Here is a 56,867-nt window from a genome sequence, read left to right on the forward strand (position 1 = left end):
CCGGCCCGGCCAGCAGCCCGGCGAGGTCACCGACGGACGGGTCGGCGGCCTCCACCCCGAAGAGCGAGAGCTGCCGTACCGGCGGGACGGCCTCACTCCTCGCCCCGTCCGGCCGCTCGGGCTCTCCCCGCACCGCGCCGGCCGGCTCGGCATCCGGAGCGGGCCGCTCCGGCACCACCCCGACCAGCTCGGGCTGCTCGGCCGTTGCCCCGGACCGCTCATCCATGGCCTCGGGCTGCTCGGCCGTTGCTACGCCGGGCGGCTGGGGCTGGGCCGGGATCGGGCCGGTCGGCTCCGAGGGCGGGTCGGGTGGCTCGGGTGGCTCGGGTGGCTCGGCGGCCATGCCGGCCGGGTCGGGCGACTCGGCCGGTACGGGCGGGACGGGGGGCGTCAGCGACACTCCGGAACCTCGTCGAAGGCCCGCTTCAACTCCACCGAATCCAGCTCGCTGGTGTCGAGCGAACTGGCGTCGTACTCCTTGTTGAGGGTGTCGACCGCGGCCTTGACGCCGTCGTAGAACTCGCTGGCCTGCCCGGTGCCGAGTGCGTCGATCGCCGCGCCGGCCCGGCCGTAGGCGTCCCGGACGGCGGTCAGCGAGGCGACGAAGCCCTTGGAGACCGCCTCACCTTTCTCGGTGTCCGGTACGCCGGCCGCCTCCACCTTCTGCCGGGCGGTCTCGCTGGCCTGTTCGGCACCTCTGAGCAGCCGGACCAGATTCTCCTTGGCCTGCGCCGGGCTGGTCTGCGCGGTCATCTGCTGCTGGGTGCTCCGGGTCAGCGTCCCGATCTCGGCCCGCCACGGCGCCAGTGCCGCACAGACGGCGGCGGCCCAGGCCTGCGGGGTGGGTCCCCCGGCGCAGCCCCCGAGGAGCAGGGCGATCGTGCACAGGGCCGCCGTGAACCTTCCGGCGGATGCCGTGCGGGGGGTACGCATGCGTTGCAGCGTACGGGTTGGAGCGGGCTTCGCGAGGGGGGTAATCGGCCGAGCCGCCCCGGACCCCATTTCGGACGCCCGAGCCGCACCAGCGGCGCCGCACGTCGAACCGCCCGAACCGGAGCAGCGACGCCGCAATGCCAGACCGCCCGAGCCGGTGGCGGGGCCGCCGTCGCCGGTCCGGGAACGGGTCCGGGCCCGTCGCGGGTACGCGACGGGCCCGGATCCGGACTGTCCCGGCCTCAGACGTTGGCGGTCTGCGGCTGCTGGTCGGAGTTGCCGCTGCCGGTACCGGTGTCGGAGTCCGACATGGCCACCGGCTTGCGCTTGCTGAACACCACCGCCGCGACGATGATCAGCGCCGCGACGACCGCGACCCCGATCCGCAGCCCGGTGTTCTTGTCCTCGCCGACGCTCCAGGCCACCACTGCCGGGGCGATCAGCAGCGAGACCAGGTTCATCACCTTGATCAGCGGGTTGATCGCCGGCCCGGCGGTGTCCTTGAACGGGTCACCGACGGTGTCACCGATCACCGTGGCCGCGTGCGCGTCCGAGCCCTTGCCGCCGAACGCGCCGTCCTCGACCAGCTTCTTGGCGTTGTCCCAGGCACCACCCGAGTTGGCCAGGAAGACCGCCATCAGGGTGCCGGCTCCGATCGCGCCGGCGAGGTACGCGGCCAGCGCACCGGGGCCGAGCCCGAAACCGACCGCGATCGGCGCCAGGATGGCGAGCAGCCCCGGGGTCATCAGCTCGCGCTGCGCGTCCCGGGTGCAGATGTCGACCACCTTGCCGTACTCCGGCCGCTGGCTGTAATCCATGATCCCGGGCAGCTCGCGGAACTGCCGGCGTACCTCCATCACCACGGCACCCGCCGAGCGGGAGACCGCGTTGATGGCCAGACCGGAGAAGAGGAAGACCACCGCGGCACCGACGATCAGACCCACCAGGTTGCGCGGGTTGGCCACGTTGAGCAGCCCGTCGATCGACAGGTCGGAACCCGCGTCCCGCAGCGCTGTGCCGAGCGTGTCGGTGTACGACCCGAACAGCGCGGTGGCGGCGAGCACCGCCGTGGCGATCGCGATGCCCTTGGTGATCGCCTTGGTGGTGTTGCCGACCGCGTCCAGCTCGGTGAGCGTACGCGCGCCCTGCTCGTCGATGTCGCCGGACATCTCGGCGATGCCCTGCGCGTTGTCGGAGATCGGCCCGAAGGTGTCCATCGCGACGATCACGCCGACCGTGGTGAGCAGACCGGTACCGGCCAGCGCCACCGCGAAGAGCGAGAGCGTGAGCGAGCCGCCACCCAGCAGGAACGCGCCGAAGACCCCGGCGCCGATCAGCAGTGCGGAGTAGACCGCCGACTCCAGCCCGACGCTGATCCCGGCCAGCACCACAGTGGCCGGGCCGGTCAGCGACGACTTGCCGATGTCCTGCACCGGCCGCCGGTTGGTCTCGGTGAAGTACCCGGTCAGTGCCTGGATGGCGGCGGCCAGCACGATGCCGATCACCACGGCGCCGATGGCGAGGATCCGCGGGTCGATCGGCTCGGCCGCACCCTCGGCGAGGCCGAGCGCGCTGCGCCACTCGTTGCCGAGCAGCTCGGCCCAGGTGGCCGGCAGATAGACGAAGGCCATCACCGCGACCAGGATCGCCGAGACCACCGCAGAGGCGTAGAACGCCCGGTTGATCGCGGTGAGCCCGGACCGGTCGCCGGCCCGCAGCCGGGTGATGAACACCCCGAGGATGGCGATCAGCACACCGATGGTGGAGACGATCAGCGGGAAGACCAGCCCGTGCTCGCCGAACGCCGCCCGGCCGAGGATCAGCGCGGCGACCAGGGTCACCGCGTACGACTCGAACAGGTCGGCCGCCATGCCGGCGCAGTCACCGACGTTGTCGCCCACGTTGTCGGCGATGGTCGCCGCGTTGCGCGGGTCGTCCTCCGGGATGCCCTGCTCGACCTTGCCGACCAGGTCGGCGCCGACGTCGGCCGCCTTGGTGAAGATGCCGCCGCCGACCCGCATGAACATGGCGAGCAGCGCGGCACCGAAACCGAAGCCCTCCAGCACGGTCGGCGCGTCACCCTTGTAGATCAGGACGACCGCCGCCGCACCGACCAGGCCGAGGCCGACGGTGAGGAAGCCGACGACGCCACCGGTACGGAACGCGATCTGCATCGCCGCTTCCCGGCCGCCCTGGTGCTCCCGGGCGGCGGCCGCGACCCGCAGGTTGGCCCGGGTGGCCAGGGCCATGCCGGCACCACCGATGAACGCGCTGAACAGGGCACCGACCACGAAGAAGCCCGATCGGCCGATCTTCACCAGCGTCTCGTTGCCCTCGGTGTCGTGCACCGGCAGCAGGAAGAGCAGGATCACGGCGGCCACGACGAAGATGCCGAGGGTGCGGAACTGCCGGAGCAGGTAGGCCGAGGCCCCCTCCTGCACGGCCCCCGCGATCTCCTGCATCTTCTCGGTGCCCTTGCCGGTCGAGAGCACGGCCTTGGTCAGCGCACCCGCGAAGCCGAGCGCCACCAGGGCGATAACCGCCGCGACGACGACATACGACAGGTTCTCGCCGCCGAGGGACAGCCCGCCACCATCGGCGGCCCAAAACTGGGACATCTATGTCCTCCTGTACCGAACACTCGCGCCGGGCCGGCGGACGAACCGGCCAGACGTCTCCACGCGTGGAGCGACAAATTCGCAAGCGTTCCGCCGACCCACCTGCCCCCGCGATCGGCGATGCTCCCCCACCCACAGGAGCGGGACCAGCACACTTGCTGATAACCCCGGGTACTCTAGCGGTCCGCCGTGTTGGAGGTCACACAGAGGACCCACCCGGTCGTGATGATCTTCGTCGCTGTGTTAGCCGCGCGGTTCTGGTAATGCGGGTGCCGGCGAGCAGCCGGGCTACCGCCCGAGCGGCCAGGCCATCCGGACCTCGGTGCCGACGCCCTCGTCGACCGGACGCACCTGGAGGTCCTCGACAAAGCCCGCGAGCAGGGCAAACCCGACACCCACCGTCAGCGCCTCGTCGGTCAGCGACTCGTCGGCCAGCTCGTCGGGGGGCAGCGCGGCCAACCCCAACCCGGCCTCGATCGGCGCCCGGTCGATCACCCGGACGGTGTACGCCGGACCGTCCGACATCTCGACCAGCACCAGATCGCTCAACCCGTACTGGCGGTGCAGGGCGACCGCCCGGGCGCAGGCCTCACCGATCGCCAGTCGTACCTCGTCGAGCAGTTCCTCGGGCACGCCGGCCCGCCGGGCCACCGCGACCCCGACCAACCGGGCGGTACGGACGTGGACCGGGGCCGGGGTGAAGGAGAGTCTGACCTTCGACATCATGCGTCGACCGTCGACATCAGGCATCGGCACCGGAGGAGTCGGCCGAGGTGGCGGCGTCCAGCGTGGGGTAGATCGGGAAGACCTGGTCGAGGGCGGTGATCCGGAAGATCTTGAGCAGCGGCTCCTTGTCGCAGATCAGCCCGAAGGTCCCGCCGACGGGACGCAGCCGCTTGAGCGCCCCCACCAGCACGCCGAGGCCGGTCGAGTCGAGGAAGTCCACCCGACCCAGGTCCACGACGATCGCCCGGGCCCCGCCGTCGATCAGCTCGACCAGACGTTCGCGCAGCCGCGGAGCGGTGTAGACGTCGACCTCGCCGCCAACCTCCAACACCGTGTACTCACCGATGGCGCGGGTCGTCAGCGACAGATCCATCAGTCCTCCTCTGACCGGCCAGGAACGCTCCTGGGCATCTAACCATCGACCAGCGGACCGCGCAGCGACGGCGGACCGACCGCTACCCGGCCTTCCGACGCACGTACGAGAGTGCAAGAGTGCAGGGCGTGACGTTTCCCGCAACAGTATCGGCCGGTACCGGGGTCGGGGACTCCCGCCCGACCGGTCGGCCCGGGGCGGGTGAGCTGCTGGACCTGCTGCGCGCCCGGGCGCACGGCGGCACGACCGGGACCCCGGTGACCCACGTCGAGCGGGTGCCGGCCCGCCCCGGCACGGTGGTCGACTGGCCGGAGTGGGTGCCGGCGGAGCTGCGCGCGGCCCTCGCCGGGCAGGGCGTGGTCGCGCCGTGGCGGCACCAGGCCGAGGCGGCCGGGCACGCGTACGCCGGCCGGCACGTGGTGGTCGCCACCGGCACCGCGTCGGGAAAGTCGCTCGCGTATCAGCTCCCGGCGCTGGCCACGCTGCTCGCCGACCCCCGGGCCACCGTGCTCTACCTGGCCCCGACCAAGGCCCTCGCCGCCGACCAACTCCGGGCCGTCGCCGCGCTGGGCCTCGACGGGGTACGGCCGGCGTGTTACGACGGCGACACCCCGCGCGCCGAGCGGGACTGGATACGCCAGCACTCCCGGTTCGTACTGACCAACCCGGACATGCTGCACCACGGCATCCTGCCCGGGCACGCCAAGTGGTCCGCCTTCCTGCGCCGGCTGGCGTTCGTGGTGGTCGACGAGTGTCACACCTACCGGGGCGTCTTCGGGTCGCACGTGGCACACGTACTGCGCCGGCTGCGGCGGCAGGCCGCGCGCTATCCGGGTACCCCCAGGTCGGTGCCGGGGCAGCGGGGCGCGAGCGGCGGCACCGGGCCGGCACCGGACGGGCCGGTCTTCGTGCTGGCCTCGGCGACCTCGGGCGACCCGGCCGCGGCGGCCGAGCGGCTGACCGGGCTGCCGGTCACCGCGGTCACCGAGGACACCGCGCCGCGCGGCGGGTTGACCTTCGCGCTCTGGGAACCGCCGCTGCTGCCACCGCCGTCGGACGGCCCGGACCCGGCCGACCTCGCCGAGTCGGCGGCGGGCGCCGGGGTCGACGCCGCCCCGGTACGCCGCTCCGCGTTGCGGGAGACCGCCGACCTGCTCGGCGACACGGTCGCGGCCGGAGTCCGGACGCTGGCCTTCGTCCGGTCCCGGCGCGGGGCCGAGGTGATCGCCACCACCGCGCGGCGCTCGCTGGACGAGGCCGTGCCCGGCCTGGGGGCCCGGGTCGCCGCCTACCGGTCCGGCTACCTGCGCGAGGAGCGCCGCTCGCTGGAGCAGGCGCTGCTCGGCGGTGAGTTGCTCGGGCTCGCCTCGACCAGCGCGCTGGAGCTCGGCGTCGACCTGGTCGGCCTGGACGCGGTGCTGATCTGCGGCTACCCGGGCACCCGGGCCTCGCTCTGGCAGCAGGCGGGCCGGGCCGGGCGCTCCGGCCGGGAGGCGCTGGCGGTGCTGGTGGCCCGGGACGACCCGCTGGACACCTATCTGGTGCACCATCCGGAAGCGCTGTTCGGCCGGCCGGTCGAGGCGACCGTGCTCGATCCGGCCAACCCGTACGTGCTGGGGCCGCAGCTCTGCTGCGCGGCGGCGGAATCCCCGCTGACCCCGGCCGACCTGGAACTCTTCGGCGAGGGGGCGAAGGAGGCGGTCGAGGCGCTGGTGGCCGGCGGCGCGCTCCGGCGGCGCCCGACGGGCTGGTACTGGCGGCACGCCGGGCGGCCCGAGGTGGACCTGCGCGGCACCGGCGGCGCCCCGGTGGACGTGGTCGAGTCGTCGACCGGCCGGCTGCTCGGCACGGTCGACCCGGCCTCGTCGCACTTCCAGGTCCACCCCGGCGCGGTCTACCTGCACCAGGGCGTGTCGTACGTGGTGGACGACCTCGATCTCGACGACGGGTGCGCGCTGGTGCACGCCGAGGAACCGGACTGGTCCACCCATCCCCGGGACGTCACCTCGCTCTCCGTCGTCTCGGTCCGTTCCTACCTCGACTGTGGCCCGGTCGGGATGTTCCTCGGCGAGGTCGACGTGACCAGCCAGGTGGTGTCGTACCAGCGCCGCCGGCTCGCCTCCGGCGAGGTGCTGGCCACCCTGCCGCTGGACCTGCCCGCCCGGGAGCTGCGTACGGTCGCGGTCTGGTTCACGGTCTCGCCGGAGTCGCTGGCGGCGGCCGGGGTGGAGGCGGCCGAGGTGCCCGGTGCGCTGCACGCGGCCGAGCACGCCGCGATCGGGCTGCTGCCACTGGTCGCCACCTGCGACCGCTGGGACATCGGCGGGCTCTCCACGGCCAACCATCCGGACACCGAGGCGCCGACGGTCTTCGTCTACGACGGACACCCTGGCGGCGCGGGCTTCGCCGAGCGGGCGTACCGGGCGGCGTCGGCGTGGCTCTCCGCGACCCGGGACGCGATTGCGGAGTGCGGCTGCGAGGCCGGCTGCCCGTCCTGCGTGCAGTCCCCGAAGTGCGGAAACGGCAACAACCCGCTGGCCAAGCCGGAGGCGGTCCGGGTCCTCGACGTGGTGCTGACCAACCTGGCCCAGGTGGCTCCGGCCGAGCCCGGCGATACCTGATCGTGGCCTGATCACAGGCTGATCGCGGATAGTCGGTATTCGCATGCATGGATCTATGTGGATCCGGTTAAGTTACGCTGGGAGCGCTTCCACGGATCCGCCTGAGGAGGACGTCGTGGCCGACACCATCGCCGAGACCGTCGAACTGCTGTACACCATCGACCAGGCACATCTGACCGTCGACCAGCAGATCGCGCTCTCGCAGGCGTACGCGGCACTGGCCCAGGCGGAACGCCTGGACCAGATCCACCAGATGCTGCACAGCATCCACCAGGTGCTGAACAGCTGGGTGGTACGCCGGGCCACCGAGGGCAGCATCCGCTGAGGGCGTGGCAGCGGGCCACCGGCAGTCCTCCCGAGGGCGCGGCGGCGTGCGCCGAGGGCACACAGAAGGGACCCGTCCCGCGGATCTTCCGCGAAAGGGGTCCCTTCCGCGCAGCCGGAGTTGCCTCAGCCGGAGACCGAGAAGCTGTTGGTGACGAAGTCCCGGCCACCGGCGGACGAGGTGATCTCGTAGCCGAGCTGGACGTCGCCGATCGTGACGTCACCGAACCAGCCACGGTCGCGGATCCAGGTGGCGATGCCCCGGATGTCGACGGTGCCGGAGGTGGTGTTGCTGGTCCGGATGAACGAGTAGACCTGGTTGGATCCGTTCGACCCCCGGTAGATGTCCCAGGAGTGCCCGCCGACCGATGCCCTGACCTGGAAACTGCCGAGCGGGCCGACCGGCCCGTACTTGTTCATCCAGAGCATGATCTCGTGCCCGTGGTCGGTGGTCCAGATGTCGTACGCCGTGGTGTAGGCGATGCCGCTGCCGCTGGTCGGCACCGTCACGTTGAAGCTGCTGGTGACGTTGCCCAGGGCACTCACCCGACGCCCGATGTACCGGGTCGCGTTCGGGTACGCCTTGATCCCACCGGTGTTCGGGTGGTCGGCCCAGACCCCCCAGTTGCTCGGCGAGTTGGCCCAGATGGTCTGCGGGCCGTATCCCGAGCCCCAGATGTTGTTGTAGAGCGTGTAGCCGCCACTGGACCAGGTGCCCCAGCGGTCGCTGGAACTCCAGACGGCAGCCTGGACGGGCGCGGGTGCGGCGGTGACGGTCAGTACGGCGGCGAGCGCGAACGCGCCGATCGCCAGACGTGCGGTGCGCAGCACGATGACCTCCTTGTCGGCCCGGCGCTGACGGGACGGACGCCGGGATAGCCGGAGCAGTCGAGGGCTCGACTGCGGCCTGGAGATGGCGCGCGCGACATCGCTCACCGAAGAAATTTAGTTTTGCTTCCAAACTAAGTCAATAGATACCCACCGATCACATTCGGGCGAAGCCGCGCCCCTCGCGATCACATTGACATCCTCCGATCTCCATACATAGAGTTGGCTTTTCTCACGCTCAGTTATCACTGCCGGTCGGGTCCACCGTCGTTCGACTGCGACGCCGCCCGGTCCGTTGCCGAAGGCAGGTCGTCGCCGTGTCCGTCCCCGTCAGTACCGTCGAGGGCCGCCACCGGCCTGGCCGCCGTCCGTACGCCCCGATCGCCGCCGGCCTGGCACTGGTCACCACCGCCGCCCTCGCGGCCGTCCTGCCCTCACCCGTCGCCGGGGCGGCCACGGACGGCGCACTGGTAGCTGGATTCGTGCCGGGTGGAGCGGCGGAGGTCGGATCGGCCCCAGCCGGAGCCGCGCGAGCCGGAGGGCCGGCGGCCGGGACGTTGTCCGGAAAGGTGACCGGGACGCTGCCCGCGCCGGTGGCCGCTGGCGCAGATCTGGCCCGGGCGCACCGAGACCCTGCACCAGGTCGGACCGACTCCGCAGCGGAGGTGGCGGTACCGCTGTTCGGGGACGACTTCGAGGACGGCAACGCCGCCGGCTGGTCAACCGTCGGCGGCGTGTGGTCGGTCGGCAGCGACACCACGTGGGTGTACCGGCAGCGTTCCGGCAGTGCCGTCGCCAGTGCCCGGACCGGTGACCCGAGCTGGACCGACTACGCGGTCAGCGCGCAGGTCAGGCCGAACGCGCTGGGTACCGCGCGCTCCTCGATCGGGCTGCTCGCCCGGGTCCAGTCCAACACCAGTCACTACTACCTGAACCTGCGCGGAAACAGCCAGCTCGAACTGGGCAAACTCGTCTCCGGTCGGGTCACCGTGCTCGCCTCCGCCCCGGTGACGGCGGCGATCGGCGGCTGGCAGACGCTGCGGCTCGCACTCCGGGGCGACCACCTGGTCGGGCAGCTCGGGACGGTCTCGGTCACCGCCACCGACGGCCAGTTCGCCAGGGGCCGGATCGGCCTGGCCACCAGCTACGCCACCGGCTGGTTCGACGACGTCCTGGTGGAACCGTCGGCCCCGGACATCCTGCCGCCGAGCACGCCCGGCCAGCCGCAGGTGCTGTCGGTCGTACCGGGTGCGGTCACCATCACCTGGCCGGCGTCGACCGACAACGTCGGGGTGGCGCAGTACTACGTCTACCAGGGCGACCAGTTCTACTCGCAGTATCTGGCCCGGGTCGTACCGGACAACTCCCCGCTGACCCTGCAGCTCGCCCCGACGGCGGCGCAGACCCACTTCTCGGTCACCGCCCGCGACGCGGCCGGCAACACGTCGGGGTTCTCCTCCCGCACGTCCGTCCGGCAGCCGCCGACCTTCCCGCGCAGTGGTGACAACACCGTCCCGCCCAGCCCGCCGGGAACCCCGGTGGTTACCGCTGTCACCCCGGACGGCTATCTGGTCACCTGGGAACCGGCGACGGACGACATCGGCGTGGTCGAATACCACGTCTACCACGTGTTCGTCGTGGACGAGGTCAGGGTCGACGCCAAGGTCGGCACCAACAGCGCCGTGATCGCGCCGCGCGGTGGCTACGAGACGGTCCACGTCGTCGCGTACGACGCGTCGTGGAACGCCAGCAGCAGTCCCACCGTGCAACTCCTCCCACCTCCGACGCCGCCGGCCAGCCGGTAGGGCGGGCCGCGGGCCCCGGCGACCCGCTCGGCGGGGCACCACCTGGTGAGCGGGTGATCTGTGCTCCGATACCGCTCCGACCGGGGATGCTCAACGCCGTCGATCCGGTGTACATCGGCGATTTCACGCTCGCGGGGCGGTGCCGCGAACGGCTACCGTCGGCGCATGGCCACCCCGGCACGCCGGTACCGGTACGTCGGACCCGCGGAGATCCGGGCCGGAATCCGCCCGGACGGTGCCGGGTACCGGGTTACCTGCCCGGCGGACTTCGCACGCTGGGTGGCGTCAGTGGCCGTACCGGAGCTGGCCGAGCCGGTTAGCTACGTGGTGGACCTGACCGGCGTACTGCGACTGGCGCCGAGGCGCAGTGAGCACGTCGCCTGCGCCGGAGGGCAGGACGTACTCGGTGCCGGGGAGGTCGCCTTCGTACCCGATCAGGCGGGCGGGCGGAACGTCCCGTCTGGTCACTGGGTCGTCAGTTATGTCAGCAACCAATCCACCGGCTACTGTCCCGACCTCGACTCCTGGCCGGCGGTGGCCTCCGCGCTCGACCGGGCCGGACTGCCGCACCCGGACGGCTTCACGGCCGGCCTGATCTTCCGCCGCTGCCCGGACTGCGGCTTGTGCAACGTGGTCCGGGACGACGACTTCAGCTGCGTCGCCTGCGCCGGGGACCTGCCTCGACAGTGGAACCTCGACCGGAGGTAGCCGAGCCGAACGAGACGATCGAACGCGTTGATTCCGGCACCTTGATCGAGCGCCACCAGGGGCAGCAAAGCGTCTCTGCCGCCCGGCCGCCGGAGCCGCGTCCGATCAACGCACCGCCGGATGCGGGGCCAGCAAGCTAGCAAATCATGCCCATATACTCATGCTGTGACAGGTTTACGACATTTAGTCGGATTTGCTCTTCTGCTGGGAATCGGCACGGTGGCCACGCCGCCAAAGCCTGCTGCCGGCGCCAGCTATGTCATTTCGCGTGCACTTCAGTTGGAGCTGACGATCACGGTCCCAGCGGCGGTCAGTCTCGGCGCGGGAATGCCCGGCACCACCATCAGCCGGCAGATCGGCATGGTCACCGTGCGAGACAACCGGCCGGTCAACCCGAACACCTGGACGGTGACCGTGTTCTCCACGCCGTTCACCACCGGTGCCGGCACGCCCGCCCAGACGATCCCCACCAGCCGGGTGTCCTACTGGTCCGGGCCGGCCACCCGCTCCACCGGCGGCGGGAACCTGATCCCTGGCCAGCCCACCGGCGGGCAGGCGCAGGCACTGACGGCGCCGCGCACCGCGTTCCGGAAGACCTCCGGCAACGCCGTCAACCGGGTCAGCTGGAACCCGACCCTGGAGATCGCCATCCCGTCCGACGCGCTCACCGGCCTCTACCGGGGCACGGTGACTCATTCCGTCTCATGAGCACGCCACTGGGGCCCTTACCCGAATTGCCGGCTTTAGTCGGCAATGCCGTGTTAGAACCTGAGGCATGAAGAAGAAGCTCGCGCCCCTGCTGTGCCTCGCCGCGGCTGCCCTCACCATCGCCACACCTGCGGCCGCGCAGCCGTCCGGGGACACCACGGTCACGTTCACGGTGGCCACCGCCAACCTCAACATCGAGATGTCCGCCTCGGTCAACCTCGGCTCGGCGTTCCCCGGCGCGCGACTCGTCGGGCAACTCGGCACCGTGACCGTCCGCGACCAGCGCGCGGCGGCGAACGCCACCTGGACCGCCTCCGTCGTCGCCTCCTCGTTCACCACCGGCACCGGCGACCCGACCGAGGTCATCCAGCCGCAGCTGGTCGAGTACTGGTCCGGCCCGACGACCGCCACCACCGGCACCGGCACCTTCGTGCCCGGCCAGCCCACCCAGGCCGAGCGGGTCAGCCTCAGCGCGCCGCGTACCGCCTTCTCCAAGACCTCCGGCAGCGGCAACAACTCCGCCAGCTGGAACCCGACCCTGGAGATCAACATCCCGTCCGACGCCGTTGGCGGCCTCTACAACGGGACGGTGACCCATTCTGTGTCGTAACCACGCACCCCTGCCGGTACTCGCACTCACCGCCGCCACGCTGGCGCTGGCGGCAGCCCCCGGCACCGCGGCGCCGACGCCGACGCCGCAAGAAGTCGGTGTCAGCGTCCGGCTGCTCGACGCGCCCGTCAACCGCCGCGACGACCCCCGCGCCCACCAGTACATCGTCGACCACGTCACGCCGGGAACAACCATCCGTCGACGGATCATCGTCACCAACGCCTCGCAGATTCGCCGCGACATCGCCGTGTACCCGGCCGCCGCCACGGTCGACGAGGACCAATGGATCGTCGCCCCCGATCGAACCGCCAACGAACTGTCCAGCTGGGTCACCCTGGACCGCGACCACCACGACCTGACACCCGCCAAAGAGGCGACGGTGTGGGCCACCATCCGCGTACCCGAAAACGCGTCCACTGGGGAACGCTACGCGGTGATCTGGGCCGAGACCCCCGGGATCGGCGACTCGACCGTGCGCCACATCGGCCGGGCCGGAATCCGCATCTACCTCTCCGTCGGCCCCGGCGGCGAGCCCCCGTCCGACTTCACCATCAAGGGCCTCACCGGCACCCGCGCCCCCGACGGCACCGCCCGACTCACCGCGCAGGTCACCAACACCGGCAAACGAGCCCTCGACCTCGACGGCACCCTGACCCTCACCAACGGTCCAGACGACCTCACCAAAGGACGATTCACCGTCGACGCCCCCACCCTCGCTCTCGGCGCCGCCGCCGCCATCGACGTACCCGTCGGCAAACACATACCGGACGGCCCCTGGACCGCCAAACTCGAACTACACAGCGGCTGGACCCGCCGCACCGCCACCGCACAGGTAACCTTCACGCCCCCCACCGCCAGCCGAAGCGACGCTGGCAGCGACAACACCCTCAGCGTCCTCTTCGGCGGCCTCGCCACCTCCACACTGGTGCTGGCCCTGTTCGCCGGATACGCCATATATCAACGCCGACACGGCAACCGTTCCAGCACCCTCAGGACCTGGCTCCCAACACCACCATTCCGAAAAGCACCCGGGAAGTAGGGCCCACCGGCCAGGGCCTGCCAGCCGAACTCGCGGGGTGTCCGAACGAGGCGGCCGAGCGCATGCCACACCGGGGCCGGGTTGTCCGCCAAGGCGTCAGGCGCGCTGGTCCGCCTCGCCGCGCACCGGCCCGGCTCGGGCTGTCGCGCGGGCGGCCCTGGTCATCCCGGGCAGTGGCTCGACCGTCACCTCGGCGGTGACCTGAAGGTCGAACCCGTCGAGCGTGCAGTCGGTGATCCGGGCGCTGTTGGCGGCGGCGATGACCGCCGCCCGGGCGCAGGCCCGATCCGGGCCGTCCAGCGCGTAGACGGCGCCGGCGAGCGCGCCGAGGTCTGCCGCGACCCGAGCCTGGTGCCGGGCCACCCGGGCGGCGCCGATCGCGGCTGCGCCAAGGCTGAACACCACCAGTACCAGCCCCATGGCGAGCAGCCACAGGGTGGCGCTGCCCCGATCGGATCCGCCGCCGTACGGGACCGGCCGGCAACCTGCCGTGGAGTGTCTGGTCGAGCGGGGCCCTCCATCGGGATGCTGAACCGTTCGGCGGCACCGAGCCCGGCCCCGCCGAGTCCAGTCGAGTCCGGGACCCGCCCGGGTCGCGCTCGCGGTGGGGTCGGTCGTCATGACGGCGGCTCCGGTGCACCGGGCTCGACCGCCGCCACCGCGATCGCGCTCACCGTCAGCCGGGGCAACCGTGCACCGAGTGCGCGCACCGGGGCCCGTACGGTGGCCACCACCCGGTCGCCGTCCACCGAGACCGACACCACCGCCCCCGGTGGTGCGGCCCGGGCACCGGCAGGTACGCCCGGAGCACCGCGGGAGGCAGCCAGGGCCGCCTCCCGCGCCGCGTCCACGCACTGCCCCTTGGTGGTCACCGCGTTCACGGCGGTGAGCCCGGCGAGCAGCAACAACAACAGCGCCGGCAGGCCGGCCGCCAACTCGGCGGTGAACGAGCCCCGGTCGCGGTCGCCCAGCCAGCGCCGGATCACGACAGGGCCCGGTCGATCACGCTCGCCAGTGCGGCCTGCACCCGACCGGAGGTGAGTACCTTCAGCAGAATCCCGGCAAAGGCGACGGCGGCGAGGGTGCCGACGGCGTACTCGGCGGTGTTCATCCCGGCGTCGCCGCGGAGCCGGGCGATCAACTTGCGCAGCATGGAGTTCCCTTCTCGAATCGGTCACAGCACGTCGCCGAGTACGGCGACGATCACCGGCACCAGGCCGGCGAGAATGAAGGCGGGCAGGAAACACAGGCCGAGCGGCAACACGATCAGCACACCGGCCCGCCGAGCCGCCGCCTCGGCGCCGGTCACCCGGTCGGCCCGCAGGTCGTCGGCAAGTCGGGTCAACGCCCCGGCCAGTGCCGCGCCACTCGCCGAGGAGCGGACCGCCGCCGACGTCAGCCGCTCCGCGCCCGGCACCGGCCCGAGGCGCGCCCACGCCTCTTCAGGGGTACCGCCGAGCCGGAGGGTCCGGCCGACCTCGATAAGGCGCTCACCGAGTGGGCCGGCGAGCGCCTCCGCGACGGCGCAGACGGCACGGTCGATCGGCGCGCCGGCCCGTAGTGCCGCCGCGAGCAGGTCAGCGGCGAGCGGCAGGTCGGCTGACTCGCGCAGCCGGCGCCGCCGGACAGCCGCTGGTTCGAGCCGGTGCAGCAACCGGTCGAGGCCGACCGCCGTCGCCACCCCGAGCAGCACGCCTAGCCAGTCGCCGAGCAGCACCCCGGCCGCCAGCCCGGCCAACCCGGCAGCGAGCCGGACTAGGTCGATCCGGCCCGACCAGCCTGGCGGACTCTCGTCCCACCCGCGCTGGCGCTGCCTCCACCCGCCCCGGCTCTGGCTCAGTCCGCTTCCCGACTGTCGGTCGCCGCGCTCGTCGAGGTCGTTAAGCGCGTGGGTCATGGCATGGCGCGCTCGACGACCGGTCGCCCCGGCTGCCCGAGTGGACAGTCCGGCGGAACCGACCGCGGCGAGCCGCCGTCGGGACGACCGGCGGACGGGGACCCTGGCCAGCGCCAGCAGCAGGGCGAGACCGGTCAGAACTCCCGGGACCAGGGTCCGCACCGTCGTCAGCGCCCCGAGGTGGCGACGGACGCGACCCGGCCAGCCTTACCGGCTCGGCCAGCGAATCCGTCGACCTCACCGGCCCCACCAGCGAGCCCGCCGAACCCACCACCACATCTGTCGATCCCGGCGGACCTGTCGCCCCCGCCGAACCCACCACCGGACCTGTCGGCCCTGCCGAACCCACCGTCGAATCTGTCGGCCCCGCCGGCACTTTCGCCAACTTCGTCAACCCTGTCGGCCCGGTCGGCCTCGCTGCCGAGTCGGTCCGCGCGGCCGGCGCCGCTCAGGCGACCCGCCCAGACCAGGCCGGTGAGTTGCAGGATGATGGCGCCGACCGCGCAGGCAGCACCGATCGGGGTGTGCAACAGGATCTCCAGTGGGTCGACGCCGATGCCGTAGCCCAGGGCGATGCCGCCGGCCGGTAGCCCCGCCAGCAACCAGGCGGTGGCACGTGCACCGGCCGCCTGAGCCTCGGCGGCGGCCAGCCCACGGTCCATTGCCCGCGCATCGGCCTCGATCCGCTCTAACAGGTCGGCCAAGGGCGCCCCGGTCTGCTCGGCGAGGCGTACCGCCGCCCGGGCGAGACTGGCCAGTCGGTCCGACCCGTCGGCCGCCAGCATGACGGTCGACGGTGGCAGCCCGGCTCGCAGGTCGGCGGCGAGGCCGCAGAGTGCGTCGAGTTGGCGGCGCTGTGCCCGCTCGGCCGACCGGCCGGCCCGGCGGCGCAGCAGACCGCGTATCGCCAAACCGGTGTAGGCGGCGACGGCGAGCCCCGCGACCGGGCCACCGGCGAGCGTCCCGCCGACGCCACCCAGCACGACACCGACGACCACGGCCCGCCGAGGCGGCACAGCGGCCAGCAGCCGATCCAGCGCGGTCGACCAGGACACCCGCGACTTCGCCGAGCCGATTTCTGCCGACCAGCCTCCCGGATCGGGCCGCCGGGCGGTGCCCTGCACGGCGTGGCGCCCGCCGATCACCGCCCGACGCCGGGCCCGAGCGCGGCTGACCGGCCAGCCCACCAGGGTCGCCGCGCCGGCCAGACAGACGGCCGCCAGCCACCAGGTGGTCACGGCGTACCCCGGGTGATCTCCCGCCGGCCGGGCGAGGACGGCGGCCAGGATCGGGATGCGGGGTCCAGTAGGGGTGGCACCGGCACTCCCCGCTCGGCGATCAGCGCGGCCAGGGCCGGAGCGGCCGGCCCGAGACCCCGGTCCCGACGCCAGGCCGGTACGACGGTGACCAGCCGCTCCGGCCCCGCCGGCAGCAACAGGCAGACCGCCTCCAGCACCCGCCCCGTCGACGCGCGGCGGACCTGGAGCAGCACCTGGAGCGCGGCGGCCACCTGGGCGTGCAGGGCCGGCCGGGGCAGCCCGCCGAGCAGACCCAGCGCCTCCAGCCTGGCCGGCACGTCCGCCGGAGCGTTGGCGTGCAGGGTGCCCGCCCCGCCGTCGTGCCCGGTGTTCAGGGCGGAGAGCAGGTCGACCACCTCGGCACCCCGGCACTCGCCGACCACCAGCCGGTCGGGCCGCATCCGCAGGGCCTGGCGCACCAGGTCGCTGAGCCCGACCGAGCCGGCACCCTCCACGTTCGAGGTGCGGGCCTGGAGGCCGACCACGTGTGGATGCATTGGGCGCAGTTCGGCGGCGTCCTCGACCAGCACGATCCGTTCGGTCGGCGGCACCAGGCCGAGCAGCGTGTTCAGCAGGGTCGTCTTGCCCGACCCGGTCCCGCCGACGACCAGGTAGGCGAGCCGGGCGGCGACCACCGCCGCGAGCAGCGTGGCGGCGGCGCGGGGCAGGGTGCCGTGGTGTACCAGGTCGTCGAGGGTGAACGGACGCTGACGGAAGGTACGCAACGACAGGTAGGGCCCGCTGGTCGCCACCGGCGGCAGTACGGCGTGCAGCCGGGTGCCGTCGGGCAGCCGCGCGTCGACGTACGGGCTGCCCTCGTCCAGCCGTCGACCGCAGGCGGCGGCGAGCCGCTGGGCCAGCCGGCGTACCTCGTCGGGGCCGCCGAGCGGCACCGACACCGGAGACAGCCCGCTGCCCCGGTCGACCCAGACCTCGGCGCCGTTGACCAGCACGTCGGTGACCCGCTCGTCGGTGAGCAGGGGCGTCAGCGGGCCGGCACCGACCAGGTCGTGGTGAACGCGGGTGGCCATCCGCAGCACGGTGGTGTCGCCGAGGACGGCGGCGCCGGGCTCGGCACGTACCGCCGCGACGACGGCGGCCGGGGTCACCGTCGTCCCTTCGGCGGCGAACCGGCGCCGGACCCGGGCGGCCAGATCGTGCCTCATGGCCGGGCCGCCTCGACGCGGGCGGCCCGACTCCGGGCCGCGCCAGTGCAGGCAACCCGGTCCTGCGGCGTGTCAGTGCAGGCAACCCGACCCTGGGCCGCGTCGGTGCGGGCGGCCCGTCCCTGGGCCGGGTCGGTGCGGGCGGCGCAACCCTGGGCCGGATCGGTGCGGGCGACCCGCTTCCAGGCGATCATCGCGCCTCGGCCGGAACGCCGGCCGCACCGGTGAGGTCGGTGATGATGCGCTGGCAGAGGGCCGCCAGCGGGCCGCGCCCGGCAGCCGCCGGGGCCTCGCCGCGTTCCAGGTTGCGGCAGAGCCCGGGCTCGGGTCGCAGCGTGCCGACCAGTGGCAGGTCGAGTGCCCGGGCGACCTCCCGGGCCTTGAGCCGGCCCGGGGCCGGGCCGCGCACGATGACCGAGAGGTTGGCGCAGTGCAGCCCGGCGACCGCGGCCACCCGGGCCGCCGCTGCGGTGGCCCGCAACTCGGCGGGAACGAGTACGAACGCCTGGTCGGCCGCCTGGAGTGCGATCACCGCCGCGTCGTCGAGCTGTCGGGGCAGGTCGACGACGACGATGTCTCGGCCACGCCGGCCGGCGTCCATGGTGGCCGCCATCGCCTCGGCCGGCAGCGCCAGCAGGTCGCCGCGATCCCAGGAGAGCATCACCAGGTCTCCCCGGCTCGGCAGCGCCCGGACCAGGGCGGGCGCGTCGACCCGACCGTCCGCTTCGGTCAGCGCGGGCCAGCGCAGACCCTCCAACTGCTCCCAGCCGAGCACCAGATCGAGGCCGCCGCCGAGCGGATCGGCGTCGACCAGCAGCGTGCGCAGGCCGCACCGGGCCGCCGTGATGGCGAGCCCACCGGCCAGTACGCTCGCGCCGGCCCCGCCGCGCCCGCCGATCACCGCGACGATCCGGGCCGGGCCGCCCACCGCACCCCGGCCGGTGACACACTCGCCGAACCGGTCGACCAGCCAGGGCTCGGCCGCCGGCAGCACGGCGACGTGCTCGGCGCCGAGCAGCTCGGCCACCTCCCAGCCGCCGTTACCTTCCCCGGCGCGGCCGACCAGGACCACCCGGGGCCGGCGGGGCAGTCTCGCCCGTAGGCAGGCCTGCGCCTGGTCGGTGCCGACCACCACCAGCGGCGCGCCGGCCCACCGGGACCGGGCCGACGCCGGATCGGCGGCCACCTCCACCTCACCACCACCCGCCGCCGCGAGCCGGAGCAGTTCGTCGAGTAGCTCGTTGTCCGAGGTCACGACCAGGGGCAGGCGCGGTCCGGGACGGACCGGGGTACGCGGTGGCATCACGTCCTCCAGCGGTGGGATCCGGCTCCAACGGGCGGTCCGGTTACCGCCACACCCTGGCGTCCCGAACCTCCGTTCCGGGCACTGGAAATCTGCGCTGTGGATAACTGGGCCGGCTGTGGATAACGCCCGTCGAGTCAGTGGATCTGGTATGTGCAGCGGCGTGGTCAGCGGTGGTCCCGGCAGTGGGCGCGAGCGGCTGGGTGCGTACCCGATGGGGGTCTCGCGGCGGTGCGCGGGCCGGGCGCGGCGGACGGTCGCCGAGCGGGGCGGACGCGGTCGGCCAGGCCATATTTGCCACCGGCGGGGGTACCCGGGCGGTGCGGGTCGCTACTCCGCGACGCGGCGGTGAAAATCGGGGGAGGAAGCCGTCATGGCGCAGTCCGTGAGCACGACCTCGGTGGTGCTGGAACCGGCCGCGGAGGAGGTGGTCCGGATGACGGCGAATCCGCCGTTTCCGTTCCAGCTCGCTCCGGAGAAGGGGCGGGCGAAGCTGGTCGAGATGCAGTCGGGCAGCATCCCCCGCCCAGAGGTCGACATCGAGGACATCATGGTGCCCGGCGGCCCCACCGGGCAGGTACCGGTGCGGATCGTCAAGCCCCGGGGCGCCGGCCGGCTCGGTGGCGCGGGCGGAGGGCTGGGCGACCGGCTCCGCTCCGCCGCCCAGGAGATGATCCGGCCCCGCGGAGTCGGCGGCATGCTGCCGGCGGTGCTCTACATCCACGGCGCGGGCTGGGTGTTCGGTGACTCCCTCACCCACGACCGGTTGATCCGCGAACTCGCGGTGCAGTCCAACTCGGCGATCGTCTTCCCCGAGTACAGCCGGTCGCCCGAGGCGCGGTATCCGATCGCAATCGAGGAGTGCTACGCGGTGGCGCAGTGGTTGGTTGGCCAGGGCGACGACTACGGCCTGGACCCGACCCGGATCGCCATCGCGGGTGACTCGGTCGGCGGCAACCTGGCGACGGTGGTGGCGATGCTGGCCACCCGGCGCGACGGCCCCCGCTTCGCCCGGCAGGTGCTGCTCTATCCGGTGACCGACGCCGACTTCGACACCGCCTCCTATCGGGAGTTCGGCACCGGCTACTACCTGAGTCGGGAGCTGATGATGTGGTTCTGGGACCAGTACCTGCCGGACCGGGCCGAGCGGGCCGACCCGATGGCGTCACCGCTGCGGGCCAGCCCGGAGCAACTCCGGGGCATGCCGCCCACCCTGGTCACCACAAACGAGGCCGACGTGCTGCGCGACGAGGGCGAGGCGTACGCGGCGAAGCTGCGCCGGGCCGGCGTACCGGTGACCCAGGTGCGCTACCAGGGCATCATCCACGACATGGCGATGCTGGACGCGCTGGCAACCACCCAGGCCGCACAGGCGGTCACCGCCCAGGCCGCGACGACGCTGGCCCGCGCCCTGCACCACGAGTAGCCCTCGCAGGAACGGGCGCCGGGAACCGAGCCGTCTCGGCCCCGTCCTCGTATGGTTAGCCTGGTGAAGACCCTCCACACGGCGTACCGCGTATCGGACCTCGCCGCGTCGCTCGCCTTCTACACCGCGCTCGGATACACCGTGGTCGGTCGGGTCGACGTCGGGGACGGTGCGAGTCTGACCGTCCTCAAGTTCCCGGACGAGGATGTCGTCACGCTGGAGCTGGTGCACCGGCCGGCCGCGGGACCGGTGGACGTCGGCACCGGGTTCAGCCACCTCGTCGTCCAGGTCGACGACCTCGCCGGCACGGTCGAGGCGCTGATCAGAGCGGGCCTCTGGCCCGGTCCCGTGGAACAGCCCGCCGGCCCGGGCGGCCCGCAGACCTCGTGGCTCACCGACCCGGACGGCTACCGGATCGAGTTGGTGCAGTGGCCGCCCGGGCATGCCGACGGGATCACGGCCGCCGACTTCGGGTAGGTCCCGCTCGGCTGCCGGCTCGACACTTGAGTAGGGGGCGCCGGATCACTTGAGTAGCAACGGGCGGCCCTGGCCGACACCGCCGGGTCGGTAACCCGCGCGACGAATGGGCGCGGCCCGACCGCGTCGACCCGGACAGGTCGGGCCGACCGAGGTACGCCGCCGACCCGGACGAGCCGCCGACAGAAGGGCCGTGACCAGCGTGAATGCGCTTCACTGCCAAAAGCGACGACCCCCGTCGGGGGGAGAGTGATCGGCCGTAGTGCCGAGTGTGATCGAGTGCCGTACCGCGTGGTCAGGAGTGGTGGTCGTGCCGTGGAGCATGATCGCCGTCGGCCGCGTGGTACGGCGTTCGCTGACTTTCTGCTGACGGTCGGCGGCGCCCTGGTCGTAGTCGGTAGCAAGCCGCGAAGCGGCGCGGTAGCGAATCGCCCGACACTCGATGACGGACGCCAGTCCTGGCGATCGTCGCGGCATCGGGTGGTCGGTGCGCTGCGGGCGCCCGAGGACGGCCGGAGGCCGCCCGCAGGGCAGTCCGCAAGCGCCCAGCCGCTTGCCGACACTGTCGCTTGGGAAGTGTCAAAATGCGGGGCGGGACCGGCCAGCGCGCTGTTACGGCGGCCTCCAGTGGCCTCGGTTGTCCTGCCTCAATGGCACGCTAATGGCACGCCGAGGCGTGTCGTCCAGACCCGGCTCCGCCTCAGCTCTGGCGAACTCCGTCGACATCACCTGTCCTTCCTGCCTACAGGGAGGACAGGGTTGATCTTCACAACGCATCGATGGGCGAGTTCCGCCTTCTCGAAGATCATGACTCCAGACCGACCAGCGTCGGTCCCCCGAGCGCGTGACACCTGCCTCCACTCGTCTCGGCAGGGCGGCAGGCGTCGCTTGTCGGGCTTGGCGGCCGCGGAGAGGGGTCCAAAGCGGAACAACTTGCCCGAGTTGACAGCCTGCAGGCGGTAGGGCGACCTTGCCCAATACGTCGGTTGTTGCGTCATCCAGAAGCCGGACGGAGAAATCATCACCCAGAGCGACCCTTCCGATCGCGCGCTGGTCAGGGTGAACGGACCCGCGCGGCCTCCCTCGTCACACTTCCCAAGGGTCACGACTTGCCCGACCAGCACCAACCAAGCAAGCGGCAATCACGCAGCGTCGGTATAACTACTACCCTCGCGCACCGGCGGACGCCTTGACGTACTGCACACCTACGGCAACTCTCAGCTATCAAAAAGGCGGCAGAACCGAGCCGAGGGGTTTACAGTTGACTAAAGCGAGGCGCAGGATGGTCGCGCAAGGGGACTACTGCACCGTGGAGTGCGCCGTTAGGGAGGACGGGGTGACATCGCCAGCCGCCGCGTTCCTCGATCAGCTTGCCTCGGGGAGCTGGGTTGAAGATCCCGATCTCTCCGGCTTACCCGACGATGCCCAAATCGGCGACTGTGACAAGCTTCTCGCGTGGTGCCAACTCCTTGCTGACGATGGACTACCGCCCTACACACACGCCGTCAACTACCTCCAAGACGGCATCTGGGAATTCAAGATAGGCGCAAAGAGGCTGTCCTTCTACGACACGCCAGGCGACGGAAGCTATATCCCAAAAGCAAAGATCAAGGACCGCGATGAAGCTGTCAATGACGATGAATTTTGGTGGTTTCCGGATCTTGATCCAGAGGTTCGCCTTGGTTACGCCTTCCCCAAATTAGGACCTAAAGCACTCCCGGATGATATAGCCACTTCGTTTAAAGTTAGGGAGGAGGACTTGAGTCATGACGTCTAAGGGTGCCGACGAGCCGTCCATGTTCGAGCAGCGGCAAGCTTCTCGCACAGGAGCCCAGGGACTGTCGGCTGCGCGATTCGCGCTTCAAGTAATAAGGCTCTTCCTTTCGGCCAAGAGCGAGGCAGGCCTATCCGCTAAGGAAATCGCGTCCCGCCTGCAAATAACGGAAGGCCGGGTTTCCCAGGTCCTCAACGGTGACGGAAACGTTCACGTAGCAACACTGGCCCGATTCATGCACGCAATGGGGTACGACATTTCCCTTCGTGCCATACCGTTCATAAAGGGCCTGAAGCCGCTTGAGATCACCTCTCGTCGCGAACGCCGCCGCCGCGAGCAGGATCAACAACGCGGCGATTTCGACGTCTACCAGCAACTCTTCCTGACCACGGATGGCGTCATGCAGGTGCCCATGTTCGTGCCCACGGATGACGTCCTTGGCTGCGTTCCGCATGGCAAGCCCACCTACGCCGGTCGAGTACGTGTTGCCGCTCTAAGGAGGTCAGGTGCCTCTCTTCGCGCGCGTACGGCAGGTCACAACTGGCAGACCAGGTCGGACCCGGCCGAGCTTTCCGCATAGCTTGGAGAGAGCATTGCCCATACCCAACGCGGCCTTTGTTGATGCGCTCGAACTCCGCGCCATCCTATTGGACGAATGCAGCATTAAGCGTGGAGATGCCGATCATGACAATCCTGGCGAGGTTGCGTCAACCATAACAATAGAGCCAGCATACGACGCCAACGGGAAGCTCTTGACCTATTCCGTCAGCGCGCACCACATCTTCAACAATTCAGATGGTCAAGTTGTTGTCAATATCGAGGTCTCAATGGCCGCTCTTTACGACGTCCAAAGCGAGATTGAACCAAGCGAGGAAGAGATAGAAAAGTTCGGGTCAACAAGTGCCCTTCTTCACGTTACGCCGTTCTTCCGGGAATTTCTTGCAACGATGACCAATCGCCTCGGAATGCCCGTGTTCTACCTACCTATGCTCAAAAGGCGTAAGGTTAAAATCGGTACGAAGACCTCCGAACGAAACGAGGGAAGTCAGAGCGAATCCGAACCGAGTGGCGAAGAGAAGACCACCGAGAGCGGCTGAATTCCTTCCCCAAATGTTGGAACACCGAAGGCCCTGGATGGGACTGACGTCCTAACCAGGCCCTTCGGTTCTGAGCGGGTGAAGGGAAGCGGACCCGCACTGTCAGCTTGGGAACTCGCTGCGGTGCCGATCCCTGCCAAGGTCAACGCGCCGCGCCCCTGGTCACGGTGCCCGTGGTTGACCCGTGCCTCCCCGTGGTTTCCCGCCGCTTCGGGCACGTAGGGGGCAGGCGTGGCCGCGTACACGCGCTGGGGCATCGCGACCGACGGCAACCCGCCGATCGTTGGCGAGCCAGTCTTGGATGACAGCAGACGAACCCTCTACCACCGCGCGAGATGACCGGCGTTCCGGGATGCACCGGTAGGCGCCCATTGACAGCCGTGGCATGCTGTTGGAAGCGCCACCATGCATCGATATGGGGTTCTCTCGTAGCAGCTCGATCGACCTAAGCCGATCAGACTGTCACAAGGGCGCTCGATACCGGCGCAGGGGTTGCGCTGATGAGAAACACGGGCACGGCGAGAAGGAGGTGCAGTAGCCCCGGCGGCCTGAAGGTCGCCAGCACAGGCAAGAGTCCGTGGACATCCCGTCTTCGGCTCGGGTGCCTACTCATCAGTTGCGATCGACCAGAAGGATTTCGCGTCGTGAACACGAGCATGTTCTATGCCCTTGGCGGTTTCCTCCTCCTACTTGCAGGGCTTCTCTATCTCACCTTCGTGACCTGGCTCATCTTCTGGCGTTCGCTCGCGAAGATGCCGAACAGCGATGCACTCCTTGATCGGGCACCGAAGGTTATGGAGGCGTTCGATGCCAAGACATGGGGCAGCATGCTCCTGCCCTGGCAGATCATCGAACGCCTCGTTCGCTGGCTTATGTCTCGACTCTCCGGTAACCAGGCTCTCAACTTCGCCGAGCCCTCCGCAGGATCATCGACAAACGCACCGGCACCCGTCCCGGATTCACAGCCACTAGATCCGCCGACACCACCGTCGAGCTAGGGCTAATGGCAGGCAACGTGATCACGGACCTTGGAACATCAGATGCCCCGGCTCGACCGGCGTCCTGAACAGCCCTTCAGTTGCGAGCTGGTGACGGACATCGAGCCCGCCCTGGCGGCTTGGGGATTTGGACCGAGACCGGTCCTGGTAGGGCGCTTCGCCTGGTCGACGCGGTCTGGGATGACCCGGTTTGGCTTTTAGTTACACCGGCTTGTCACCCGTGGATGGCTCGACCTGCTGCTCTTCCGGTGCCGACCGAAGGCGGTCCTGCTGCACATCGAAGCAGACAAGACCACGCTCGGCCGCCATGCGCGCGGCCTCGGCCGACACCTCCTCAGCCATGCTGTACCGCATAGCGAAGTAGATGATCGGACCCGACGCGTTGTTGATCAGCGGCCCATCAGACCAGGGACTCACGTCGTCCTCGTCCTCGGTCATGTTGACAGCGGTCAAGTAGGGCCTCGACGTAGGCGCGGATACCCGGGGTCGGCGGAACATCCTCATCCGCTCCGATGTACTTCCCGTAAAGCTGCACGAACGCCACAGCGCCCGCGACATCATCGGTCGGCCGGTCGCCCTCCCAGACAGCAAGGTCGTAAGTCATGCCGGCAGTGTGCCCGGTCCCGCCGACACTTGAGCCGACGCAGGATCCCCGGCGACCCGGGCAGCTCGGTGGCAAGCCAGTCCCGGGGTTGGACTGGCGCGGCAGCCGGAAGCCCCGAGCGCGACGACGACCAGCCCGGCCGGCTTCCGTACTCGCGTGTTCGGCGCCTTGGCCGTGGTTGGCGCGCTGGACGCCTACTTGCCGACGGCTCTCTGCTGGTACGGGAGCGGCGTCCGCCGGGTGTCGGTGGCCTTCCGCCCCGGCCGCGAAGCGAGCCGGGGCGGCGTGCCGCCGGGCGGCTTACCGCTTCTGCGCCGCGCGAGCGCGGCGCCTTGATCCAGATGAGAACGTTTCGGCAGTGAACGACACAGAAGCAACGGCACAGAAGCCTATCGGCATAGGGTGCGGTCTGGACCGTCCGCCCTGCTGCCATCACAGCCACTCTCGTGACCGCTTCGTCCCGAAGGAACCACTAGCCGTCGGTGAGCTGCGCCAGCAGTTGGCTGAGCTGTCCAAACGATCCGCCGGAGTCCATGGGCGTCGGACGTTGCTCGTGCCCATCGTCACCTAGTTGGTCAGCCCGACGACACCTGCCCGCACGGTGTCTCGGGCTGCCATTGTTGCTGGCTGGTTGACGACGTCTGACAGCGTCACGCGGCCCTATGCGCCCCTCACTGACAGGAGCGAGCGGCCATCGTTGCGACCCACTCAGTCTGCTGGCTACCGGACACGCCAGATTAGAGGAAAAGTTTCGTTCCAACATCGTCCTTTCGTGCAGACGTCAGCAGGACTGTTGCAGGAGGATCGTCACCAATAGCATTGCCCCGTGTGGAACTTCCTTCGCTCAGGACAGAACGGCACGCAGGCTGCCGCAGACCTGGACGAGCTGGTTCAGGAACTTGACAGGCTCGCGGGCGGACTACCAGCCAACCCCATAGTAGCCGCAAACAGTTACCTAATGTGGGCAGAGAAAGCCGAGCGACGGCTTCTGGCAACCTACCAGAGTTTCGCGATCTCACGGCACCTGCAATCCGAAAGGTATTGGCGGATTCGGGCCATGGATGCTGTAACCAGTCGGCCAACGCCACTAATAGTCGCTGAAATCGAGCTGCAAAAACGACACTTGGAAGAGTTGCTATCACAGCTACGGCATTACATCTCCATATTAACGCTGCCCGCCAATCACTGGATCGTTGTGCCGGACACGAACGTTTATGTACACGGCAAGCTTTTTCACGAGGTGGAGTGGCACCGGGAAATCGATGCTCGCCGCGCCTCAGTCGTCATGCCATTGGTTGTGCTTGACGAACTGGACCGCATCAAGGATCGAGACCCAGAATTTGGACGGCGAGCGCGAAGCGTCCTACGAGCCCTCGATAGAATAACTCAAGGTAAAAATTGGCTGGCCCCCATACCGCTGCGCCAAAATGTATGGCTTCAACTTGTGGATGAGCCTCCAGGCCATCAACGACAGCAGGGACAGGACGATGAGATCGTTCGCCAGTCCAACTACTTTGCCCAGTTGAATGAAAGCCGCTTGATTCTCCTGACGCGTGATCGCGGGATGCGACTTCGCGCGCAGGCGGCAGGCTTACACGGCCAGACGCTACCAGAACACCTTGAGAGAATAAGGCCTTCAGGCAATGACTGAGAATGACGAATACTCTGTCCGTCGCGTACCGCTAGATGAAAGCGGAAGGCTAGAGCTTCTAGCTCTGCGCCCGCCACTCTGGGAATACCTGCTGTTCGGCAACGCACTACATCTTGCGCGCACCGAACATGAGGCGCGCTGGCGCGATTTCCAACTTGGATACAGCCTCAAAATCGGTCCAGTCATCGAGCCAACGCAGGTACCCGACGTACTGGGTGAGCGCCTGTCGCATGTCAGCGCGATCGTAGGGAACCTAGAGTCCATTGTATCCAGCACTGCACAAGAGCGAGCTTTCGGCAAGCCAGGGGAGCCCGGCGACCCAATCCTCATTGAGCATATGGCGCGACGCCTCATGGATCTTTACGCACTCCTGCTCGGGTGGACGGAAGAAACGAGAGCACTACGGCTACCAGACTGGGCAGACCGACTGAAGGAGATCCTTACGACATACGCAACACAACCGATAGAGCGAACGCATGACTTTGTGGATGAGTTCATTAGAAATATTGAAGGGGTAATCGACAAGTTGGCCAACGGTCAAGCTGGCCCTCACAACGTCGAGATGCATATAACATTTGAGATAGACGATGAGCTTAGTCGTCTGTTCCACCAAGAGCTTGACAGAGTCAAGCGTTACATTCATTAGCTCTAGGCCGGCCGCAAGCGGCTAACCCGTAGCCAGTCTGCCATTGGGATGTTAAACCTCTCTTTATGGATCTGGCACTTCGCTCGTCACGTGCGGCCGAGTCCTTGGCCAAGTGGCTCGGCTGACGGCCCACCACACCAACGATCAGCCGTCTGTCGTGCTGCGGCTGCCCCTCCGGGCTTCCCGTCCTCCGCGTCAGCCGGCGGGCATCAGGCGTGTCGGCCGCAAAGCGATAGCGGCAGCGGCCGGCGCGCGCCCAGGCGGCGGCGCGTGCGGCCCGTTACGGGCCGCCAGACGTATAGAAACTTGCTTTGCCTACAGGCGCGCTGAGCGGGCTACACGCTGCAGCCTCTCCACAGAAGCGAAGATGGCTTGCTCGGGACCTGGCCGGCTCGGGCGCCATGCCGCGAGGACGAGACCGATGGCGTCGACCAGCAGGGGAACAGTCTCCTGCGATCCGGGGTTGGGCAGCTTATCGAGCGTGGCGATGGTGTCCACTGTGAGTTGGTACCGGTGGCGGTTGGCTTCGTTGTCGTGCCAGTTCGGGGAATCGCGCCATTCCTGTACTCGAGTGACGACTTCGGCAGCGGCGGTCCGAATGGCGGCGGCACGTTGCTGAGGCACAGGCGTGGCGTTGAGGAGTGCGTCGTGGCCGTCGTCGGGGGGCGTGGCTGCGTCGCGCATGTCCGAATGCTACAGACCTGCGACGCATGGTGATCTTCTCCTACCGGCCCGACGCGCTGACCAGCGGCGGCGGCTACGCGTCGGTTGGACTGATCGGCCATTCGTGGGCGAGGATGGAGAAAAGCAGGGAGTCTCGCCAGGCGCCGTTGGTGTAGACGTGGTCGCGTAGGTGGCCTTCGTACTGCATGCCGAGGCGCTTCGCCACGGCGATGGATGCAGCGTTCTCGGGGTCCATGGCGGCGCTGATGCGGTGCAGGCCAAGTGTGGTGAAGCCGTAGGTGATGAGGGTGCGGGCGGCGTCGGTGGCGTAGCCGTGGCCCCAGTGGTCGGCGTGGATGGCGTACCCAAGCTTGGCGGCTTTGACTCCGCCCAGGCCGAGCCTCCCGAAGCCGATCATCCGGTCTTGCTTGTCGGTGATGGCTAGGTAGTACTCGTTGCGGGGTTCGGTCTGGGCGCGTTGGATGGCGCCTTCGATCATGGCGGCGGCCTGGTCGTGGTCGCGGCTGTCGTAGGAGAGCCATCGGGTGACGCGGTCGTCGCCGACGATGGCCAGGGTGTCGGCTACGTCGTCGGGGCGGAAGTCGCGGAGGTTGACCAGGCTGCCGGTGATGGTGTCGATCGGGTACACGCTTCTGATCCTGGCTTATCGGGGTAGGGCGTTGGCGGGGGTGTGGGTGAAGTGCTCGATGCCGTCGACCAGGTCCCGGGCGTCGGCGGTGAGTCCGGCGCGGGTCACGGCCTGGTGCACGCGGCGGACGGAGTGAACGATGCCGTTGATCCGCTGGTCGGCCGGCAACTCCAGTACGGGGGCAATGGCGTCGGTGGCGGCGTCGAGGTCGCGGCCGGCGATCCGGGCAATGGCAAGGTCGGCGTGGGATCCGGCCTGGTCGCCGAACGCCCATGCCGGGTCGTGGGGATCGGCGTAGGCGGTGACAGCCTGGCCGGCGTAGTCCTCGGCTTCGGTGGCCTGGTCGGGGAGCCAGGCCAGGGCGTCGGCGGCGTAGTAGAGGGTGCGGGGTTGGTTGAAGGTGCAGATTCCGCCCATGGCGTCCAGGTCGTCGGGCCGTACCCGGGACCATGCCTGCTCGGCCTCGGTGATGGCGGCTTTGGCTTGTTCGGCGTTGCCGAGGGCGGCGTAGGCGCGGGCGGCGCTGACGGGCAGCCAGACCGCGGTGGTGCCGCCGGCTTCGATGGCGTGTTCGCGTCCGGCGTCGGCGTAGCGGACGGCTTCGGCGTACCGGCCGGCCCAGTAGGCGACGAGGGATTGCATGCCGCGCAGCCAGGCTTGCAGGCCGGGGTGTCCAGCCTGTTCGGCGCAGAGTACGGCGGTACGGGATTGGAGCATCGCGGCGTGCGGGTCGGCCAGGTCGTGCGACACCTTGGCGAGTAGGCCGCTGGTGATGCCGGCCAGGAAGTGCAGATCGCGGGACTGGTTCGGCGGCTGGCGCCGCTCCAGCAGGGTGAACAGGGTGTCTTGGGTCTCGGCGAGGTCGCCGATGAGCTGGTTGACCGGCTGCTGCGGGTAGGCCAGGGCGAGCCGCTGTACGTCTTCGGCGAGTTGCTGAATCGCGGCGGGGGTGGTGGCTTCGGCGGCGAGCATGGCGTACTGGCGGGCGCGTTGGGCGGCCATGGCGAGGATCGTCCTTTCCGGACCTGTCCCGGGCAAGGCGAGGGTGCCGCGCTGTTCCGGGATGCTGGAGGGGATGTCGGGAGCCCAGGGGCGTTGCAACTCGTCGACCGGTCGGCCGAACAGAGCTTGCAGGGCACGGCGGGTTGCCGGTGTCGAACCGGACAGGTCCCGTTCGCCGCGCGCCAGACGGCCGAGGTGGCGGGCGCTGATCGCCGCACGGGAGTCGAGCCGGGAGAACTCCTCGGCCAATTCCTCGTACGTGCGGTCACTCTGCTGGATCAGGTGCTCCAGCAGGGTGCGGGGTTCGCGCCGCTCCCGGGCCATCCGTTCCGCCTCTCGCTAGTTGGGCATGTCCCTACGCTGACCCGTCCAGGTCCTTGCATCAATACAGGTCCTCGGGATGTCCGCCGCATGTCCTCCACAGATGTCGATACGGGTCCTCGAACGGTCCGTGTCGATCGATCCACGATCGGTGTGTGACCGCTCCACACAGCGCAACCGCTGATTCGAGGCTAACCCGGACCGAGCCCGGTTCCGAGGGCTGGCGGGTGCACGTCGTGATCCGGCTGCGAGAGCCAGGGTTGCGGTGCCCGACCGCGCTCCGGCTGAGGTCCCCGATCGACCTCGGAGCCGGGCCGACGGTGTGGTGCCGGGGGTGCGGGGGCCACGGCTGGAAGGTAGCCAGCCCTCGCCGCGCGCTACGCGCTCCGGCCCATCCCGCCCGCGTGCAGCGACGGGACTGCATCGACTGCGGCGGTACCGGTGTGAGCGGTTCGTGGGTTCCTGGCGCGGACGGGGAGCCGGCCGGGGTGAGATAGGCCCGGGGTGGGTGCTGGGCAGAGACTCGTGTCCGTCGACCCGACGGCGGCCGGTCCGTAGAACCCGCCCACCTCGGCGCCACTCGATGAGGGGACATCTGCCGTGGTGCCGAAGACAGGAGACCTCGTGCGCGTGACCGGGCGGGCCTCGGTCCAGTTCGCCGGCAGTCGGGCGTTGATATTCCGGGTCGTGCAGGTGGATCCGAAGCCCACCTACTACGGGTGGGCGTGGATCACCGGCTACGTCCTCGACCAGTCGGGCGAGGCGGTGGACCGGCGAGACATCTTCGTCCAACCCGCCGGGCTACAGATCCTCCGACCTCCCGCGCGGGTCTGGCCGGTGGGGGCAGCGCGGCGTCCGGTCGGCGGTCGTCGTGCTTGACGTACGGATGCAGCTCGGCGCGGTCATTCGGCTGGATGCCAAGGATCGGTTCCGGCCCGAGATGGGACCAATCGCTGTGTGGGTGACCGGCGTCCGCCTGGCGCTGAACCGGCCCGAGCGGGACGAGTGGGTCTGGCTGGAGGGCGTGCAGATGATGCACGACGGCCAGTCCGGCAAGTCGGTACAGATCCTCGTACGCGCGTCGCTCCTCTCCCCGTACCGGACCGATCGATGAGCGTCTACCTAGCAGGCGCGGCCCTGGACGAACTACGGGCGGCGCAGAGGGAGGTTGACCAGCACACCGAGTCGAGCGCGGACGGCCGCTGTCCGTCGTGCGGTGAGATCGGCCCGTGCGGGCGACGGATGGCGGCGTTGCTGATCTTTCGTCGTTACGGGCGCCTGCCTCGCCGGTTGCCTGGTGCCTCTCGCCCGGACCTGGCCGGCGCCTCGGGTTCGTGGCGGTGGTGGGGCGGGTAGGTGTCGGGCTCGCATGATCGGCTGATGGTGGCCCGGCCAGTGATCCGCATTGAACCCGCCAGGGGGTGATGGACAGGGCGCCAGCAGCGCCGATAGCCTCTTGGCAAGTTGAGTTGTCGACTGAGGATGTGGGTACGGGTGCCAATCGAGGTCGCCGCGCCGAAGTACGTCGTGATCGTGAACGCGCTGCAAGAGCGGATCGAGAGCGGCGCCTACCCACCTGGCTCGATGCTGCCCAGTGAGACGGAGCTAATCCGGGAGTTCAAGGCGTCGCGCCCGGTCGTCGTGCGGGCGCTGGACCTGTTGCGCCAGGACGGGTGGATCGAGAGCAGGCAGGGCAAGGGCCGCTTCGTCCTCGGGCGGCCGGCGCGGGCGGGGCAGCGAAGCCGGGAACGGGTCTATGCGGCGCTGGACAGCGCCGAACGGACCGATTCGACGGTGCTTGCCGCTGAGGTGGTACCCGCTCCCCCACGTGCGGCCTCCGCGTTGAACATCGCGCCCGGGACACCAGTACTCGCCCGGCGTCGCCTGGTCGTGGTCGACGAGCTGGGGCCGGTCGAGTTGGGAACCGCCTTCGTTCCCCTCGACCTGGCCGACGGTACCGACCTCGACAAGACAGACCCGCTCTCGGATGGGCTGCTGCGCCACATCGCGTCCCGGAAGGCGGTCCGGTTCGATCACGTCGCCGAGCGGATCTCCGCCCGGCTTCCCTCCGAAGACGAAGCGTCGCTGCTGCGGGCCGACCGGTCAGAGCCGGTGTTGACGGTCCTGCTGTCCATCTGCGATCGGACCGGGGCACCACAGCTTGCGGTTGACCTGCTGCTGCCGGCATCCCGGCACGATCTCGAAGACGTGTACCCGCTCGACTGATCCAGCACCTTCACTCAACCACTTGACAAGTCAAGTCAGTCAGACCTACCTTTGAAGCCACTTAACAAGTCAACTGGTCGAGTTGCTAGAGCGGTTGATCCTCGGCCAGTTCAGAAGGGGAGGCGCTACGTGGTTCCTGGTTCGATCAAGGTCCCGGTTCCGTTCGACTACGCGTTCCCGGCCGGTGCGCTGTTCCTCGGCGTCGGCCCACAGGTCGACTTCGACCGGCGGGGCGAGTCCGACGACCAGGCGCGGGACAAGGAGACCGGCGAGCGGATCTGGGTGGTCCGGGTCATGGACCTCGACCCGGAGGCGGGCAAGTTCGGCCGCTCCACCGAGGTCAAGGTGAAGGTCATCAGCCCGCAGCAGCCGGTACCCCCGGCGTCGGCAGTGCCGGGCTACCCGGCCGCGATCCAGTTCGAGGGCCTGACCGTCACGCCGTACGTCGACTCGCACCGCTGCAAGGCGTCCGGCCAGTGCCGGGCACGCATGGCGTACTCGCTGCGGGCCACCGGAATCGTCCCGGCCTCGGCGGACATCACCGCCGGCTGACCGGCTGTAACGAACGCGCGGGGCGGGCTTTCGTCCGTCCAAAGATTCCGGCCCGTCCCGCGCTTCCCAACCCGATCGACCCTGGAAGGGGGATGGGCTGTGACGCCCATGGTAATGACTCCTGCCTGCGTCACGACGCTGCGCAGGGAGGTGTGGCGGCACTGCGAGTGCTGCGACGAACTGGCCGCCATGGCCCCTCACGCGAGCGTCTGTGACGTCTGCGCGGCCGACGCCGGCCAGACGTACCCGGCTGACCTGGTGGGCGGTGGCCGCGATGACTGACCGGCTCTCGTCGTTCGCCGCTGACCTGTCCGCACTGCTGGCCTCGCTGCCCGGCCGCTCCACGAAACCGGCTGAGCGGGCCGCCTGGTTCGACCGTAAGGCCAACCTGCTGGAGCAGGTCGCCGACGGTCCCGGCTCGGATCGGGCCGAGGTGTCGGAGCTGGCCCGCCTCGCCCGGGTGCAAGCCGATGAGCTGCGGCGGGAGGGCCGATGATGAACCGTCTCCGCTTCCCAGGGCTCCGGTATCTGACGTGGCACCTGCTCGTCATCTTGCGGCAGTTGTTGGGGTTGCCGCCGGGGCCGCTGCTGGTCGACGCAATCCGCTGCCCGCGCTGCCGTCAGTGGGTCAAGCCGCGCCGGTTCGACCTGGAGCACATGGCCTGCACAACCTGCGTTACCACCCTTGCCCGCCCGGTCCGGGGTGGTGACCGGTCATGCCGTTGATCAACATCATTCCCGGGGAGAAGATCCCCGTAGCACCGATGAACATGCGGCTTCCGGCGTGGCGGGTGCCCGGCTGGCTCCTCGTCGGGTGGTGGGCGCTGCGCGGCCTCGTCCGCCTGACCGTGCTTGCCGTCCGGTACTGGTGGCTGACCGGCCCAACCGTCGCCGCGCTGTGGGTGCATGCCCGGTACGGGCCGCTGGTCCTGGCCGGCGTCGTCCTGGCCGTGGCCGGCGGCTGTGTCGGCTGGTGGCAGTGGCATCCCCGATCGTGGCTGCGGTTCGGCTGGTATCCGATGGTGGCCCGGTGGCGGCGGCTGTGGGTGTACCGGCGTGGCTGGGCGTCGACCATGGCCACCTGCGGTCTCGCGACTGCGTTTGCCGGGGACCGGTACGTGCCGCAACTGCTCAAGGTGCGGTGTGACCGGTACGTCGATGAGGTCACCGTCCGGATGCTGCCCGGCCAGCTACCCGACGACTGGGCGGGAGCGGCGCAACGGCTGGCGTACGCGTTCCGGCTCCGCGACGGCCAGGCGCGCACCACCGGCCGCCCGGATCGGGTGGTCCTGCGGTTCCTGCGCCGTGACCCCCTCGCCGCCACGGTGGCACCCCTGCCGGTACCCGACGTGCCGGACCTCGCCGGGCTGCCGCTCGGCGTGCGGGAGGACGGGGCAACCTACCGGCTGCGGCTGGCCGGCTCGCATGTGCTGGTAGCCGGGGCGACGAACTCCGGCAAGGGCTCCGTGCTGTGGTCGCTGATCGCCTCCCTGGCCGGCGGGGTCCACTCGGGTCTGGTCGAGTTGTGGGTGTTCGACCCCAAGGGGGGCATGGAACTGGCGGCCGGGCTGCCGCTGTTCGCCCGGTTCGCCTACGACGACCCGGACAGCATGGCCGGCGTCCTGGAAGAAGCCGTGAAACGCATGCGGCTGCGGGCGGCCCGGCTGCGAGGCGTCGCACGCCAGCACACCCCGACCCCGGACGACCCGCTGATCGTCCTCGTCGTCGACGAACTGGCCTCGCTGACCGCCTACATCTCCGACCGGAAGGTCAAGGAACGCATCAAGGACGCACTGTCGCTGCTGCTGTCGCAAGGCCGGGCAGTCGGGGTGCATGTGGTCGCCGCGTTGCAGGACCCGCGCAAGGAGGTGCTGCCGTTCCGGGACCTGTTCCCCACCCGGATCGGGCTACGGCTCACCGAACCCGAGCAATGCGACCTCGTCCTCGGCGACGGCGCCCGCGACCGAGGCGCACTGTGCGACCAGATCCCCGAAACGGCAGCCGGCGTCGGCTACGTCGCACTGGACGGCGTCCGGGAACCGGTTCGGGTCCGCTTCTCCTACCTCACCGACACCGACATCCGCGACCTCGGCCGCACCTACCGCCGGCTCTCCGACAACGACCAGCAGCCGGAGGTGTCGGCATGACCAGCAATGGCAAGAGCCGTGGTGAGCGGGTGGAGGGTGTGGTCCTAGTCGCGATCCTCCTCGTCGTCGGCGGGCTGGCCGGCGCGGCGTCGTTCACCCACGTCCACGACTGGACCATGGCGAACTCACCGACCGGTACGGGGGACTGGTTCGGCTGGGCCAACGCCGCGATCTCCGAACTCATCCCCCTCGCCGCACTCCTCACCATCCGCCGCCGACGCCGCACCGGCGGACCGATCGGCTACCCGATGTTCCTCCTCATCGCCGCCGTCGCCCTGTCCCTGTCGGCGCAACTCGCGGTGGCCAAGCCCGGCCTGTCCGGGTGGCTGCTGTCCGCCGTCCCCGCACTGGCCTTCCTCGGCCTGTCCAAACTCGTCCTCACCACCAAACCCACCCCAACCGCGTCCCCGGCCGGTCAACCGACTCCTGCCGGTGCCGGCAGTAAGGACGAGCCTCGTCCTGAGCCGGTACCCGCCCAGGTCAACGGCCAGGACGAGCAGGACGGGACCGATGACGGCCAGGACGAGAACGCCGATCGTCGGGACGGCCGGGACGAGCAGGCTGACTCTCGGGACGGCGGGGACGAATGGCCGGACGACGGCCAGGCGGCGCCCGTGGACCTTGTTCGGCTCGCCCGGCAGGCTGCCGCGCAGCATCGGGCAGCGACGGGGCGGGCGATCACCCGTGACGAACTCCGGGCCGCTCTACGGGTCGCCAACGGGACGGCGTCCGACCTCCTCCGGCTGATCCGCGAACCCGACCGGCCCGCACTCGTCCCCGTCCCCGCAACCGCGTTCGTGGCCCGCAACGGCACACACCGACCCGTGAGCCCCGAGGTGAACCGTTGACCGTCACCCCACTTCCACCCACCCCGACCGTTCCGACCGGCAACGCTGAGCAGCCTCGGCCAGGTTCCCGGGCGGACCGGATGCGCAAGCCGCTGGCCAAAGACGCGCTGCGGCAGCTCGCCGAACAGCACGGCGTCTGCGTCCGCCCCCTGGCCCTGCGGCGTACCGACACCGAAACCGGGGTGACCGAGGTCGTAGAGGTGCCGTGCGGGGCCACCCTCGCGGCGAAGTGCAAGCCCTGCGCCGAACGTGGGCGGCGGTTGCGGATCCAGCAGATCCGGGAGGGCTGGCACCTCGCCGACGAACCCGCCATCCGCCCCGAGCATCCGAGCGAGGACGTTCTCGCCCTGGTGCGAGTGCGGGCACACATGGAGTTCGAGCGGGAAGCGCTCCAGTACCAGCCGATGCACCCCGACGAACGGGCCGCGCAACTGGCCGACCTGGACGCGGGTATCAGCGAACTCGATGAGGCCCTGGGCGAGACTGACCTACGCGGGCACCTCACGCCCCGGGAACGGACCGACCGGCCCCGCCGGAAGCGGTCCACGAAACGGCGGCAGGACTCGCCCGACCTGCCCCGGCTGCCCGTCGACCCGCGCACGGTCGGCCGCGCCTACGCCGGACGGGCCGGCAAGACCCACCGACCGTCGATGCTCATCACACTCACCCTCGACTCGCACGGCCCGGTCCACTCCCACCTACGCCGGGGCGCCTACACCGCACCCTGCGAATGCGGCCAGCGACACGGCCCACACGATGACGTACTCGGTACCCCGGTCGACCCGGCTGGCTACGACTACCGGCGGGCGGCACTCGACTCGATCCACTTCGCCCGGGTCCTGGACCGGTGGTGGCAAAACGTCCGCCGGGCCGCCGGCTGGAACGTCCAATACGCCGGAGCGGTCGAACTCCAGCGCCGGCTTGCCCCACACGCGCACTTCGCCATCCGGGGCACCCTGCCCCGACGACTGTTGAAGCAGATCGCCGCCGCGACCTACCACCAAGTCTGGTGGCCGGCCTTCGACGAACCGGTCTACACCGTTGACCGGCCGCCGGTCTGGGACGTCGAGCAACAGGCGTACGTCGACCCCAAGACACGCGAGCCGTTGACGCCGTGGTCACACGCCCTGGACGAGCTGGAGGAACCCGACTCCCGGCCGGCATATGTCGCCCGGCTGGGCCGGATCGACGCCCGGGGAATCGAGCAGGGCACCAAGGATGCGGAGCGGTCGATCCGCTACGTCACGAAGTACGTCACCAAGGACCTGACCGACCAGGCCCGACCCCGCTCGGATGCGCAGAAGGCGCACTTCGACCGGCTCCACGCCGAACTGGCTGTCCTGCCGTGTTCGCCGACCTGCGCCAACTGGCTCCTCTACGGCGTCCAGCCCGACGGGATCAAGGCAGGGTTGACCCCCGGCCGCTGCACCGGCAAGGTCCACCAACGCTCAACCCTCGGCTTCACCGGCCGGCGCGTCCTGGTCTCCCGGCAGTGGTCCGGCAAGACCCTGGCCGACCACCGGGCAGACAACCGAGCCTGGATCCGCGCCATCCTCGCTGGCGGCATGGCCGACACCGATCCGGCCGACGAGGACCAGGGCGACGGGCACGGCCAGGACCAGGCGGCGGCCGACAACCCGCAGCGGTACCGGTTCGAGCTGGCCCGCCCCGAAGACCCCGACGTGCTGCCCCTGGAACACCGGATCCTGCGCGCCGTCTCCGCCCGCATCCGCTGGCGAACAGACCTCGACGCGGCCCGTCAACGGGCGTCCGGTGCCGTTTCGGCAACTGTCCGACTCCTCTCCCCCGCAGCCTGAACAGAAGGGAACTCATGTCCACCGTCGTACCCCTCATCCCCCGGCGGGCAGCCCGACCGGCTGACCTCGCCTCGCTCCCAGCGCCCGGAACCCGTCCGGCGCGTGCCGTCTACACCGTGCGGGAGGTCGCCGGGCTCCTGTCGCTGTCGACCAGCACGGCGTACGCGCTCGTCCGGTCCGGTGACATCCCCGCCGAACGACTCGGCCGGCGCTGGGTCATTCCCCGGACCCGGTTCCACGCCTGGCTGGACGGCACCTCGGCCGGCTCCTCCGCCCTTTCGGCAACTGGTACCGACACGTCTGCAAGGAGCTGGTGACCGATGGGCTTCGTCAGGAAGACACCGGCCGGGACCTACCGGGCGAACTGGCGGGACGCTGCGAACCGGCAGAAGGCGAAGACGTTCCGCACCAAGAAGGAGGCGAACGCGTACCTGGCCGAGGTCGAGGGCGCGTTGAACAAGGGCACCTACGTCGATCCGCACGCCGGCAAGGTGCTGTTCGGTGAGTTCGCGCGGCGCTGGCTGGCCGGCCGTTCGGTGGAGGCGAGAACGGCTGAGCGGACGCAATCCATGCTGCGCGTTCACCTTCTGCCTAAATGGACAGATTGGCCACTCAACCGGATCGACCACCTGGCGGTGCAGGAGTGGGTGACGGAGCTTGGCAAGCGACTCGCCCCGGCAACGGTCGCCAAGTGCTACGGCCTGCTGTCGATGATCCTGCAAACCGGGATCCGTAACCGGCTGATCGCGGTCAACCCGGCCGAGGGTGTGAAGGTGCCGCGCAACCGGTCCGGCGACGCCCGGCCGACCACCATCACCCGAGAGGTCTTCTTCGGCAAGCTGCTGCCGGCCGTCCCCACGGAGCATCGGGCGCTCGTCGCCGCTGCCGCTGGCACGGGCCTGCGTTGGGGCGAGTGCGCCGGCCTGGCGTGGGGGTCGGTCGACCTCGACCGGTCCGTCCTGCGCGTCGTCCAGGTGGCGGTGGAGACGCACGGCGAGATCGTGATCAGGCCGTACCCGAAGACCCGCGCGGGCGTCCGGACGGTGCCCATGCCGGCGTTCCTGGTCGAGGCACTACGCCAGCAGCTCGGCGACGCGAAGCCGGACGCGCGGGCGCTGGTCTTCGCCGACCGGGACGGCGGCCCGCTGCGGCGGTCGAACTTCCGGCGCCGGATCTGGCTCCCATCGCTGGTCCGGGCCGGGCTGCTGGGCCAGGTCGTCAACCTCGGGCCGCGTCGCTGGCGGGCCGTCTGGCCGGATCCCGACGGCATGGACCAGTCGGCAGAGTTCACCACCGAGCGGGCGGCGGTGACGCATGTCGCCAAGGAGGCAACGGGCGGACTGCGATTCCACGACCTGCGCCACTCATACGCAACATGGCTGGTTACCGATGGCGTCCCTATCAACCTCGTCCAGCGGGTCATGGGACACGAGCAGGCGTCGACAACCCTCAACCGATACACCCACACCCCGGATGACTACGCCGACCGGGTCCGCCGGACCTTCGCTGACGATTCGCTGACTTTCGATCCTCCAGAGCCACCGGAGGAGCCGGACGAGCCATCATCAGAGGGGTCGTGACCAGCGTGAATGCGCTTCACCGGCAAAAGCGACGACCCCCGTCGGGGGGAGACGGGGGTCGTCTGGGGTTCGGCTCCGGGGGGGTCGAGCCGAACCCGCTCGGCGGTCACGGGGGGTGCGACCGCCGAGGTCTACCGAGCACAGAGGATATGAAAGTGTGTCGTAACTACAAGCATGCCTGAGTCGACCCGTATACGTCGAGTGGCGTTAACTTCCACTCCCTGCGAAAGTCCGCCTTCGGGCTGTGACCGTGATCACCCCTAGGCTGATCGGCCGATCAGGGGGTAACCGGTCGGCAGGTGCCAAAGGTGACCCCGCGCACCCGCTGACCATAGACCATCCGGCTAGACTTTCGCGCCGTGGGCCGAAGCGCCGCTTTCTTCGATCTGGACAAGACCGTCATCGCCAAGTCGAGCGCGTTGGCGTTCGGTCGGCCGTTCTACCGGGACGGGCTGATCACACGCCGCGACGTGGTCAAGTCCGCGTACGCCCAGCTCATGTTCCGGCTGGGCGGCACCGACGAGCAGACGATGGCGCGTACCCGCGACTATCTGGCGACGCTGTGCAAGGGCTGGCCGGTGGACCAGGTTCGACAGATCGTCGCCGAAACGCTGCACGAGCTGATCAACCCCTACGTGTACGCCGAGGCCGCCGCCCTGATCGAGGAGCACCAGGCGGCCGGTCGGGACGTCGTACTCGTCTCCGCCTCCGGCGAGGAGATGGTTCGGCCGATCGGTGAGCTGCTCGGGGTCGCCGACGTGATCGCCACCCGGATGACGGTGGTGGACGGGCGGTACAGCGGCGAGGTGGAGTTCTACGCGGCCGGCCCCAGCAAGGTCGACGCGGTCGGCGAGTTGGCCAAGGAACGCGGCTACGACCTCACCGCCTCGTACGCCTACTCCGACTCGGTCAGCGACCGTCCGCTGCTGGAGTGTGTCGGCCATCCGAGCGCGGTCAACCCGGACCGGGCGCTGCGCAAGCTCGCCGTGGAGAACGGCTGGCCGGTGCTGGAGTTCCGGCACCCGGTACCGCTCGGTCGCCGGCTCCGGGAGCGTCCCGCCGTGCCGGTCGCGGCGGCGGCCATCGGGGTCGGCGTCGGGGTGGCCATCGGCATCGCCTGGTACGGCCGGCACCGCCGGACCCGCACCACCACCGCCTGACAGCTCGCGATCAGGCCGGGCCGGGATCGATCGGTCCCCGGCCGCCGGGACCCGATCCCGCAACCCCCGACCCGTCCGGCGTAGCGCCACCGGGTGCCGGGTTCGCCAGAACCTCGTCGCCGATCTCGGTCAGCCGCTCCGCGCCGACCTCCACCGCCGTCGCGTAGTGCCGGAGCCAGGAGCGGAGCCCGTCCGGGGTACCGGTGGCGAAGGCGCCGGCCGCGCCGACGTACTCCGGCTCGCGTTCGGAGTGGCCAAGGTCGACCGCGATCAGGCCGCGCGGGTCGAATCCGGTGGCGAGCAGGGTGAGCCGGGCGGCTGCCCGGGCGACCACCCCGGACGGGCCGGCGAAGGGTCGCAGCGCCAGCAGTTCCCCGTGTACGACGGCAGCCAGCACCACCGGCGACGCCGACGTCCCACCGGCGACCAGCCCGGCCAGCCCGTCCAGCCGGGCGCCGAGCACTTCCGGCGCGACAGACGCTCCGGCGGCGGGGCCGTGAGCCGGTGCCGGCCGGCCGAGCGCCTCCTCCGGCACCGTTCCCCGGGCGGCCAGGGTGTGCAGCCGGGCGAGCACTTGCCGGGGGGCCTTCGGCCACAGGTCGGTCAGCCCGGGCAGCGCTCCGGCGACCCGGAGGGCACCTTGCAGCACCGGATCGGTCACGGTGCCGGCGCGGACCGCCTCGCGCTCGTGCGCGTACCCCTCCAGCGCGGAGCTGGCCACCGCGGACCGCAGGCTGACCTCGGCCGCGACCTGGCCGCCGTGCCGGCGCAGCGCGCGGTGCCGCAGCGCCTGGTCGACCCGCTCGCGGGCCCGGTCGACCGCGGGGGCGACGTCGGCGAGGTCCAGCAGCGGGGCGAGCGGGTCGGTGGCCATGCTGTCACCGTAGTTGCCGGCCCGGGCACGCCAGCGCCGAGCGCCGGAACCGACACCCGTCCAACGCTTCGGCGCTTTCCGGACGGAATCAGCCCGACGGAATCAGCCGGACAGTCCGCCGGTGCCGGCACGTGCGGTGACCGGCGAGCGCCGGAACGCCGCCATTCGGCGCGTCTGGTCGCGTGAGTGGTACGGACCCCTCGCCCCAGCTACCAGGCCCGATTAACCTCCTACCGAACGACACTGACGCGACGCCTGAGGAGCCATCCACCATGAGCGAGACTCTGGCAAACCTGTTGCAGGAGACCCGGCAGTTCCCGCCGCCGGCCGACCTTGCCGCCGCCGCCAACGTCACCGCGGACGCCTACGACGAGGCCGCCGGGGACCGGCTGGCGTTCTGGGCACGCCAGGCGGGGCGGCTGGACTGGTCGAAGGAGTGGGACCAGATCCTCGACTGGTCAAACCCGCCGTTCGCGAAGTGGTTCGTCGGCGGCCGGCTCAACGTCGCCTACAACTGCCTGGACCGGCACGTCGCCGCCGGGCACGGCGACCGGGTGGCCATCCACTGGGAGGGCGAGCCCGGCGACAACCGCACGATCACCTACGCCGACCTGCTGGCCATGACCAGCCAGGCGGCGAACGCGCTGACCGACCTCGGGGTCACCGCCGGTGACCGGGTGGCGATCTACCTGCCGATGATCCCGGAGGCGGCGGTCGCGATGCTCGCCTGCGCCCGGATCGGCGCCACCCACAGCGTGGTGTTCGGTGGCTTCTCCGCCGACGCGCTGACCAACCGGATCCAGGACGCCAGCGCCAAGGTCGTGATCACCGCCGACGGCGGGTTCCGCCGGGGCAAGCCGTCGGCGTTGAAGCCGACCGTTGACGAGGCGATCGCCAAGTGCCCGACGATCGAGCGGGTGCTGGTGGTCCGGCGTACCGGGCAGGAGGTGGCCTGGAACGACGAGAAGGACCTGTGGTGGCACGAGACGGTGGAGACCGCCTCGACCGAGCACACCGCGGAGGCGTTCGACGCCGAGCACCCGCTGTTCATCCTCTACACCAGTGGCACGACGGCGAAGCCGAAGGGCATCCTGCACACCTCCGGCGGCTACCTGACCCAGGTCGCCTACACCCACCACGCGGTCTTCGACCTGAAGCCGGAGACCGACGTCTACTGGTGCAGCGCCGACATCGGCTGGGTGACCGGGCACTCCTACATCGTGTACGGCCCGCTGGCCAACGGCGCCACCCAGCTCATGTACGAGGGCACCCCGGACACCCCGCACAAGGGCCGCTTCTGGGAGCTGGTGCAGAAGCACAAGGTGACGATCCTCTACACCGCCCCCACCCTGATCCGGACCATGATGAAGTGGGGCGACGACATTCCGAAGGGGTACGACCTCTCCTCGTTGCGCCTGCTGGGCAGCGTCGGCGAGCCGATCAACCCCGAGGCGTGGATCTGGTACCGGGAGAACATCGGCCGCGGCGAGTGCCCGGTCGTCGACACCTGGTGGCAGACCGAGACCGGGGCCATCATGATCTCCCCGCTGCCCGGGGTGACCTCGACCAAGCCGGGCAGCGCGATGCGCCCGCTGCCGGGGATCAGCGCCGACGTGGTGGACGACCAGGCGCAGTCGGTGCCGGACGGTGGCGGCGGCTTCCTGGTGCTGCGCGAGCCGTGGCCGTCGATGTTGCGCACCATCTGGGGCGACGACCAGCGGTTCGTCGACACCTACTGGTCCCGCTTCGAGGGCCTCTACTTCGCCGGCGACGGGGCGAAGAAGGACGACGACGGCGACCTGTGGCTGCTCGGCCGGGTCGACGACGTGATGCTGGTGTCCGGGCACAACATCTCCACCACCGAGGTCGAGTCGGCGCTGGTCTCACACCCGTCGGTCGCCGAGGCGGCGGTGGTCGGCGCCACCGACCCGACCACCGGGCAGGCGATCGTCGCCTTCACCATCCCGCGCGGCTCCGTCGACACCGAGGGCAACGCGGGCGAGGCGCTCATCGCCGAGCTGCGGGAGCACGTCTCGAAGACCCTCGGCCCGATCGCCAAGCCCCGGCAGATCATGCTGGTCCCGGAGTTGCCGAAGACCCGGTCCGGGAAGATCATGCGCCGGCTGCTGCGCGACGTGGCCGAGAACCGCTCGCTCGGTGACGTCACCACGTTGCAGGACTCCTCGGTGATGGACCTGATCTCATCCGGGATGCGTTCCGGCAAGTCCGACGAGGACTGACCCGCGTCGCCCGGACCGGCGACGACCACCGCACGGCCCGAACCAGCACACACCGCATGATGGGCGGACCCGCTCCGGGTCCGCCCATCGTCGTGTCCGCCGTGGGTGGTCGGGCCGGTCAGGGGGTACGGGTGGGTGCGGGCGCGACCCGGCGCCATTCACCCGGTTGCCGACGCGGGGACGTGGCACGAACGGTCGGGGTTCCTGCCGTAGCCGAATCGTGACATTCCTATCTGCGAAAATAGGTGGCCGTTAGAATGCTTTCGCCCTGATTAGACGTAGGTCTGACTACCCCGACGAGCCGTCTTCGACCCGTGACAGCGTTCGGTCCATCTGCAATGGTGATGGTCGCGTCTGATGACAGTGCCCGCCATGAGCCGGCCTGTTCTGTAACACTTCCACAAAGGAGGAGGACCTTTGAGGAGACGAGTCACAGCCGGTCTGGCGGGTGCCACGGCCGCGCTGTTGGCCGCCGGTGCGGTCGCCGTGCCGGCGTCCGCCGCTCCGGCGGCGCCTGCCCCGGCGGACCGGGATCCCCAGGGTGCGGCCCACCGGGCCGACAACCTGCCCGACCCGCTCGCCGAGGAGCACCAGCAGGTCCGCAGGGAGGCCATCTCCGCCCTGCTCTCCGGCAAGGCCAAGCTGCAGACCCGCAACGGGTCGAAGGTCATCCAGATCAAGGCTGACCGGTTCGTCGAATACCAGCAGCCCCCGAAGACGGACCCGATCTTCACCATCCTGGTCGAGTTCGGCAACCAGAAGGACCCGCGTACCGGCGGCACGGACGGCCCGCTGCACAACCAGATCAAGCAGCCGGACCGCACCTACGACGGCGGCGCGACCGACGACAACAGCACCATCTGGCGGGCCGACTACAACCGCCAGTCGTACCTGGACCTCTTCTACGCCAAGGGCAAGGAGTCGATGGCCGACTTCTACCTGAAGCAGTCGGGCGGCCGGTACACCGTCGGCGGCGACGTCAGCGACTGGGTCCAGGTGCCGTTCAACGAGGCCCGGTACGGCAGCAACGAGATCGCCGAGCGGGACGGCTACTGGAACTTCGTCAAGGACACCGCCAACGCCTGGTACGAGTCGCAGGTCGCGGCGGGCAAGACCCAGGAGCAGATCAAGCAGTACCTCGCCCAGTTCGACGTCTGGGACCGGTACGACCACGACGGCGACGGCGACTTCAACGAGGCCGACGGCTACGTCGACCACTTCCAGGCGGTGCACGCCGGTGAGGGCGAGGAGGCCGGCGGCGGCGCACAGGGCGCGGACGCGATCTGGTCGCACCGCTGGTCGGCCTTCACCGACCTGGCCGGCTCGGCCGGGCCGGAGTTCAACAAGGCCGGCGGCGTGCAGATCGGCGACACCGGGCTCTGGATCCGTGACTACACCACGGAGCCGGAGAACGGCGGCCTGGGCGTCTTCGCCCACGAGTACGGCCACGACCTCGGGCTGCCCGACCTGTACGACACGCAGGGCGGCGACAACGGCGTCGGGTTCTGGAGCCTGATGGCTTCCGGCTCCTGGCTCAACCACGGCAAGCAGGACATCGGCACCACGCCCGGTTACATGGACCCCTGGTCCAAGCTCTACCTGGGCTGGCTGAACTACTCGACCGTGGACTGGGACAGCGGCACCACGTACGCCACGCTCGGAGCGGCCGGCGACACCGACGGCCTCGCCCAGGCGATCGTGGTCAATCTGCCGGGGCAGGAGGTCACCATCCCCTACAACACTCCGTTCGCGGGCGAGCGCGAGTGGTGGGGTGGCACCGGTGACAACCTGAACAACACGCTGACCCGGGAACTCGACCTCACCGGCGCCACCAGCGCCGCGGTCAACGCCAAGGCGTGGTACGAGATCGAGGAGAACTTCGACTACCTCTTCGCGGAGGTGTCGACGGACGGCGGGGCCACCTGGGCCAAGCTGACCAACCCGCTGATCGAGCCGGGCGAGAGTGGCATCGACGGTTCCACGAACGACGAGTGGGTCGACCTGAACTACGACCTCTCCGCGTACCTGGGCAAGACGGTGCAGTTCCGTTACCGCTACCAGAGCGACAACGGCACCAACCTCGCCGGTGCGTTCTTCGACAACATCTCGCTGGTCAAGAACGGCGCGCCGGTCTGGACCGACGGGGCGGAGACCGAGCAGCCGGAGTGGACCGCCCGTGGCTTCACCCGGTCCGTCGGCTCGGTCACCGAGCTGCGTCCGCGCTTCTACATCGCCGAGTACCGGACCTACTACGGGTACGACAAGACCCTGGAGACCGGTCCGTACAACTTCGGCTGGCAGAACTCGAAGCCGGACTGGGTGGAGCGGTTCAAGAACCCGCAGGGCCTGCTCGTCTGGTACGTGAACTACGCGTACGAGGACAACGACACCATCGTCCACCCGGGCTTCGGCCTGAACCTGCCGGTCGACGTCCGGCCCGGCCCGATCACGGTGCCCGGGGTCGGCAACGTCACCAACCGGCGCAGCAGCTACGACGCCACGTTCAGCCGGTTCGCCAAGCCGGCGCAGACGTTCCACCTCAACGGGGTGGCGACCACGGTGCCGAAGCTGAACCCGGTGACGGTCTTCAACGACTCGGACCCGAACCGGTACTGGACGGCACAGAACCCGATGAACTCGGTCAAGGTCGCCGGCACCGGCACCAAGATCGAGCTGCTGCTGGAGAACCGCCTGATCAGCGACCTGGCGATCATCAAGATCACCAACTGATCCGCTGATCAGACGTACCACGGTCGGGGCCGGAAGCGCGGACAGCGCTTCCGGCCCCGCTCCCGTGCACGGGGACGGTGGTCAGCCGGCGGCCAGGTCGAGCCAGCCGTACCGGTGCTCGCACGGCGGCCCGGCCGCGATGCCGAACCGCCGGTCGTCCAGGTCCAGCAGCACCGAATAGACCGTCTCGGAGCGCTCGGCCAGCGGCATCCGCTCGTCGACGTGCCGGCAGATGCCGTGCGGAAAACTCGCGTGGTCGCGGAAGAGCGCCGCGAGGTCGCCCTCGCCGACCTTGCCGACCGCCGCCCTCGGCGCCAGCAGCCGCCTGGCCCGGGCGGACCGGAACAGCGACGAACCGCCCCAGTCCTTCATCGCGTCGTGGACCGGCAGCCCTGTCTCCAGATGGTTGGCGTGCGTGAGGTACCCGTCCACCGGGTGCAGCCAGCCGGCGTCGCCGGGCACCAGCTCCAGGTCGATCAGCTCGCCGCCGGCCTCCGCCGCCTGGCCGAGCAGCAGGTTGATCGAGCTGTTCCGGGTACCCCGGACGGCGGCCTTCAGTGCCTCGGCCAGGCTCTCCGCCTCCAGCGCCGCCCGGAGCAGCACGTGGTACGGCACGCCCGGCTCGACCCCGGGGCCCGGCAGCCCGTCCCGGTCACAGCCGAGCATGTTCACGCAGACGCCGACCCCCGCCGAGTTCAGCCCGGTCTTGGCGACCATGCCCGCCTCGGTCAGGGTCAGCACGGTCAGCCCGCGCTCGTCCCGGGTGGCCAGCAGCAGCATCACGTCGCGCTGGTCGGGGTGCCAGTCCCAGTTCTGCCCGAGCAGCAGGTGACCGTTGCCGGTGTGGGTGCCGAGCACCCCGACCGCGGTACAGCCGCCGGCATCGGCGTCCGGCGGGGCGGCGGACCCGCCGTCCCGGTGCCGGCCGTAGATCAGCTCGGTACGCGCGTTCAGCGCGTAGACCTGCTCGACCCGGGCCCCGGCCCCCTCGGCCACCCCGTCCAGCAGCTCGGCGACCCGGGGATGGTGCCGCCGGGTCGCCTCCTGGAACGCCCGCCCGGCGACGGTCACCGCCGCCTCGTCCCACCCGCCCTCCTCGCGGAACCGGCGCAGGTAGAACTCCAGGTTGGCGGTGATCAGGTCACGGGCCGCGGCACCGTACCCGGCACCGCACTCGGCCGGTGTGCCCTGCACCCGGATCAGCGGCACCGGCAGGTCGGAATGGTCGAGCCGACGGGCGGAAGTCATCCCAGCACGCTAGTCGGACCACCCGGTCGACGTCACCGGCGTTCCCGACCCCCTGGCGCGGCATCGCCGCGACCCTCCCGAGCAAGACCGACCAGGACGCCCACCGACGGGCCAAGGATTCCAAAGGCGGCCGGCCACCAGTCTTGGACCCGAAGATCTACAAGCAGCGTCATGCCGAAGAAACTACTGCCAGGCGATGTCCACCTACGCCTTCGTACCCCGCCGGCCTGTTCTCGATGACGGGCCGGCTGACCGATGGCTCAGGGCGAAGACGTTGCGAGACGGGCGACGGCTCGCCGCCGGATAGCTGCGGGGTCGGCGCCGAGATTGGGTAGCAGGCGTGCGGCCGGACCGTCGGCCTCGACCAGGACGGCCGCGAGAAGGTGGGTCGTGCCGGCGTGCGGGTGACCGGCGTCGCGGGCCGCGTCGCTGGCCGAGCGTAGCGCCGCGAGGGAGGTGCGACCGCAGCGCTGTCCGGCAGAGATAGCACCGCGACCAGCAGGTGCTCGGAACCGACCCACCGAAGCCCGTCGCGGCTGGCCTCGCGGAGTACCTCGTAGAACTAGTCGTAACCACCTAGACCGGCCCGGGTGGCCCGGGAAATTCCCGGACGATCCCCTGATCCGTAGGTTGCGCCGGATCCGTCCCGCACCGGTGGCCCTAGGCTGTGGACATGAGGGAGCGAACCGGCCAGGTCAGCGAGGAGCGGCGAAGCGAGCGCAGCCGGCTGTGTCCCGACACCCGGGGCACCGTGAAGTCGTGGGAAGCCGCCGGGCTCGCCGGCACACCGGGGGAGGCGGCATGAGCGAGCGCGGCGGCGGCCGCAGGTCGGTCGTCGACGAGTCCTGCGTACTGGTGGACGGGCCGTGGACGCACCGGTTCGTCGGCGCCAACGGCAGCCGGTTCCACGTCGTCGAGGCCGGTACCGGGCCGTTGGTGCTGTTCCTGCACGGCTTCCCCGAGTTCTGGTGGGCCTGGCACGAGATGTTGCCGGCGGTCGCCGACGCCGGCTACCGGGCGGTCGCGGTCGACCTGCGCGGCTACGGCGCGAGCGACAAGCCGCCCCGGGGGTACGACGGCTACACGCTCGCCGCCGACGTGGCCGGATTGATCCGGGCCCTCGGCGAACGTTCGGCGGTGCTGGTCGGCTCGGGCGCCGGCGGCATGATCGGCTGGACTGCCGCCTCCTTCCACCCCAGCCTGGTCCGCCGGCTGGTGGTGCTCGCGGCACCGCATCCGCTGCGGCTGCGCGCCGGCATCTTCGCCGACCCGCGCGGCCAGTTCGCGGCGGCCACCCCGACGCTGAAGTTCCAGATCCCGCGGTACGAGCACGTGCTGACCCGGGACGACGCGGCGCTGGTCGGCTACTTCCTGCAACGCTGGGGCGGACCGCACTGGGTGCGGAGCCCCGGCTTCGCCGACTACGCGGAGCGCTGCCGGCAGGCGATGCGGATTCCGCAGGCCGCGTTCTGCGCGATGGAGGGCTACCGCTGGGCGTTCCGGTCAGTGCTGCGCCTGCACGGCTACCGGTTCGTCAAGCTGATGCAGAAGCCGCTGATCACCCCGACCCTGCAACTGCACGGCGCGCTGGACCAGGCGTCGCTGCCGCGTACCGCCCAGGGCTCCAGCCGCTACGTGGTGGCCCCGTACGAGTGGCGGCTGCTCGACGACGTCGGCCACTTCCCGCACGTCGAGGCGACCGACCTGGTGCTGGGCGAGGTGCTGCGTTGGGCCAAGTCTTGACCGTCGTCCCGCCCCGGCTCGCGGACGGCCGCCTGCGAGCGCGGGTCAGGCGCGGTTCTCCCGCAGGTCGGTGACCTCGGCCGCCGGTGCCCACCCCTGGTAGACCCCGAAGTCGAACGCCTCCAGCCCCATCGCCTCGGCGACCGGCCAGCGCCCGCCGGTGTATTCCACCCGCAGCCAGTTGTCGTGCTGGGCAAGCACGATGAACGGCTGGCCCTGCCACGAGCATCTGGTCCGGACGTAGACCAGCTCGCCGACCTCGGCCGCGGCCACCACCCGGACGTACCGCCCGGGCCGGACTTCCTCGAAGCCCTCGCCCGGTTCCGCCTGGTAGAGGCGTACGTCGTCACCGGCCGGGCTGGCCTCGTATTCCCGGCCGCGCCACTGGGCCACGTAACCGTCGCGCATCAGCCCTCCTCGGCCCGGCGCCAGACGGGTATGTCGCAGTCCAGCGTCGCCACCAGCCGCTCGGTGCCGTCGAGACCGATCCGGTGCAGTTGCGCGCCGTGCGGCAGCCGTACACTGTCCACCTTGAACTCGGCCACCACGTCACTGCTCTCGCCCGGCGCGAACCCGTTGCCCCGAAACGGCGGCCGCTCGATAACCCAGCCCTCCATCGCCCGCATGGCGGCCTCGTTCTGGCCACCGTAGGGGATCCGGTAGAGGCTGGGCCGGTACGCCGGCCAGCGGAGCACGTAGATCTCCTCGGCGTCCCGGTCGAAGGGCGAACCGGGGTAGTTCAGGCCGAGCGCGGCGTAGAGCTTCGCCGGGGTACGCAGGTGGGCGACCTCGGACGCCCGGTGCACGAAGCCCGACACCCGGTCGTAGCCCCGGTCGAGATAGTAGGAGAGCTGGCTGGGGGCGATGGTCTTCTGCATCATCGTCGGCCGCCCCGGATCGTCCCGAGCCGGCGCGTACGTCGGCCGGGGCGCCTCCTCCTCGGCGGGAGCCTGCGGCACCGGCTCACCGGTGTCGTCGCCGAGGCCCACCTCGGCGGCCCAGTTCGCCAGCGCGACGATCTGCCCACCCGGAAGTTTGGCGCCGACCGGCGTGCCCGGGTTCACCGCGAACGAATAGTTGTCGTCCGGCCACCGCCGGATCAACTGGGCGAACTTGACCTCGACGGTGTCGATGGTCTCCGGCAGGTGGTCGCCGAGCCGCTCCGGGGAGGTGAACACCACGACGTAGCGCTCCCCGTCCAACAGCTCGGTACGCCACTCGAAGCCGTCGTCACCGGGTCGGGCGCCGGGGGCCGAGTTGAACGCCACCGGCAGCAGCACCCTGGCGAGCAGCAGCGTGGAGAGGAACGTGTCGGTGCTGCCGTCACCGGCGGCGTCCAGCAGGCTCCGCTCGACCTCGTTGGCCGGTACGAAGTCCGGTGGCAACCGGCGGGCGGGCAGCGGATCGGCGCCGGCCTGCGGCTCGGCGGCGAGCGGTCCGGTCGTACCCTGGTCAACGGCCGGCGGCCGGCCACCGGCCGGCTCGGGCGAAATCGGCTCGGTCGGAATCGGCTCGGTCGGGGCCGACCCGGAGCCGGACTGCTCGCGGACGGACGGGCCGGCGGTGGACTGCTCGCGGACCGATCGACCGGCGGCGAACTGCTCGGTGGCGGACGGGCCGGCGAAAAACTGCTCGGTGGGTGTCGGGGCGGCAGCGAACTGATCGGTGGGTGTCGGGGCGGCGCCGAACCCCTCGGTGGGCAGCGAGCCCATCGTCAGGGACTCCGTCGCGAACGACCGGCCGGAGAACGACTGGGTGAGACCCGTACCGGTGAGGATCTGTTCGGTGGGACGAGCCTCCGCGGGTTCCGAATCGGCGGCTGTGCGGCTCGCGGGAACCGGATCGGTGCCGGGCCGTCCGGGACCGGCCACCTCGTACGCCGTCGTCGGACCCTCAGCGGTCACGCCGGACCACGGCTCGCCCGCCTCGGACGGCGAGTCACCGGCCGGACGTCGGGAGACCGGGGTGAACAGCGACGGCTCGGAGCGCGCGGCCGGTGGCGTCCAGGCCGCCGGTGCCGGGACCTCCGACGGCGGAGTCCACGGGGCAGCGGGCGTGCCGGGTCGCTCCTCCGGCGTCCGATTCTCGACCGGCTCGGCGGGTCGGTCGACCTGCTGGCCCGCGAGCCCGTGCCAGGCCGGTGGCGGGCCGCCCGGCGCACCGCTGGACGGCGGCGCGGACACCGAGGACGCCGGACCAGCCGGCCCCTGCACGGCTGGCGAACTGCCGTTCGCCGTGTTCGGCGAGGTGGGTCGGGTCGGACCCGCCGGCGTCATCCAGCCCGCCGAGGTGTCCTCCGAGATCTGGCTGCCGAAGTCTCCGCCCAGCCCGCCCCGGGCCGGCGTCGGTGCGATCACCGGCACCGTGGCCGGGGTGCCGCTCGGCGGGGCCGAGGCCGGTTCCGGAGACGACGGGAACGCTGTCGGTTCGCCGGTCGGGGGCGCCACCGGGGCCCGTTCGCCGGCCGGCGGCACCATCGGGGTCGGTTCGCCCTCGGCCTCGACCGACCGGAACGACTCGGCCGGCTCCCGAGACGGCTCGACCGGCCGGTACGGGTGCGCCGGTGGCTCCGGCTCCACCGACCGGAACGACTCGGCCGCCTCCCGCGACGCCCCAGGCGACCGCAGCGGCAGCCCCGGCGAGTCCGAGTCCACCGACCGGGACGGGTCGGCGTCCGTCGACCGGAACGGATCGGCGGACTCCCGCGACACCCCGGGCGAGCGCGAGGGCAGCCCGTCCGGGTCAGTCGGCCGGAACGGCAGCCCGTCCGGTTCGGCCGCCCGGAACGCCCCGGCCGGTGCGGGCTCCGCCCTCGGCCCGTCCGGCGGGCGGCGCGGTACGGCGGCCGTGGCCCGGGCCCGGGCGGCCCGCTCGACCTGCTCCAGCCGGGCCCGGGCACCCATGCTGCGGCCGGGCAGCCGTACGTCGCCCCGGGAGAGCTGGGAGACGAACCAGGCCGGCAGGTAACCCTCGATCGGCAGCCCGGGGTTCACCGCGAGCCACCACTCCGGGTTGGGCCATCCGGTGGCCAGTTCGGGGTAGGGTGCCCGCCGGGTCGATCCGGCGTTCTCGGCGAGACACGCGCGCAGCGCGGCGGTGGACGTGAATGCGAGTACGTGCGTCCGGCCACCGGTGGTCCAGGTGCCCCAGCCCATCGGCGCACGACCGGCGAGCGCCTCTGCGGAGACCGGCAACAGAAGATCGGTACGGGCGAGAATGCGGAAATAGAGTTCCTGGTCGCCCGCGCGCAGTGCGTCCCGCATCGCGGCCTCGGTCTCGGTGGCTGGCTCCCATTCGGTCACGGCCACCTCCCTCTCGCCGAACAGGCCACAAGCATCGCGTACAACCTACAAGGTGGGGACCGGATCACAATGGTTGGCTGGCGGTGGATGCCGTTCGCGGCGATCCACCGATAGCATCCGGTGGGCGGAGCCGGACCGATGACGATCCGGCCCGATGGCGGACCGAACCGATTTCGGAGGCGACCGATGCGTGGCCGGACAATACGACTCACGCTGGTTGGCGCCATCACCGTGCTGGCGGTCCCGCCGATCGCCGCCGGTCCGGCCACGGCGGCACCGCTCGCCCCGCCGGCCGCCCAGCGGACCCTGCCCGGCTGTGACAACAACACCCCACCCGCCCAGCCCATCACCACGCTGCCGTGGGCGCAACAGCGGTACGCCCCGGAGCGGCTGGCGCCGCTGACCGTCGGAGCTGGCGTAACGGTGGCGGTGATCGACTCCGGCGTCGACGACACGCACCCGCAGATGCGCGGCCGAGTCCTGCGCGGGCAGGACTTCCTCGGCTCGGACTCCGACGGGAAGCGGGACTGCGTCCGGCACGGCACCGGTGTGGCCAGCATCATCGCGGCCGCCCCCCGGGAGGGCACCCCCTTCCGCGGGCTCGCGCCCCAGGTCAAGATCCTTCCGATACGGGTGAGCGAGCAGAAGGTCATCGAGGGCAAGGAGAACGGCGACAGCGTAACCGTCGGGACATTTGCCCAGTCGATCCGCTGGGCGGTCGACAACGGGGCAGACGTGATCAACCTCTCGGTCGTGTACTACCAGGACAACCCGGAGCTCAAGCGGGCGGTGGAGTACGCCCTGGAGAAGGACGTCGTGATCGTCGCCGCCGCCGGCAACCTGTACGCGGACAAGAACCCGAGGCCGTACCCGACGTCGTACGACGGGGTGATCGGGGTGGGCTCGGTCGGCGAGGACGGGCTGGTCTCCCCGTTCTCCCAGCGCGGCGACTACGTGGACCTGGTCGCGCCCGGCGGCGGCGTGGTGGTCGCGGTGCCGGAGCGCGGGCACGTGCTGGACAACGGCACCAGTTTCGCCACCCCGTTCGTGACCGCCACCGTCGCGCTGATCCGGCAGTACTGGCCCGGCCTGAACGCGCAGCAGGTGGCGCAGCGCCTGATCGCCACCACCGATCCGGTGCCGGGCTCCGATCGGGACGCCTACGGCGCCGGGATGCTCAACCCGTACCGGGCGGTCACCGACACGGCGGCGCCGGCCCGGCGACCCGAGGCGGCCGGGCTGCCACCGCACCAGGTCGACCCGGCGGAGGTGGCCCAGGCGGAGCGGCGCTCAGCAAGCCAGGAGCGGGCCCTGTGGGTGGCCGGCCTCGCCGGCACTGTCGCGCTGGCGGCGCTGCTGCTCGCCGTGGTACTGCCCCGGGGAGCCCGCCGCGGCTGGCGCCCCGCCGGCCCGACGCCCTAGCCCTCGGCGGGCGCCGCCGGCACCCGGAGGCGGTACGCCCAAGCAGATGCCCCGGGTGCGGCGCGGATCGCGCGGCAGCCCGGGGCAGTCTGGGTGTTACGGCAGGCCTTACTGGAACAGGCCGGTGTTCTTCTTCTCGGTGCTGAGGTAGTCCGCGGCGGACTCGTCCAGCGCCATCTTGATGTCGCGCAGCATGTTGGACATGTCCTGCGCACCCTGACGCCACTTGGTCTGCCGCTGGTAGTACGCCTGCTGCGCCTCACCCTCCCAGGTGTTGACGAGCGGCGCGGCGTCCGACTCCAGCTGGTCGAGCTGCGAGTCGAGCGTGTTCAGCGCCTTCTGGATGTCCGCGCTGGCCTGCTGCAACGCGGCAAAATTGACGACAAGAAGGCCGTCACTCATCGGATCTTCCCTCCCCGGTCCAAATCAGAGCGGCAGCGTCATGCCGCCGGCGTTGGTGGCGTTCATCCGGCTCGACGCCTCGGTGTCGGACGCGTCGTACTGCTGGCCGGAGGTACGGATCGCAGTCGCGGTCTCGCGCAGCGCGCGGTGGATCTGCTCCTGGTTCTGCGCCCACTGCTGCTTGACCTGCTCGAACGAGCGGCCACCAGCACCGCGCCACTGGTTCTGCAGCACCTCAAGCTGACCCATCAGGCTGCTCAGCATGCTCTGCAGCGACTGGTCGACCGACTCGAACTTCGTGGCGGTCGTTTCCATCACCGCGGCTTCTGCCTGCGTCTGGGACACCCCCGAAGTCACCCCGCTCCCTTAACTCGTCGTCAACCCGGAGCGCCCACTGTGGACTCCCCGGCTCGTGTCCGCTCCCCCGACGGGTCACGGCACAACTTGGCAATTACTTCCGTAGCCGACGGTAGCGGGCCAGGGCAAGCCTTGGATACCCCTTCGGGCCACCCTGTGGACAAACCCGTACCGCAATGAACCGGACCGGCAGCTACCGACGGTCACCGATATTCTTTCCCACCAGCACATTTTCCCGCTCGCCTATTGCACGCCGGCCCGGTCGCGGGCCTTCTCGGGATCCAGCGCCGGCCCGTCCGGGATCAGCGTGACCAGGATGCTCGGCATCCGTACCCGCTTGGCGGCGCCGTAGCCGAGGTTGCCCAGCACCTCGCCGCCGGTCACCGGATGCCGCCGTCCCTGGTCGGTGACGACCGAGATGGCGCCGCCGGTGGCACCGGGTGCGGCAGCCGCCTCGACCACCACACCCCGGCCGGGCTCCAGCACCACCTGGTCGGCGAGCGCACCGCCCCGGGCCGACTGTGCCGAGGTCGCGGGCGGATCGGGGATCCCGGACATGTCGGCGCCGAGCCGGATGCCCTGCACCCCACGGTCGTCCGGCACGTCGCCGCAGACCACGCCGCCTTCCGCCGCCGCCATCTTCGGCGTGGTCGCCGGTGCCGCCGCGTCGTTGCCGGGCACCAGGTCGCCCTTCTTGGGCATCGCGCCGTACTGGCCCTGGGAGAGCTTGGTCTCGTCGCCCTGCTTCACGACATCCTTGGTCAGCAGGATGTTGGCCTGCACCTCGGTGATGTTGTAGAGGCCGTCGCGCTTGGCCACCGCGTACTGGCCGCCGCCGCCCTGCCGCTCGACCAGGAACACCTCACCGATCTTCGCGCCCTCCACCGCGTCGGACGGCTCGCCCGCGTCGGGAATCCGGATCTCGTCCAGGTCCGCCCCGGCGGGCAGGGCGTTGAGCAGGGCCGGCGCCACCGGTACCTGCCGCTCGCTGCCCCAGGTCAGCGCACTGATGATCAGATCGGGATTCTGGATCAGGTGCCGGCGGTTGTGCCAGATCAGGAAGAGCTGGCCGTTGGGGTGCACCGCCAGCAGGCCCTCGTCGCCCAACTCCCGACCGCCCGGTGCCGCCTTGCCGATCAGCAGTGTCGACTGTGGCTGCCCGCCGGCGCCACCGGTACGCGGTTCGGAGCAGATCGTCCAGCCGCCGGAGACCAGCCGGTTGCTGGGGGCCAGCGACTCCGGCAGGTCGCGGATGCCCAGCGTCACGCCGCGCGGCTGGCCCTCCAGCGACTTGCGCGACACCGACACCGTCTTCGGGGCGGGCTGGCCGACGATGAGCAGCGCCGAGGCGTAGTTGAGCACCGGATGCAGGGTCTGGGTGTCGCTGATATAGACGTACTGCGCGCCGGACTCCTTCTCGACGATCACCACCGAGGAGTTCTTCCACTTGGTGGCACCGCCGCCGACGAAGACCCCGTAGACCACCGAACCGCCGATCCCGATCAGCGCGATCAGCACGCTGGCCAGGGTGGCGCCGGCCGCTCGCCGGAACGGCGACTGCGCGGGATCGGTCTCCCGCATGACCAGCGCGCCCACCACACGCTGGACCATGAACTGGTAGGAATGCAACTGATCCTGCCGCGACGGCATGCGGGCCCCCTCTCCGGTTGGTCCGGCCCATACGATAGGCCCCTGAGCGAATTGCGGGGGGCGGGCCCACGGCCGACGCCCATCCAGGGGAGGCTATCGCGGTGACGCTAACTGCGGCAGACAACCGGACCCGGCCCACCGGCACCCCGGGCAGCCGGATCGACCGGTCGCCACCGGCGCCACTGCCGGCATCGTCCACTCCGACCCGGTCCGGCCTGTTCGGCGTACGGGCGGGGCAGATCGTGGCCCTCCAGGTGGCGTTGGCGCTCATCCTCGCCGCCGCCAGCCAGGGCCCACTGCTGCT

The 56,867-nt window shown here is 70.4% G+C and carries 58 protein-coding genes and 1 pseudogene (2 of these 59 running past the window's edge); 32 read left to right on the forward strand and 27 right to left on the reverse strand.

Annotation, left to right across the window (positions count from 1 at the left end; translation table 11 throughout):
* From ACSMXO_RS40300 to ACSMXO_RS40320, 5 genes are all read right to left on the reverse strand, one after another.
* Positions 1–226 carry the 5' end (the start) of a hypothetical protein gene (locus ACSMXO_RS40300; RefSeq protein WP_455419424.1) on the reverse strand. The gene continues 503 nt to the left of window position 1, outside the view, so only the first 226 of its 729 coding nucleotides appear in the window; the start codon lies at positions 224–226; the stop codon falls past the left edge of the window.
* A gap of 164 nt (positions 227–390) precedes the next feature.
* Positions 391–933: a hypothetical protein gene (locus ACSMXO_RS40305; RefSeq protein WP_346258829.1), complete on the reverse strand. Its 543-nt coding sequence runs from the start codon at positions 931–933 to the stop codon at positions 391–393.
* 242 nt (positions 934–1,175) lie between these two features.
* On the reverse strand, positions 1,176–3,551 hold the full coding sequence (locus ACSMXO_RS40310; protein WP_455415958.1) for a sodium-translocating pyrophosphatase: 2,376 nt from the start codon (positions 3,549–3,551) through the stop codon (positions 1,176–1,178).
* A 288-nt stretch (positions 3,552–3,839) separates the two neighbouring features.
* Entirely contained in the window at positions 3,840–4,277 is a 438-nt protein-coding gene (locus tag ACSMXO_RS40315; RefSeq protein ID WP_346258827.1) for an ATP-binding protein, read from the reverse strand.
* Between the two features lie 16 nt (positions 4,278–4,293).
* Positions 4,294–4,650 (reverse strand): STAS domain-containing protein, encoded by a 357-nt coding sequence (locus tag ACSMXO_RS40320; protein ID WP_346258826.1) that lies wholly within the window; start codon positions 4,648–4,650, stop codon positions 4,294–4,296.
* 44 nt (positions 4,651–4,694) lie between these two features.
* Between ACSMXO_RS40320 and ACSMXO_RS40325 the strand changes: the two genes are divergently transcribed.
* Both ACSMXO_RS40325 and ACSMXO_RS40330 read left to right on the forward strand, forming a co-directional pair.
* Positions 4,695–7,271, forward strand: coding sequence for a DEAD/DEAH box helicase (locus ACSMXO_RS40325; RefSeq protein WP_455419425.1), 2,577 nt, complete (start codon positions 4,695–4,697; stop codon positions 7,269–7,271).
* Between the two features lie 115 nt (positions 7,272–7,386).
* Positions 7,387–7,596 (forward strand): hypothetical protein, encoded by a 210-nt coding sequence (locus ACSMXO_RS40330; protein ID WP_107262234.1) that lies wholly within the window; start codon positions 7,387–7,389, stop codon positions 7,594–7,596.
* 125 nt (positions 7,597–7,721) lie between these two features.
* Here ACSMXO_RS40330 and ACSMXO_RS40335 read toward each other — a convergent pair whose 3' ends face one another.
* A complete protein-coding gene (locus ACSMXO_RS40335) occupies positions 7,722–8,531 on the reverse strand; it encodes a glycoside hydrolase family 12 protein (RefSeq protein WP_455415959.1) in 810 nt (269 codons plus the stop codon).
* Between the two features lie 557 nt (positions 8,532–9,088).
* On the opposite strand from ACSMXO_RS40335, the gene ACSMXO_RS40340 reads away from it, so the two are divergent.
* From ACSMXO_RS40340 to ACSMXO_RS40360, 5 genes are all read left to right on the forward strand, one after another.
* Entirely contained in the window at positions 9,089–10,228 is a 1,140-nt protein-coding gene (locus ACSMXO_RS40340; protein ID WP_455415960.1) for a hypothetical protein, read from the forward strand.
* A 165-nt stretch (positions 10,229–10,393) separates the two neighbouring features.
* On the forward strand, positions 10,394–10,936 hold the full coding sequence (locus ACSMXO_RS40345) for a hypothetical protein (protein WP_455415961.1): 543 nt from the start codon (positions 10,394–10,396) through the stop codon (positions 10,934–10,936).
* Positions 10,937–11,101: 165 nt separating this feature from the next.
* Positions 11,102–11,644 (forward strand): hypothetical protein, encoded by a 543-nt coding sequence (locus ACSMXO_RS40350; RefSeq protein WP_455415962.1) that lies wholly within the window; start codon positions 11,102–11,104, stop codon positions 11,642–11,644.
* Positions 11,645–11,711: 67 nt separating this feature from the next.
* A complete protein-coding gene (locus ACSMXO_RS40355; protein WP_455415963.1) occupies positions 11,712–12,254 on the forward strand; it encodes a hypothetical protein in 543 nt (180 codons plus the stop codon).
* Positions 12,255–12,501: 247 nt separating this feature from the next.
* Positions 12,502–13,293, forward strand: coding sequence for a hypothetical protein (locus ACSMXO_RS40360; protein WP_455415964.1), 792 nt, complete (start codon positions 12,502–12,504; stop codon positions 13,291–13,293).
* A gap of 96 nt (positions 13,294–13,389) precedes the next feature.
* Here the strand turns inward: ACSMXO_RS40360 and ACSMXO_RS40365 are convergent, their stop codons facing one another.
* From ACSMXO_RS40365 to ssd, 8 genes are all read right to left on the reverse strand, one after another.
* A complete protein-coding gene (locus ACSMXO_RS40365) occupies positions 13,390–13,914 on the reverse strand; it encodes an Rv3654c family TadE-like protein (protein WP_455415965.1) in 525 nt (174 codons plus the stop codon).
* Entirely contained in the window at positions 13,911–14,279 is a 369-nt protein-coding gene (locus tag ACSMXO_RS40370; RefSeq protein WP_455415966.1) for a TadE family type IV pilus minor pilin, read from the reverse strand. The genes ACSMXO_RS40365 and ACSMXO_RS40370 overlap by 4 nt, the downstream gene beginning before the upstream one ends.
* Entirely contained in the window at positions 14,276–14,446 is a 171-nt protein-coding gene (locus ACSMXO_RS40375) for a DUF4244 domain-containing protein (protein ID WP_101368449.1), read from the reverse strand. Before ACSMXO_RS40375 ends, ACSMXO_RS40370 begins: the two co-directional genes overlap by 4 nt.
* Before the next feature lie 21 nt (positions 14,447–14,467).
* Positions 14,468–15,190, reverse strand: a complete 723-nt coding sequence (locus tag ACSMXO_RS40380; protein ID WP_346258822.1) for a type II secretion system F family protein — start codon at positions 15,188–15,190, stop codon at positions 14,468–14,470.
* A gap of 167 nt (positions 15,191–15,357) precedes the next feature.
* Complete coding sequence (locus ACSMXO_RS40385) at positions 15,358–16,428, reverse strand: type II secretion system F family protein (RefSeq protein ID WP_455415967.1); 1,071 nt, start codon at positions 16,426–16,428, stop codon at positions 15,358–15,360.
* A complete protein-coding gene (locus ACSMXO_RS40390; protein WP_455415968.1) occupies positions 16,425–17,654 on the reverse strand; it encodes a TadA family conjugal transfer-associated ATPase in 1,230 nt (409 codons plus the stop codon). The genes ACSMXO_RS40385 and ACSMXO_RS40390 overlap by 4 nt, the downstream gene beginning before the upstream one ends.
* A complete protein-coding gene (locus ACSMXO_RS40395; RefSeq protein ID WP_455415969.1) occupies positions 17,651–17,848 on the reverse strand; it encodes a hypothetical protein in 198 nt (65 codons plus the stop codon). The genes ACSMXO_RS40390 and ACSMXO_RS40395 overlap by 4 nt, the downstream gene beginning before the upstream one ends.
* The gene (gene ssd / locus ACSMXO_RS40400) at positions 17,845–18,909 is read right to left on the reverse strand and encodes a septum site-determining protein Ssd (RefSeq protein WP_455419426.1); all 1,065 of its coding nucleotides are present in this window, start codon (positions 18,907–18,909) and stop codon (positions 17,845–17,847) included. The genes ACSMXO_RS40395 and ssd overlap by 4 nt, the downstream gene beginning before the upstream one ends.
* 421 nt (positions 18,910–19,330) lie before the next feature.
* Here ssd and ACSMXO_RS40405 point away from each other — a divergent pair, with 421 nt between their 5' ends.
* The 3 genes from ACSMXO_RS40405 (at position 19,331) to ACSMXO_RS40415 (ending at position 22,637) form a co-directional block, all read left to right on the forward strand.
* Positions 19,331–20,383, forward strand: coding sequence for an alpha/beta hydrolase (locus ACSMXO_RS40405; protein ID WP_455415970.1), 1,053 nt, complete (start codon positions 19,331–19,333; stop codon positions 20,381–20,383).
* A gap of 63 nt (positions 20,384–20,446) precedes the next feature.
* A complete protein-coding gene (locus tag ACSMXO_RS40410) occupies positions 20,447–20,860 on the forward strand; it encodes a VOC family protein (RefSeq protein ID WP_346258817.1) in 414 nt (137 codons plus the stop codon).
* A gap of 1,336 nt (positions 20,861–22,196) precedes the next feature.
* Positions 22,197–22,637 carry a hypothetical protein gene (locus tag ACSMXO_RS40415; protein WP_455415971.1) on the forward strand — a complete coding sequence of 147 codons (441 nt, stop codon included), beginning with the start codon at positions 22,197–22,199 and terminating at the stop codon, positions 22,635–22,637.
* A gap of 127 nt (positions 22,638–22,764) precedes the next feature.
* Here ACSMXO_RS40415 and ACSMXO_RS40420 read toward each other — a convergent pair whose 3' ends face one another.
* A complete protein-coding gene (locus ACSMXO_RS40420; RefSeq protein WP_455415972.1) occupies positions 22,765–23,088 on the reverse strand; it encodes a hypothetical protein in 324 nt (107 codons plus the stop codon).
* Between the two features lie 139 nt (positions 23,089–23,227).
* Here ACSMXO_RS40420 and ACSMXO_RS40425 point away from each other — a divergent pair, with 139 nt between their 5' ends.
* Positions 23,228–23,731, forward strand: a complete 504-nt coding sequence (locus tag ACSMXO_RS40425; protein ID WP_455415973.1) for a hypothetical protein — start codon at positions 23,228–23,230, stop codon at positions 23,729–23,731.
* A 644-nt stretch (positions 23,732–24,375) separates the two neighbouring features.
* Positions 24,376–24,729: a hypothetical protein gene (locus ACSMXO_RS40430; RefSeq protein WP_455415974.1), complete on the forward strand. Its 354-nt coding sequence runs from the start codon at positions 24,376–24,378 to the stop codon at positions 24,727–24,729.
* A gap of 201 nt (positions 24,730–24,930) precedes the next feature.
* On the opposite strand, the gene ACSMXO_RS40435 is transcribed toward ACSMXO_RS40430, so the two are convergent.
* Positions 24,931–25,167: a hypothetical protein gene (locus ACSMXO_RS40435; RefSeq protein WP_455415975.1), complete on the reverse strand. Its 237-nt coding sequence runs from the start codon at positions 25,165–25,167 to the stop codon at positions 24,931–24,933.
* Positions 25,168–26,159: 992 nt separating this feature from the next.
* Here ACSMXO_RS40435 and ACSMXO_RS40440 point away from each other — a divergent pair.
* Together ACSMXO_RS40440 and ACSMXO_RS40445 are read left to right on the forward strand one after the other, a co-directional pair.
* Positions 26,160–26,984, forward strand: coding sequence for a PIN domain-containing protein (locus tag ACSMXO_RS40440; protein WP_455415976.1), 825 nt, complete (start codon positions 26,160–26,162; stop codon positions 26,982–26,984).
* The gene (locus tag ACSMXO_RS40445) at positions 26,977–27,630 is read left to right on the forward strand and encodes a hypothetical protein (RefSeq protein ID WP_455415977.1); all 654 of its coding nucleotides are present in this window, start codon (positions 26,977–26,979) and stop codon (positions 27,628–27,630) included. The genes ACSMXO_RS40440 and ACSMXO_RS40445 overlap by 8 nt, the downstream gene beginning before the upstream one ends.
* A gap of 315 nt (positions 27,631–27,945) precedes the next feature.
* Here the strand turns inward: ACSMXO_RS40445 and ACSMXO_RS40450 are convergent, their stop codons facing one another.
* The 3 genes from ACSMXO_RS40450 to ACSMXO_RS40460 all read right to left on the reverse strand — a co-directional run bounded on the left by ACSMXO_RS40450 (position 27,946) and on the right by ACSMXO_RS40460 (position 30,268).
* Entirely contained in the window at positions 27,946–28,314 is a 369-nt protein-coding gene (locus ACSMXO_RS40450) for a hypothetical protein (protein WP_455415978.1), read from the reverse strand.
* A 73-nt stretch (positions 28,315–28,387) separates the two neighbouring features.
* Positions 28,388–28,942, reverse strand: coding sequence for a GNAT family N-acetyltransferase (locus ACSMXO_RS40455; protein WP_455415979.1), 555 nt, complete (start codon positions 28,940–28,942; stop codon positions 28,388–28,390).
* Between the two features lie 15 nt (positions 28,943–28,957).
* Positions 28,958–30,268 carry a hypothetical protein gene (locus ACSMXO_RS40460; protein WP_455415980.1) on the reverse strand — a complete coding sequence of 437 codons (1,311 nt, stop codon included), beginning with the start codon at positions 30,266–30,268 and terminating at the stop codon, positions 28,958–28,960.
* 621 nt (positions 30,269–30,889) lie between these two features.
* Between ACSMXO_RS40460 and ACSMXO_RS40465 the strand changes: the two genes are divergently transcribed.
* The 12 genes from ACSMXO_RS40465 to ACSMXO_RS40520 all read left to right on the forward strand — a co-directional run bounded on the left by ACSMXO_RS40465 (position 30,890) and on the right by ACSMXO_RS40520 (position 40,595).
* Positions 30,890–31,144 (forward strand): hypothetical protein, encoded by a 255-nt coding sequence (locus ACSMXO_RS40465; RefSeq protein WP_455415981.1) that lies wholly within the window; start codon positions 30,890–30,892, stop codon positions 31,142–31,144.
* Between the two features lie 82 nt (positions 31,145–31,226).
* Complete coding sequence (locus ACSMXO_RS40470) at positions 31,227–31,379, forward strand: hypothetical protein (RefSeq protein ID WP_455415982.1); 153 nt, start codon at positions 31,227–31,229, stop codon at positions 31,377–31,379.
* A 380-nt stretch (positions 31,380–31,759) separates the two neighbouring features.
* Positions 31,760–32,491, forward strand: coding sequence for a GntR family transcriptional regulator (locus ACSMXO_RS40475; protein ID WP_455415983.1), 732 nt, complete (start codon positions 31,760–31,762; stop codon positions 32,489–32,491).
* Between the two features lie 129 nt (positions 32,492–32,620).
* Complete coding sequence (locus tag ACSMXO_RS40480) at positions 32,621–33,043, forward strand: hypothetical protein (RefSeq protein ID WP_455415984.1); 423 nt, start codon at positions 32,621–32,623, stop codon at positions 33,041–33,043.
* 99 nt (positions 33,044–33,142) lie between these two features.
* Entirely contained in the window at positions 33,143–33,325 is a 183-nt protein-coding gene (locus ACSMXO_RS40485) for a hypothetical protein (RefSeq protein ID WP_455415985.1), read from the forward strand.
* Entirely contained in the window at positions 33,318–33,539 is a 222-nt protein-coding gene (locus ACSMXO_RS40490) for a hypothetical protein (protein WP_455415986.1), read from the forward strand. The genes ACSMXO_RS40485 and ACSMXO_RS40490 overlap by 8 nt, the downstream gene beginning before the upstream one ends.
* Positions 33,540–33,759: 220 nt before the next feature.
* Positions 33,760–35,190, forward strand: coding sequence for an FtsK/SpoIIIE domain-containing protein (locus tag ACSMXO_RS40495; protein WP_455415987.1), 1,431 nt, complete (start codon positions 33,760–33,762; stop codon positions 35,188–35,190).
* Entirely contained in the window at positions 35,187–36,038 is an 852-nt protein-coding gene (locus ACSMXO_RS40500; RefSeq protein WP_455415988.1) for a DUF2637 domain-containing protein, read from the forward strand. Before ACSMXO_RS40495 ends, ACSMXO_RS40500 begins: the two co-directional genes overlap by 4 nt.
* Complete coding sequence (locus ACSMXO_RS40505; protein ID WP_455415989.1) at positions 36,035–37,855, forward strand: replication initiator; 1,821 nt, start codon at positions 36,035–36,037, stop codon at positions 37,853–37,855. The genes ACSMXO_RS40500 and ACSMXO_RS40505 overlap by 4 nt, the downstream gene beginning before the upstream one ends.
* 116 nt (positions 37,856–37,971) lie before the next feature.
* Positions 37,972–38,172 (forward strand): helix-turn-helix domain-containing protein, encoded by a 201-nt coding sequence (locus ACSMXO_RS40510; protein ID WP_455415990.1) that lies wholly within the window; start codon positions 37,972–37,974, stop codon positions 38,170–38,172.
* Between the two features lie 3 nt (positions 38,173–38,175).
* Positions 38,176–39,435 (forward strand): tyrosine-type recombinase/integrase, encoded by a 1,260-nt coding sequence (locus ACSMXO_RS40515; protein ID WP_455415991.1) that lies wholly within the window; start codon positions 38,176–38,178, stop codon positions 39,433–39,435.
* 359 nt (positions 39,436–39,794) lie between these two features.
* Entirely contained in the window at positions 39,795–40,595 is an 801-nt protein-coding gene (locus ACSMXO_RS40520) for an HAD family hydrolase (protein WP_346258809.1), read from the forward strand.
* A gap of 103 nt (positions 40,596–40,698) precedes the next feature.
* On the opposite strand, the pseudogene ACSMXO_RS40525 reads toward ACSMXO_RS40520, so the two are convergent.
* A pseudogene (locus ACSMXO_RS40525) lies at positions 40,699–41,469 on the reverse strand (hypothetical protein); the annotation flags it as partial.
* Positions 41,470–41,741: 272 nt separating this feature from the next.
* On the opposite strand from ACSMXO_RS40525, the gene acs reads away from it, so the two are divergent.
* Entirely contained in the window at positions 41,742–43,709 is a 1,968-nt protein-coding gene (gene acs, locus ACSMXO_RS40530) for an acetate--CoA ligase (RefSeq protein ID WP_455415992.1), read from the forward strand.
* A gap of 417 nt (positions 43,710–44,126) precedes the next feature.
* Complete coding sequence (locus ACSMXO_RS40535) at positions 44,127–46,439, forward strand: immune inhibitor A domain-containing protein (protein WP_455415993.1); 2,313 nt, start codon at positions 44,127–44,129, stop codon at positions 46,437–46,439.
* 81 nt (positions 46,440–46,520) lie between these two features.
* Here ACSMXO_RS40535 and ACSMXO_RS40540 read toward each other — a convergent pair whose 3' ends face one another.
* Positions 46,521–47,687, reverse strand: coding sequence for a C45 family autoproteolytic acyltransferase/hydolase (locus tag ACSMXO_RS40540; protein WP_455415994.1), 1,167 nt, complete (start codon positions 47,685–47,687; stop codon positions 46,521–46,523).
* Between the two features lie 260 nt (positions 47,688–47,947).
* Positions 47,948–48,208, reverse strand: coding sequence for a Clp protease N-terminal domain-containing protein (locus ACSMXO_RS40545; RefSeq protein ID WP_455415995.1), 261 nt, complete (start codon positions 48,206–48,208; stop codon positions 47,948–47,950).
* Positions 48,209–48,360: 152 nt separating this feature from the next.
* On the opposite strand from ACSMXO_RS40545, the gene ACSMXO_RS40550 reads away from it, so the two are divergent.
* Both ACSMXO_RS40550 and ACSMXO_RS40555 read left to right on the forward strand, forming a co-directional pair.
* Positions 48,361–48,492: a hypothetical protein gene (locus ACSMXO_RS40550; RefSeq protein ID WP_346258805.1), complete on the forward strand. Its 132-nt coding sequence runs from the start codon at positions 48,361–48,363 to the stop codon at positions 48,490–48,492.
* Positions 48,489–49,430: an alpha/beta fold hydrolase gene (locus ACSMXO_RS40555; protein WP_346258804.1), complete on the forward strand. Its 942-nt coding sequence runs from the start codon at positions 48,489–48,491 to the stop codon at positions 49,428–49,430. The genes ACSMXO_RS40550 and ACSMXO_RS40555 overlap by 4 nt, the downstream gene beginning before the upstream one ends.
* 45 nt (positions 49,431–49,475) lie before the next feature.
* Here ACSMXO_RS40555 and ACSMXO_RS40560 read toward each other — a convergent pair whose 3' ends face one another.
* Together ACSMXO_RS40560 and ACSMXO_RS40565 are read right to left on the reverse strand one after the other, a co-directional pair.
* Complete coding sequence (locus ACSMXO_RS40560; protein ID WP_101368460.1) at positions 49,476–49,841, reverse strand: hypothetical protein; 366 nt, start codon at positions 49,839–49,841, stop codon at positions 49,476–49,478.
* Entirely contained in the window at positions 49,838–52,732 is a 2,895-nt protein-coding gene (locus ACSMXO_RS40565; protein ID WP_455415996.1) for an SseB family protein, read from the reverse strand. Before ACSMXO_RS40565 ends, ACSMXO_RS40560 begins: the two co-directional genes overlap by 4 nt.
* Before the next feature lie 186 nt (positions 52,733–52,918).
* Between ACSMXO_RS40565 and mycP the strand changes: the two genes are divergently transcribed.
* Complete coding sequence (gene mycP, locus ACSMXO_RS40570; RefSeq protein ID WP_455415997.1) at positions 52,919–54,154, forward strand: type VII secretion-associated serine protease mycosin; 1,236 nt, start codon at positions 52,919–52,921, stop codon at positions 54,152–54,154.
* 108 nt (positions 54,155–54,262) lie between these two features.
* Here the strand turns inward: mycP and ACSMXO_RS40575 are convergent, their stop codons facing one another.
* From ACSMXO_RS40575 to eccB, 3 genes are all read right to left on the reverse strand, one after another.
* Positions 54,263–54,556, reverse strand: coding sequence for a WXG100 family type VII secretion target (locus ACSMXO_RS40575; RefSeq protein WP_346258801.1), 294 nt, complete (start codon positions 54,554–54,556; stop codon positions 54,263–54,265).
* A 24-nt stretch (positions 54,557–54,580) separates the two neighbouring features.
* On the reverse strand, positions 54,581–54,901 hold the full coding sequence (locus ACSMXO_RS40580) for a WXG100 family type VII secretion target (protein ID WP_455415998.1): 321 nt from the start codon (positions 54,899–54,901) through the stop codon (positions 54,581–54,583).
* A 255-nt stretch (positions 54,902–55,156) separates the two neighbouring features.
* The gene (gene eccB, locus ACSMXO_RS40585; protein ID WP_346258799.1) at positions 55,157–56,563 is read right to left on the reverse strand and encodes a type VII secretion protein EccB; all 1,407 of its coding nucleotides are present in this window, start codon (positions 56,561–56,563) and stop codon (positions 55,157–55,159) included.
* 101 nt (positions 56,564–56,664) lie between these two features.
* On the opposite strand from eccB, the gene eccE reads away from it, so the two are divergent.
* Positions 56,665–56,867, forward strand: the 5' portion of a protein-coding gene (gene eccE, locus ACSMXO_RS40590; protein WP_455415999.1) for a type VII secretion protein EccE. 1,672 nt of this gene lie beyond the right edge of the window; 203 of the gene's 1,875 nt are visible here — the first part of the coding sequence; the start codon lies at positions 56,665–56,667; its stop codon lies beyond the right edge, outside the window.

It is taken from the genome of Plantactinospora sp. DSM 117369 (assembly GCF_053764795.1).

Coding starts and splice junctions, on each gene's coding strand:
- ACSMXO_RS40395 (WP_455415969.1), bottom strand. CDS start 17,848: ATGATCGCCTGGAAGCGGGTCGCCCGCACCGATCCGGCCCAGGGTTGC.
- mycP (WP_455415997.1), top strand. CDS start 52,919: ATGCGTGGCCGGACAATACGACTCACGCTGGTTGGCGCCATCACCGTG.
- ACSMXO_RS40365 (WP_455415965.1), bottom strand. CDS start 13,914: ATGACGACCGACCCCACCGCGAGCGCGACCCGGGCGGGTCCCGGACTC.
- ACSMXO_RS40315 (WP_346258827.1), bottom strand. CDS start 4,277: ATGATGTCGAAGGTCAGACTCTCCTTCACCCCGGCCCCGGTCCACGTC.
- ACSMXO_RS40405 (WP_455415970.1), top strand. CDS start 19,331: ATGGCGCAGTCCGTGAGCACGACCTCGGTGGTGCTGGAACCGGCCGCG.
- ACSMXO_RS40420 (WP_455415972.1), bottom strand. CDS start 23,088: ATGCGGAACGCAGCCAAGGACGTCATCCGTGGGCACGAACATGGGCAC.
- acs (WP_455415992.1), top strand. CDS start 41,742: ATGAGCGAGACTCTGGCAAACCTGTTGCAGGAGACCCGGCAGTTCCCG.
- ACSMXO_RS40575 (WP_346258801.1), bottom strand. CDS start 54,556: ATGAGTGACGGCCTTCTTGTCGTCAATTTTGCCGCGTTGCAGCAGGCC.
- eccB (WP_346258799.1), bottom strand. CDS start 56,563: ATGCCGTCGCGGCAGGATCAGTTGCATTCCTACCAGTTCATGGTCCAG.
- ACSMXO_RS40500 (WP_455415988.1), top strand. CDS start 35,187: ATGACCAGCAATGGCAAGAGCCGTGGTGAGCGGGTGGAGGGTGTGGTC.
- ACSMXO_RS40375 (WP_101368449.1), bottom strand. CDS start 14,446: ATGCTGCGCAAGTTGATCGCCCGGCTCCGCGGCGACGCCGGGATGAAC.
- ACSMXO_RS40515 (WP_455415991.1), top strand. CDS start 38,176: ATGGGCTTCGTCAGGAAGACACCGGCCGGGACCTACCGGGCGAACTGG.
- ACSMXO_RS40320 (WP_346258826.1), bottom strand. CDS start 4,650: ATGGATCTGTCGCTGACGACCCGCGCCATCGGTGAGTACACGGTGTTG.
- ACSMXO_RS40540 (WP_455415994.1), bottom strand. CDS start 47,687: ATGACTTCCGCCCGTCGGCTCGACCATTCCGACCTGCCGGTGCCGCTG.
- ACSMXO_RS40355 (WP_455415963.1), top strand. CDS start 11,712: ATGAAGAAGAAGCTCGCGCCCCTGCTGTGCCTCGCCGCGGCTGCCCTC.
- ACSMXO_RS40460 (WP_455415980.1), bottom strand. CDS start 30,268: ATGGCCCGGGAGCGGCGCGAACCCCGCACCCTGCTGGAGCACCTGATC.
- ACSMXO_RS40380 (WP_346258822.1), bottom strand. CDS start 15,190: ATGACCCACGCGCTTAACGACCTCGACGAGCGCGGCGACCGACAGTCG.
- ACSMXO_RS40305 (WP_346258829.1), bottom strand. CDS start 933: ATGCGTACCCCCCGCACGGCATCCGCCGGAAGGTTCACGGCGGCCCTG.
- ACSMXO_RS40550 (WP_346258805.1), top strand. CDS start 48,361: ATGAGGGAGCGAACCGGCCAGGTCAGCGAGGAGCGGCGAAGCGAGCGC.
- ACSMXO_RS40490 (WP_455415986.1), top strand. CDS start 33,318: ATGACTGACCGGCTCTCGTCGTTCGCCGCTGACCTGTCCGCACTGCTG.
- ACSMXO_RS40310 (WP_455415958.1), bottom strand. CDS start 3,551: ATGTCCCAGTTTTGGGCCGCCGATGGTGGCGGGCTGTCCCTCGGCGGC.
- ACSMXO_RS40345 (WP_455415961.1), top strand. CDS start 10,394: ATGGCCACCCCGGCACGCCGGTACCGGTACGTCGGACCCGCGGAGATC.
- ACSMXO_RS40445 (WP_455415977.1), top strand. CDS start 26,977: ATGACTGAGAATGACGAATACTCTGTCCGTCGCGTACCGCTAGATGAA.
- ACSMXO_RS40495 (WP_455415987.1), top strand. CDS start 33,760: ATGCCGTTGATCAACATCATTCCCGGGGAGAAGATCCCCGTAGCACCG.
- ACSMXO_RS40390 (WP_455415968.1), bottom strand. CDS start 17,654: ATGAGGCACGATCTGGCCGCCCGGGTCCGGCGCCGGTTCGCCGCCGAA.
- ACSMXO_RS40435 (WP_455415975.1), bottom strand. CDS start 25,167: ATGACCGAGGACGAGGACGACGTGAGTCCCTGGTCTGATGGGCCGCTG.
- ACSMXO_RS40450 (WP_455415978.1), bottom strand. CDS start 28,314: ATGCGCGACGCAGCCACGCCCCCCGACGACGGCCACGACGCACTCCTC.
- ACSMXO_RS40555 (WP_346258804.1), top strand. CDS start 48,489: ATGAGCGAGCGCGGCGGCGGCCGCAGGTCGGTCGTCGACGAGTCCTGC.